Consider the following 56,836-nt stretch of genomic DNA (forward strand, 5'->3'; position numbering starts at 1 on the left):
CGCCACGGGCCGTTTTCGGCCTTTGCCATCCGACCTAACCCTAACGTCAGCCCCCATAGCGTTCCTAAAATCACGCATATAATCGTGCATTTGATGGTCATCCACGCGCCTTCAGCAAACAGCGGGGCATATTCCTGAATGATTTCCCAACGGAATCCGGTCATACAGCTTTCCTGTTCATTGCAGCTTTTTTATTTATTACAACAGTCACAACAATCCTGTTTATCGTGAAAGGCTGTTGCGCCCGTTGATGAGCGCAACACAAGCGGTTTATTTGGTAGGAAGAACGGGAACGTTAGCATCAAACCACTGGGTATAGATTTTGGCGTAAGTACCGTCGGCAACGATTTTTTGCAGGCCAGCGTTGATTTTGCCTAACAGCTCCTGATTCCCTTTGGCTACCGCAATACCAAAATACTGACGCTCAAATTTGCTATCTGGCACCAATTTAAACTCTTTCTCTGGATGGTTCTTGATGTAGTATTTCACCACGCCCACATCCCCCACAGCGGCGCCCAAACCGTCTTCATACAGTTCCTGCAACATCAGCGGCGTATTATCAAAGCGTTTGATATCCGTACTATTTTTTCCCAACACATCGGATACCACGATATCGCCGGTGCTAGAATTCACCACCCCAACTTTCTGTCCTTTTAGCGCATTCACTGAATCCACCTTGGAGCCGCTAGGCACCACAATAGACTGCTCTGCAGGGAAATAAGGCGTAGAGAAATCAACCATTTGCTGGCGTTTGTCAGTAATAGTGATACCTGAAATAATGATGTCGCGGTCACCTGAATTCAGCGTGGCAAAAATACCTTCCCATGGTGTGTTAACCAGCTTGATATCAAAATTTTCAGCCTTAGCAATCGCCTTGATGATATCGATATCGAAACCTTCCAACTGCTTTTGGCTATTTTCAAACTCGAACGGACGGTAGGTGCCGCCGGAGCCCACAACGTAAGTCTGTTGAGCCGCCATTGCCACACCGCTCACCATCGCCGCTGCAAAGCATCCGGCCAATATCATCTTCTTCAACATGTCGATCCCCTGATGTTAGATTTTTTATTTATGCAGTTTTAATGCATAAAAATACACAATAAAGCATACCAACTCAATACCATTAGGCATAAAACTCTACCATTAGAATAAAAATTCAATGAGCAATCACATTTAAGGATTGGATGTTGCAGAGAGTTTATATGGCAGAGGGAGATTTCACGCAGGAGTACGTTAACCACGTTTTATTCGGATCAGAGGAATTCCAGTTTCGTATTTCAAGGCGGGGATCCAGACATAACTTTACGCTTTATCGAACATCTTGAGAGATCGATTACAAAATAAACAGAATTTTTGTGGCATAGTCATACTAGGTTTTGACAAAAAGGAGTGCATATGTTCCCAGAGTATCGAGATCTCATCTCAAGACTGAAAACAGAAGACGTCCGTTTTGCCACGCTCTTTCATGAGCATAACCAATTGGATCATACCATTCGAAGGGCCGAGAACCAGCCAAGAGCGCCGTTCAATGAGCAAATTGCCAGCATGAAGAGGGAAAAGCTCAGATTAAAAGATGAGCTCTATCAAATCCTGAAGTCGTATGAAGACGAAGCGACCACTTGATAGCAACCCCAGCTGCTTTATTTACGCAAACACTTTGTTTTACGCAGACACTTTATTTACGCAAAATAGAAAAAACCCGCCGATTGGCGGGTTTTTTCATGAAGCTTAGTGCTCAGTAACGAATTACTGGCCTTTAACTTCTTTCAGACCGTTGAACGGTGCTGGAGTACCGGCAGCAGCCAGAGCTTCTTCGATACGAATCAGCTGGTTGTACTTAGCAACGCGGTCAGAACGGCTCATAGAACCTGTTTTGATCTGGCCTGCAGCGGTACCAACAGCCAGGTCAGCGATGGTAGCATCTTCAGTTTCGCCTGAACGGTGAGAGATAACTGCAGTGTAGCCAGCATCTTTAGCCATTTTGATTGCAGCCAGAGTTTCGGTCAAAGAACCGATCTGGTTGAATTTAATCAGGATAGAGTTAGCAACACCTTTTTCGATACCTTCTTTCAGGATCTTGGTGTTGGTTACAAACAGGTCATCACCGACCAACTGGATTTTGTTACCCAGAACTTCGGTCTGGTATTTGAAGCCAGTCCAATCAGATTCGTCCAGACCGTCTTCGATAGAAACGATTGGGTACTGTTTGGTCAGTTCTTCCAGGAAGTGGGTGAATTCTTCAGAGGTGAAAGCTTTGTTGCCTTCGCCAGCCAGAACGTATTTACCGTCTTTGTAGAATTCAGAAGCCGCACAGTCCATAGCCAGAGTAACGTCTTTACCCAGCTCGTAACCTGCCGCTTTAACCGCTTCAGCAATAACAGCCAGAGCTTCTGCGTTAGAGCCCAGGTTTGGCGCATAGCCACCTTCGTCACCAACAGCAGTGTTCATGCCTTTAGACTTCAGCACTTTAGCCAGGTTGTGGAACACTTCAGAACCGATGCGAACCGCTTCTTTCAGAGTTTTAGCGCCAACAGGCTGGATCATGAATTCCTGAATGTCGACGTTGTTGTCGGCATGTTCGCCACCGTTGATGATGTTCATCATAGGCAGAGGCATAGAATATTTGCCTGGAGTGCCGTTCAGTTCAGCGATGTGCGCATACAGCGGCAGGCCTTTAGAGGCAGCAGCAGCTTTAGCAGCAGCCAGAGAAACAGCCAGAATGGCGTTAGCACCAAACTTGGATTTGTTTTCTGTACCATCAAGATCGATCATGATCTTATCGATGTTAGCCTGGTCTTTCGCATCTTTACCCATAACCGCCTGAGCGATTGGGCCGTTTACAGCGGCAACGGCTTTCAGTACGCCTTTACCCATGAAACGGGATTTGTCACCGTCACGCAGTTCCAGCGCTTCACGGGAACCTGTTGAAGCACCTGATGGTGCAGCAGCCATACCGACAAAGCCGCCTTCCAGATGAACTTCAGCTTCTACAGTTGGGTTTCCGCGTGAGTCGATGATTTCGCGACCAATGACTTTAACGATTTTGGACATTAGGTTTTCCTCGATACAAGTTAAACTAAAAACTCCAGACGACAGGCGCGGAACCCATGTTCCGCGCCCACCAGTATATTCACTTATTTTGCCTGACGCTTCTGGTACTCACCGGCCGCTTTAACAAAACCTGCGAACAACGGATGTCCATCACGCGGCGTAGAAGTAAACTCTGGGTGGAACTGAGAGGCCACAAACCACGGATGGTTTGGCAACTCGATAATCTCCACCAGCTTGTTATCAGCAGAGCGACCGGTCACACGTAGACCCGCATCCTCAATCTGTTTCAACAGCATATTGTTTACTTCATAGCGATGGCGATGACGTTCTACAATTGTCGGTGAACCATACATCTGGCGAACTAAACTGCCTTCGACCAGATTACATTGTTGTCCACCCAGACGCATCGTGCCACCCAAGTCACTCTCTTCTGTACGTACTTCTACGTTGCCTTCTTCGTCACGCCATTCTGAAATCAGCGCAACAACCGGATATTTGCAGTCTGGTACAAACTCGGTAGAGTTCGCATCAGGCATGCCTGCCACGTTACGGGCAAACTCCATCAGGGCAACCTGCATACCCAGACAAATACCCAGATATGGAATGTTATTTTCACGCGCATAGCGTGCAGTGGCGATTTTACCCTCGATACCACGGTAGCCGAAGCCGCCCGGTACCAGAATCGCATCCAAACCTTTCAGCAATTCAACGCCTTTAGTCTCTACATCTTGCGAGTCGATCAGCTTGATATTCACGGTCACGCGATTTTTCAGGCCACCGTGCTTCAACGCTTCGATGACAGACTTATAAGCATCCGGCAATTCGATGTATTTACCGACCATACCAATGGTTACTTCACCACCAGGATTGGCTTCTTCGTAAATCACCTGCTCCCATTCTGCCAGATTTGCTTCCGGACAGTTTAAGCTGAATCGTTTACAAATGTAATCATCAAGTCCCTGAGATTTCAAGAGGCCTGGGATTTTATAAATAGAATCAACGTCTTTCAGAGAAATAACGGCTTTCTCAGGAACGTTACAGAATAGCGCAATTTTTGCGCGCTCATTCGCAGGAACAGCACGATCTGAACGGCAAATCAGTACGTCTGGCTGAATACCGATAGACAGAAGCTCTTTAACAGAGTGCTGTGTAGGCTTGGTTTTCACTTCGCCAGCCGCAGCCATATAAGGCACCAGAGTCAGGTGCATATACATGGTGTGCTCACGACCTACTTCTACCGCCATCTGGCGAATAGCTTCGAGGAATGGCAAGGATTCGATATCACCGACGGTACCGCCGATTTCAACCAAAACCACATCGTGACCTTCGCCACCTTCAAGGATGCGTTCTTTGATTGCATTAGTGATATGAGGAATAACCTGAACGGTCGCGCCCAGATAGTCGCCACGACGCTCTTTACGCAGCACATCAGAGTAGATGCGACCAGTGGTAAAGTTATTGCGGCGGGACATTTTGGTGCGGATGAAACGCTCGTAATGACCTAAGTCCAGATCGGTTTCTGCGCCGTCTTCGGTAACGAAAACTTCCCCGTGCTGGATAGGGCTCATGGTGCCCGGATCGACGTTGATATACGGATCCAGTTTCATCATGCTTACGTTGAGGCCACGGGCTTCAAGAATAGCCGCCAGGGAGGCTGCGGCAATGCCTTTACCCAGAGAGGATACAACCCCGCCGGTCACAAAAATATAATTAGTTGTCATGCTGAACCTGAGAGTTAGGTTTAAAGACGATGGAAGAACCAAGACGGGACAGTAGTATACCCGAACCTTTCATTTGCCACAAACGATCTCCGCACCTAAGTCATATTTGTTTGGGGTAAAAGGTATGACTAAATTGATTTATTCGTTTAATTACAATCGTATAAAATTTTCATTAGCAAAAAAAACCAATAAACGGGCGATATCAGACGAAATTTGTTAAAACGCATAACAACTCACGCTGAACAAATCTCCCGCTATACGGCTGATTTGTTCAGCTCAGAAATAAATTTTTAGCTATTTAGCTTCCGCCTTTTTCACCTGCTGCCAGTGTGCTTCCATTTCATCCAGCGTCGCTTCTTCCATGGTTTTACCTGAAGCTCGAACCGCATCCTCAACGGCGCGGAAGCGGCGTTCAAACTTACGGTTTGCGGCCTGCAAAGCATTTTCAGCCTTATGGCCTAAGTGACGAGATAGATTCACCGTAGCAAACAGCAGATCGCCAATTTCCTCACCCAATTTTTCTTCGTCCACAACCGCCTGCTGCGCCTCATCCATCACCTCGTCGATTTCTTCATACACTTTGTCCAGCACAGGCCCTAAGGTCTCCCAATCGAATCCTACGGCAGCGCAGCGTTTTTGGATTTTGTAGGCCTTCATCAGCGCAGGTAACGCGTTAGGAATATCATCCATGGAAGAGCTAAGATCTTTTTCTGCCCGCTCTTCAGCCTTACGCTGTTCCCAACGCGCCAAAGAGGCTTCCGCGCTCTCATGATGCTCAGTGGCAAACACATGTGGATGACGGCGCTCCAGCTTGTCGCTGATTGCGTTGCAGACATCGTCAAAATTAAATAGCCCTTGCTCCTGCCCCATTTGAGCATAAAACACCACTTGGAATAACAGGTCGCCTAGCTCTTCGCGTAAGTCATTGAAATCTTCACGCTGAATCGCATCAAGCACTTCGTAAGTTTCTTCCAATGTATAAGGCGCAATCGTGGCAAAAGTTTGCTTCTGATCCCACGGGCAGCCACGCTCAGGGTCGCGCAGGGTTTGCATGATGGTTAGCAGGCGTTGCATCGGGGATGAAGTCATAGTGCAGCTCTCAGGTCGAATAAATAACCGCCGCACAATGCGGCGGTTTCTGTGCTGACTATCTTACGGGCTTAAGCTGAAGGGATAAAGTCGCCGTTTTGACGCGCTACCAGAGTTAAAATGCTATAGAGCGCCACCGGTTGCTGATGCTGATTCAGCACCTGCACATCCCACACCACCACGCCATGCGGTTTGTCTTCAGCCGTTTTCTGTACTTTTTTGATTTTTTTCTTACAGGTTAATCGCACCTGAATGGTATCGCCGATTTTAACGGGTTCGATAAAACGCAGGTTTTCCATGCCATAGTTAGCAATCACCGGCCCCACTCCCGGATCGACAAATAACCCAGCGGCAGCCGAAACCACAAAATATCCGTGCGCTACGCGCTCACCAAACAGCGATTCTGCGGCACCTATTTTATCCATGTGGGCATAAAAATGATCACCGCTCAGGCAGCCAAAATTGACGATATCCGCTTCGGTAATCGTGCGGCGCGCAGTCAGCAGGCTTTCACCTATCGATAACTGCTCAAAATATTTACGGAACGGATGTACCTGCTCTTCTATCACGCTAGCACCGCGTACCCATTCGCGGCCAATTGATGCCAACATGCTTGGACTGCCTTGGATCGCAGTACGCTGCATATAATGTTTTACCGCTCGCAACCCACCGAGCTCTTCGCCGCCGCCCGCACGTCCAGGGCCACCGTGTACCAGCATCGGTAATGGCGAACCGTGCCCTGTTGACTCCACCGCCGAGTTTCGATCCAAAATCAGCATACGACCGTGAGCGCAGGCCGTAGCGCGGATCACTTCCGCAGCAATACGTTCATCAGCCGTCACAAGAGATCCGGCCAAACTCCCCTGCCCAAGCAACGCTAATTCAATCGCCTGCTGTCTATTCTGATAAGGCATCAACGTTGCCACTGGTCCAAATGCCTCAGTGTCGTGCACCGCTAAGTGATGAAAAGGATCGGCACAGTAAAGCAGGGTTGGGGGATAAAAGGCGCCATTTTCCGCGCCGTTCCCGGTCAGTTTTAGATCTGAAAGCGAGCCACCGCACAGCTGCTCACAGCCGTTATGCAGGAGGTAATCAACCCTTTCCTGCACGTCGTCACGCTGCTCAAGGTTAATCAGCGCGCCCATACGCACCTCTGGGTTAGCCGGATCGCCCACGGTCACGCCACTCAGGCGCTTAAGCAATGCGTGTTTTACGGCTTCCATTTGTGCTGCTGGGACGATAACGCGGCGAATAGCGGTACACTTCTGCCCCGCTTTAGTGGTCATCTCTCGCACCACTTCTTTAATAAAAATGGCGAACTCTGGCATATCTGGCGTGACATCTTCGCCTAAAATGCAGCAGTTAAGCGAATCTGCTTCCATGGTGAAAGCGATTGATTTTTCCAGCAATCGAGGATGTGAACGCAACTTTTTTCCCGTCTGCGCAGAGCCGGTGAAAGTCACCGCATCGTGATAATCAAGATGCTCGAAAATATCGCCAATACCTCCGCAGATCAGCTGTATTGCCCCCTCTGGCACCAACCCACTGTCAATAATCAGTTTAACCATCGCCTGTGTCAGCTGCGCCGATGCCGTAGCCGGTTTAATAATCGCCGGCATTCCCGCTAACCACGTCGGAGCCAATTTTTCTAGCATTCCCCAACAAGGAAAATTAAATGCGTTGATATGCAGTGCCACGCCTGGACGTGAAGTGAGAACATGACGAGCCGCAAATTGAGACTGTTTAGACAGGGGAATGAGTTCGTCTTCAGGCCACAGAGTATCATCTGGAAGTTCACGCCCTGCTAAACCTGCATAGGCAAACAGCGTAGCAATCCCACCTTCGATATCTACCCAGCCATCAGCGCGAGTGGCCCCCGTTTCAGCCGAAATTTGATACAGCGATTCTTTGCTGGCTAACAGGTGTTTTGCGATCGCCTTCATCATCTGAGCACGCTGCTGGAACGTCATCGCAGACAGCGCTTTGCCGCCGATCTGACGGGCATAGTTCAGGCTGTCTTTCAGAGGTAATCCATCCGAACACACTTGATACAACGTTGCGCCACTCACAGCATGCTGGATCGCGCGCTCTTTCCCCTGTCCGTAAACCCAGGCACCTGAAATATAACTGGTTAACTGCTGCATCCCACCCTCCAAGCTTCACTTTAAGGCATATTTATTAACGTAGATGTATCACATTATTTTAACCACTTGCCAGTTGTTATTTTAACAAAATAGAAACAACACACCTTCAAAGCCATACACCTTAATCATTCACACACCAAACAACAAAATTAACTAACTGTTATTTACAGATAAAAATAAACACCCTGTGAGCAGTACGACAAATAGTAAAAATAGGTGTTTGATCTTTGTGTTATCAGGATGTAGCTTTTGAGTTATTAAAAGTGATTCGCAATTTAACTTAGCATCACAAATATTTGAATCATTAAGTGAGGACGTAATGACGCATAACGCCCAACATCAGGCTCTCTTCGATGAAAAAATTGCCGCTGATACGTCGATAGAAGCCAAAGATTGGATGCCAGATGCCTATCGACAAAACCTGATCCGCCAAATCGGACAGCATGCGCATTCCGAAGTTATCGGCATGCTGCCCGAAGCCAACTGGATCACTCGCGCCCCCAGTTTGCGTCGTAAAGCGGTACTGCTGGCAAAAGTGCAGGATGAAGCCGGACACGGTTTATACCTGTACAGCGCGGCTGAAACTCTCGGCTGTTCACGTCAGGACATCTACCAAAAGATGCTCGATGGCAAAATGAAATACTCCTCCATCTTCAACTACCCAACGCCAAGCTGGGCCGACGTCGGTGTGATTGGCTGGCTGGTTGATGGTGCCGCTATCGTCAATCAGGTCGCACTGTGCCGAGCATCCTATGGCCCTTACGCCCGCGCCATGATCAAAGTGTGTAAAGAAGAGAGCTTCCACCAACGCCAAGGTTACGAAACCGTGACCGTGCTGGCCAATGGCAGCGCAGAACAGCGCGCTATGTTGCAAGACTCCATCAACCGTTTTTGGTGGCCAGTGCTTATGATGTTCGGCCCCAACGACAGCGACTCCCCACACAGTGCGCAAAGCATGGCGTGGAAAATCAAACGCCACAGCAACGATGAGCTGCGCCAAAAATTCGTGGATAACACCGTGCCCCAACTCGAAGCGCTTGGCATGACCGCGCCAGATAACGATCTGTGTTGGGACGAAGCCACCGGACACTACCGCTTTGGTGAAATCGACTGGAGCGAGTTCTATCAGGTTCTCAAAGGGCAAGGTATCTGCAACCACGAGCGTCTTAGCGCTAAACGACGAGCGTGGGAAGAAGGCAGTTGGGTACGCGAAGCCGCAATAGCGCATGCGGAAAAGTCCGCCATCAAGACCACGGCGGCATAAACAAGGAACGCAACATGAATCAAGCACACTGGCCACTTTACGAAGTATTTGTCCGCAGCAAGCAAGGGTTGGCGCATCGTCACGTTGGCAGTCTGCATGCCGCAGACGATCAGATGGCGTTGGAAAACGCGCGTGACGCCTACACCCGACGCAACGAAGGCTGCTCAATCTGGGTGGTGAAATCAGAACATTTAGTGGCATCACAGCCGGAAGACCGTGCTGCCTTTTTTGATCCGTCTGACGACAAGATCTATCGCCATCCGACCTTCTATACCATCCCTGACGGCATCAAAAATATGTAAGGCGCCAGCATGACTCATTCGAATCAAGATCTCATTCAATACGTACTGCGGCAGGCCGATACACCGCTGATTTTAGCTCAGCGTCTGTGCGCTTGGTGCGGCCATGCGCCTGAGCTAGAGATTGACTTAGCCCTTTCTAACATTGGGCTAGATCTTCTCGGGCAGGCCCGCAATTTTTACAGCTATGCCGCGGAATTATCCGGTGAGAATATCGACGAAGATCGCTTGGCATTTGGCCGTGACGATCTGGAGTATCGAAATCTGCTACTGGCTGAACAGCCTAATGGCGGTTTTAACGACACGTTGGTACGCCAGTTTTTTCTCGACACCTACCATTTCCTCCTGCATCAGGGGCTGAGCCAAAGTCGCGATCCTCGCTTGGCGGCTATTAGCGCTAAGTCGCTGAAAGAAGCGGAGTACCATCTGCGCTTTAGTCGCGGCTGGATGATTCGCTTAGGTGATGGCACCGAGCTTAGCCGACAAAAAATGCAGCAGGCCATTAACGCGCTATGGCGTTTCACTGGCGAGCTGTTTTTCAGCGATGAACTTGAGCAGCAACTTGCCGAACAGGGCATCGCCGTAGATCCCGCGAGTTTGCACGCGCCGTGGCTACAGATCGTACAACAAACCCTACAAGAAGCGACGCTACATCTCCCAGAAGAAGCGCCATACCGACATGGCGGTAAGCAAGGGAAACACACCGAACATCTGGGATACATGCTGGCCGAGATGCAGTTTCTGCAACGCGCCTACCCCAATTGTCGCTGGTGATCCATTGGCGGTGAATAGGAGAACATCATGGAACTACGTCAGCCACTCGAAAACCTGCAATCGCCAGAGATCCATCAGATCTGGCAATGCCTACACGCGATTAGCGATCCCGAGCTACCGGTGCTCTCGATCACCGATCTCGGCATGGTGCGCGGCGTTACGCCTTTAAAAAAGGGCTGGCTGGTGACCTTTACCCCGACCTATTCCGGCTGCCCCGCGACCGAGTTTTTAATTAGCGCAATTCAAGAAACGCTGACCGAGGCGGGCTTTTCTCCAGTCAAGGTTGAAATCTGTCTTACACCAGCATGGACCACAGACTGGATGAACGCCGAAGCCAAAAATCGCCTGCGGGAATATGGCGTTGCGCCGCCGCAAGGGCTGATCTGTGAAAAACCGTTATCTACCGAAACGGTTCAATGTCCTCGCTGCGGCAGTCACGACACTCAGAAGGTCAGCGAATTTGGTTCTACCGCCTGCAAAGCCTTATACCGCTGCAAGCAGTGTCTTGAACCGTTCGATTACTTCAAATGTATTTAAGAGGTCGATAGAAAAATGACCGTATTCCATCGTTTAAGCATCGCCGCCATAGAGCGTGAAACACCCGATGCCGTCGCCATCACATTGCTGGTGCCGGATGAACTAAAACAGCATTACCACTACAAACCAGGTCAATATTTAACCCTGAAAGCTGACTTGAATGGCGAAGAACTCCGTCGCTGCTACTCCATTTGTAGCTCTCCGCAGGAGGGTATCTTGCAAATCGGCGTCAAAGCCATTCATCAGGGGCGTTTCTCCACCTTCGTCAATCAACAACTTGCCGTGGGAGACACTCTCGAGGTCATGCTGCCGCAGGGACGCTTCGGCTATCAACCCAGCGCCGAGCGTCGTGGGAATTACCTCGCCATTGCCGCGGGCTCCGGTATTACGCCGATGCTTTCCATCATCAAAACCACGCTTTTGCTCGAAGCTGAAAGTGAATTCACCCTGATTTACGGCAACCGAACCAGCCGCTCGGTGATGTTCAAAGAGGCGCTATGCGATCTCAAAAATCGTTTCCCGCAGCGCTTACAGATTCTCTATCTGTTCAGTCAAGAAAGTCTGGATAGCCCGCTACTGGGCGGCCGCATCGACAGCGAACATCTCAGCCGCATCGGTAAATCGCTACTCGACTTTAGCGTTTTTGACCATGCCTTTATTTGCGGGCCTGAAAGCATGATGGACGATGCACAAACGACGCTAGAGGCTGCGGGAATGCCGGCGGCTCACATTCACAGCGAGCGCTTCAATACCGCGGGCGTCAATGTACGACCAACCAACGTCAGTGAACGTGAACAAACTCGGGTAGCCATTCAATTGGATGGCCGTCGCTTGAATATTGCAATGAGCGCACAGGACGACAGCATTCTTGATGCGGCACTCCGCCAAGGCGCTGATTTGCCCTATGCATGCAAAGGGGGCGTATGCGCCACCTGTAAGTGCAAGCTCAAAGCCGGCGAAGTGGAGATGGCCGTTAACTACAGCTTGGAACCCGATCAGCTCGCCGCCGGTTACATCCTCAGTTGCCAGTCGTGGCCAAAAGGCGACGGCGTGGTTCTCGACTTCGACGTCTGAGGAAAACCGATGAATAACGATTGGATCTTAAGCCACCAGCAGCAACGCGTATTAACTCTGACGCTTAATCGACCAGAGGCACGCAATGCCCTTAGCACCGAATTCCTCGAGCTCTTAGTTCAGCACTTAGAAACGGCCGATCGCAATGAAAGTATCGGCGCGGTTGTCATCTCCGGCTCTGAGCACTGTTTCGCCGCCGGTGCCGATTTACGCGAGCTCCAGCAGCAGACGGTTGCCAGCGCAATCATCGACCAACGCCCTCTGGTTTGGCAGCGTTTCAACACCATCAACAAACCGATTATCGCCGCAGTCAATGGCTATGCGCTTGGCGCAGGCTGTGAGCTGGCGCTGGCCTGCGACATCGTAATCTGCGGAGAAAACGCACGCTTTGGCCTACCGGAAATCACGCTGGGGCTTATCCCCGGCGCAGGTGGCACTCAGCGTTTATTGCGCAGCGTCGGGAAATCTCTCGCATCCCAAATGGTCCTCACTGGTGAAGCGATTAACGCGCAACAAGCGATGGATTCAAAGCTGGTTAGCGAAATTTGCGTTACCGAACTGACGTTAGAACGCGCCCAACAGATCGCCACACGCATTAGCCAACAGTCTCCACTGGCGCTGCGTGCCGCGAAATCAGCACTAAAAGCAGCCCAAGAAACTACGCTCACTCAGGGTCTTAATCTTGAACGTCAGCTGTTTGTTTCTCTGTCAGGCACAGAAGATCGCGCCGAAGGCATTGCGGCCTTTTTTGCAAAACGTTCACCAAAATTTAAAGGACGCTAGCCCTATGACCTCTTCAATAGAAATAGAAAACATGGTTTTGACTCACATTGAGGCGGGCGTTCTCACGATCACCTTGAATCGTCCCGATCGTTTAAACAGCTTCAACGATGAAATGCACGGTCAGCTCAGCGTCGCACTAAAAATAGCCGAACGAGATGAAAGCGTGCGTTGCGTATTATTGACCGGTGCCGGTCGCGGCTTCTGCGCTGGGCAAGATCTTAACGATCGCAACGTCAGCGTGGAACAAGCCGCACCCGATCTTGGCCTGTCTGTTGAACGTTTTTATAACCCGCTGATCCGCCGTATGACAGCCCTACCAAAGCCGATCGTTTGCGCCGTGAACGGCGTAGCCGCTGGGGCGGGTGCCGCCATTGCACTGGCCTGCGATATCGTCATTGCGAGCAACAACGCCAGTTTTATTCAGTCTTTTTGCCGTTTGGGCTTAGTTCCAGACTCCGGTGGCAGTTGGTTCCTACCCCGTTTAGCGGGTCATGCTCGCGCCATGGGGATGGCGCTGTTAGGCGATAAAATCAGTGCCCAACAGGCGTTGGAATGGGGAATGATCTGGCAGGTGGTCGAGTCTGAAGCGTTGGCCGCCCACACCCAAGAACTGGCTCAACGCCTTGCGACACAGCCGACCTATGGTTTGGGATTGATTAAAAAAGCGATGTACAGCGCCGCCACCAATACCCTAGATCAACAGCTCAATTTAGAACGCGATCTACAACGCCTTGGGGGACGCAGCGAAGATTATCGCGAAGGTGTAAGCGCCTTTTTCCAAAAACGTCAGCCTGAATTTAAGGGGAAATAAGCATGTCTTCTTTTCTCCTTCAAGGCCCCGTTGCCGTTATTGGCGCAGGAACCATGGGAATCGGTATTGCTCAAGTAGCAGCCGCTGCTGGGCATAGCGTGTTGCTGTTTGACGTCAATGTCGAAGCCTCAACGCGGGCGCTTGCTGCATTGCAACAACGGCTACGCCAGCGCGTCGAGGCAGGCAAAGCCGATGCCAATGACACCGAACAATTGCTAGAACGCATTCAGGTGGTTACCGCGCTCACTGAATTAGCACCATGCGCCTTGGCAATCGAAGCTATCGCCGAGCGTTTGGACGTTAAGCAAAGCCTATTCCGCGATCTAGAAGCGATCTGTTCACAACAAACGCTATTTGCCAGTAATACCTCTTCGCTTTCGATTACCGCTATCGCCAGCGCGCTTAAGCATCCACAGCGTGTGGCTGGACTGCACTTCTTTAACCCTGCCCCAGTGATGAAGTTAGTTGAGATCGTGCGGGGGCTGGAAACGGCGCAAACAACGCTCAATCTATTGCAGCAAATCGCTGTGGCATGGAAAAAACAGCCGGTGATATGTCGGTCTGCCCCAGGCTTTATTGTTAACCGTGTAGCACGTCCTTTTTATGCAGAAACGCTCCGTGCGTTAGAGGAACAGGTTGCCTCTCCTGTCACGCTGGATGCCGCTCTGCGCGATGCCGGTGGATTTGCCATGGGCCCCTTGCAGCTCACCGATTTGATTGGCCACGATGTGAATTACGCCGTAACTGAATCGGTATTTCGCGCCTTTGGCTATGACCCCCGTTTTCAACCCTCTTTAGTACAACAGGAATTAGTCAACGCGGGTCATTTAGGGCGCAAAAGCGGTCGCGGATTTTACCGCTACGATAGCGCCGCTACGCAGGAACTGCCGGCATTCTCCAGCATCGAAAACGGCCCTTTACCACAGCGAATTACCGCCCATGGACGTTGGTCTTCTCTACCTCATTTTGCGGCGCTGTTGCAACAAAATGGGATCGCCATTGAAGAACAGAAAGAGAGTGCTGAATCAGCGCCTTTTTTACGCCTCGATGAAGTTACATTTATGTTATCAAAAGGTAAATTAAGTTCTGAAGTTGCCGAAGAAATGAGAACACCTGTGGTTCAGTTCGATCTCTCAGCGAACTATCAGCAAGCGTCAGCCATCACCATCAGTGCAGCCAGCTGTAATACGGCTGCGCAAACTGCGTTGGTGATTCGCTTCTTACAGTCACTAGGCAAGAACGTGATTGTGCTGCCCGATTATCCGGCGCTGCTGACGTTACGTACCGTCGCCATGCTGTGTAACGAGGCGTTAGACGCTCTGAATAAAGGGATCGCCAGCGCTGCAGACCTCGATTTAGCTATGTGCCGTGGCGTGAATTATCCGCTCGGACCGCTGGCTTGGGGCCAACAACTCGGATGGCAGCACATCCTCGCCACGCTAGAAAACCTAAATGTCTTCTATGCCGAGCCTCGCTACCGTCCAACATCGTTATTACGTCAATTAGCGGCGGGCTACGTTTCGCTCTCTTTCTCGGCAACTCAGGATCTCATCCCATGAACGCTCTCTCTCCCGCTCAGTTGGCACAGCGTTGTGCCGAGCAGATGTTTACCCACGATACCTGCGCACAGGCGATGGGTATGACCATCGACCGTATCGACAGCGGCTTTGCTCAAGTCAGCATGACGATTATGCCAAATATGCTTAATGGCCATCAGACCTGCCACGGCGGGCAGTTATTCAGCCTTGCCGACACCGCTTTTGCCTATGCATGCAACAGCCAAGGTCTTGCCGCCGTTGCTTCCGGATGCACCATTGATTTCATCCGACCGGGCTTTAGCGGCGATCGTCTAACCGCCTGCGCAGAAGTGCGTCATCAAGGTAAAAAAACTGGCTTATACGATGTTGAAATCACAAATCAGGACGGCAAAACCGTAGCGTGGTTCCGTGGTCGTGCGCACCGTCTTGGACATCCCCTTCTAGAACTGCAAGGAGAACAGCCATGAGTCAGGCTTTTATCTGCGACGGCGTTCGCACCCCGATAGGCCGTTACGCCGGTGCGCTAGCGAACCTGCGCGCGGATGATTTGGCTGCAATCCCACTTCAGGCACTTATGGCTCGTTATCCGTCGCTAGATTGGACATGCGTAGACGATGTGATCTTGGGTTGTGCTAATCAGGCGGGAGAAGATAACCGCAACGTAGCACGTATGGCCGCGTTATTAGCAGGTTTGCCGCAGACGGTTTCCGGCTCCACTATCAACCGACTATGCGGCTCTGGCCTTGATGCGCTGGCATTTGCCGCTCGCAGCATCAAAGCTGGCGACGCGCAGCTCATGCTGGCTGGCGGTGCGGAATCGATGACTCGTGCACCGCTAGTGATGGGTAAGGCTGACAGTGCCTTTAGCCGCCAAGCACAGATTTTCGATACCACTATCGGATGGCGTTTTGTTAATCCTCTGATGCAAGGCGCATTCGGGATCGATTCAATGCCGGAAACGGCCGAAAATGTCGCCGCACAGTTCAATATCAGCCGTGACGATCAGGACGCTTTCGCACTACGTAGCCAGCAACGGACGGCCACCGCACAGGCTGCCGGCGTATTCGCTCAAGAAATTGTTCCTGTGATCCTGAAAGGGAAAAAAGGCACCGAGATTCGCTTCACTCAGGATGAACATCCGCGTCCTGAAACCACGTTTGAACAACTGCAAAAACTAAAAACACCATTCCGAATGCCGGGCAGCGTGACTGCAGGCAATGCATCTGGAGTCAACGACGGTGCAGCTGCACTGATTGTGGCTTCCGAATCGATGGCGCATACGCAGGGGTTAACGCCGCGAGCACGTATCGTCGCGACCGCAACCTGTGGCGTAGAGCCGCGCATTATGGGTATCGGCCCTCTTCCTGCCACACGCAAAGTCTTAGAGTTAGCGGGGTTAAGCCTTAATCAAATGGATGTGATTGAGCTAAATGAGGCTTTTGCCGCGCAGTCGCTGGCCGTCATGCGCCAGCTTGGTCTGCCTGATGATGCCGAGCACGTAAACCCAAACGGTGGCGCCATTGCTCTGGGGCATCCTCTGGGCATGAGCGGCGCGCGTTTAGCGCTAGCAGCCACTTTTGAACTGGAACGGCGCGGCGGTCGTTACGCTCTTTGCACTATGTGCATCGGCGTAGGGCAAGGCATCGCCATGATTATAGAGCGTGTCTGATCTCTCCCTCTCTGTTCCCTACAACTCAGAGTCTGCGAGAGCTGTTCAATACTAATAATATGACGATTAGGAATGGCCACATGACTAAACCTTTACCGCACATTGACCCGATTGAATTTGCTTCATGTGATGAGATTCAAGCGTTACAGCTTGAGCGTATGAAATGGACGCTGCATCACGCCTATAACAATGTGCCGATGTACAAACGTAAATTTGACGCCGCTGGCGTTCACCCTGACGATTTCCAGCAGTTGAGCGATATTGCAAAATTTCCGTACACCACTAAACAGGATCTTCGTGACAACTATCCTTTCGACACCTTTGCGGTGCCGATGGAACAAGTGGTACGCGTACACGCCTCCTCAGGAACAACCGGACGCCCTACGGTGGTGGGTTATACCCAACAGGATATCGACAACTGGGCGGATATTGTGGCTCGCAGCCTACGTTCGGCAGGCGCAACGGCGAAGGATAAAATCCACGTTGCCTATGGCTATGGTCTGTTTACCGGCGGTCTGGGAGCGCATTATGGTGCAGAACGTCTTGGCGCGACCGTAATCCCCATGTCCGGCGGGCAGACAGAAAAACAGGCCCAGTTGATCCTCGATTTTAAACCTGACGTGATTATGGTAACCCCGTCTTACTGCCTGACATTAATCGATGAACTCGAGCGAAAAATGGGTGGTGATGCTCGCGGCTGCTCCCTACGCTTGGGCATATTTGGCGCTGAACCCTGGACTGATTCTCTCCGCACTGAAATTGAAACCCGCATGGGTATTAAGGCGCTTGATATTTATGGTTTGTCTGAGGTGATGGGGCCGGGCGTCGCGATGGAATGCGCTGAATATACTGATGGGCCGACGATCTGGGAAGATCATTTCTACCCAGAGATCATCCATCCAGACAGCTGCCAAGTGCTACCCGATGGCGAAGCTGGCGAACTCGTCTTCACCACCCTGACCAAAGAAGCAATGCCGGTGATCCGCTACCGTACGCGAGATCTGACTCGCTTGCTGCCGGGAACCGCGCGTCACATGCGTCGTATGGATAAGATCACCGGTCGATCCGACGACATGTTGATCATTCGCGGCGTCAACGTATTCCCGTCTCAGCTCGAAGAACAAATAATGAAATTCCGCGAGCTATCGCCACATTATCAATTGGAAGTCACTCGCAAAGGTAATCTGGATAACCTTTCGGTGAAAGTTGAGCTGAAAGAACCTAACGTACTCAATCACGATCAACGGTGCGATATCTGCCATCAACTCCGCCATCATATCAAATCGATGGTCGGCGTGAGTACACAGGTGAGCATCGTTAACTGCGGTGACATTCCGCGTTCGGAAGGAAAAGCAGTGCGCGTTGTAGATTGCCGCCAGCGCTGAGTGATGACCCTCAGCCCCTCGTGTTTGGGGGCTGAGGGATTCTCAATAGCGCCACAATTTTTCATCCGGTTATGCTACTGTGATGACACATCAAATACTGACCGGTGGAAAATAATGGAACATAAAATTGACGAATTTATCCGTCATGCGCTGGATGCTCAGCCGATCAGCGGCACCTCCCTGATTATCTCTCTTTATGGTGATGCGCTGAGCCATCGAGGAGGAGAGGTCTGGTTAGGGAGCCTGAGTGCATTACTCGAACCGCTAGGCTTTGGGGACCGCTTTGTCCGTACCTCGGTTTTTCGCCTGCAAAAAGAGGGCTGGCTAGACGTTGAGAAAATAGGCCGCCGTAGCTATTACCGAGTAACGGAGCGCGGCATGAATCAATTTCGCCACGCCGAAAGTAAAATCTATCTTAGTGAACAGCCTGCGTGGGACGGTCAGTGGGATTTATTGTTGCTCGAGATGGCGAGTAAAACCGAGCGTGTGAGGCTGAAAAAAGCGCTGAGCTGGCTCGGTTTTGGCCAAATGAACGCAACGCTGATGGCCGCACCTGCACGTGAGCAAAATGACGTTCCCGCCATGTTAGGTGAGCTAAACGCCAGCGAATCTACCATTTATTTCCGCGCTGATTATCCCTATAACCGCTCAGAACAAAGCCTCAAAGAGCTGGTTTCAACCAGTTGGTCCCTGAACGAAGTGGCTGAGTATTATCACGAATTTATTACTTCGTTCCGTCCATTAATGGCTCTGCTTCGCGACGCAACAGAAGAGGAGCTCACGCCGGAACGCTGTTTCCAACTGCGACTGCTGCTGATCCACTACTATCGCCGCGTAGTGCTTAAAGATCCTTTATTGCCAGATGCCCTTTTGCCCAATCAATGGGAAGGCCAAATTGCGCGCAACCTGTGTATTAATATTTATCAACGTGTTGACTCTCAGGCGACCCGCTATGTGAGTGAAAAAACAGAAACGACAATCGGTGAACTTCCCCAGCCTGCCGCCGCCTATTACCGCCGCTTTGGCGGACTGCCGCGAGAAAACCCTACACTCTGAGGAGAAAGAATAATGCCTGTGTATCAGATTGATGGCCTTACCCCCGTCGTCGACGCCAGCAGTTTTGTTCACCCGACAGCGGTGCTGATTGGTGATGTGATTATTGGCAAACGCGTCTACATCGGGCCAAATGCCAGTTTGCGCGGCGACTTTGGCCGCATCGTGGTGCAAGACGGCGCGAATATTCAAGATAACTGCGTGATGCACGGTTTTCCCCAACAGGATACCGTCGTGGAAGAAGATGGGCATATTGGCCACGGCGCTATTTTACATGGCTGTCGAATTCGACGTAATGCACTGGTTGGCATGAATGCGGTAGTCATGGATGGCGCCGATATCGGTGAGAATACCATTGTCGGTGCCGCCGCATTTGTCAAAGCCGCCGCAAAATTTGATGGCAATAAGCTGGTCGTCGGCAGTCCTGCCCGCGTGGTGCGAGAGCTCGGTGAACAGGAGCTAAGTTGGAAGCGTGCGGGAACGCGTGAATATCAAGAGCTGGTTATTCGATGCCAAGAAACAATGCGGGAAGTCGCGCCGCTGTGTGAAGAAGAACCCGATAGAAAGCGCTTGAGCTTTAGCGGCGATGTTGTGCCCAAAGGGCAAATTTAACATCGCCTATTGCGAACAGGCTTAAACGCAATAGTGCCAAGCCTGAATACAAGATAATGGCAGCTGAGCCCTAACACATACCTCTGCACCATTATGGCAATGTCTTCCCGATGTCTGGCCATTCGCTGAGCGGCATCGGTCGAGCAAAATAATATCCTTGGGCTTTTTGACATCCCATGGCCTGTAATTTATCCGCAACCTCAGCCGTTTCAACACCTTCAGCCACCAGCGGAACATTAAAGCCATCGGCAAGGCGGATGACTGCCGAGACAATTGACTCATTGCGACTGTCTTCCAGCACGTCGCTAACAAAATCTTTATCAATCTTTAAGGTATCAAACTCAAGTTTGTGTAGATAAGAGAGGCTAGAGAAACCAGAACCAAAATCATCAATCGATATAGAAACGCCCATTCCCCGAATTGTTCTAATTGTGGTCGTCAGAATTTCGGTTTCCTTCATCATACTGGTTTCAGTAATCTCAATGGAAATATTCTGTGGCGCGACGTTGTGGCGCGCCAGTGTGCTAAACAGCGTATGAATAAAGTCGCGCTGCATCAGCTGTATCAACGAAATATTGATATGCACTTTGAAGTCGTTTGGCCACTCGCCGCAACTCAGCTTTTCGCTTATCTGCGCGCAGGCACTCTCAATCACCCAAGCACCTAAAGGAACAATGAACCCAGTATCTTCTGCCAGCGGAATAAACAAATCGGGACCAACCATGCCAAGCTCAGCATTTCGCCAACGAATAAGACATTCGGCCCCTGTAATATTGCGCGTGGTTAAACTCACAATGGGTTGGAACACCAAGAAAAACTCGTTCAGCGACAGGGCACTTTTCAAATGACGCAGCATATTGATATTACGGATTTCCTCAGCCCGAATATCCGAGTGGAACAACATGCTATAGCCATTCCCTTTACTGCGAGCGAATTTGAATGCGATATGCGCATCCATAATACTTTCGTTAAGATTCTCTGGGCTAATCACGTCATGAACGAAGCCCGTATTCCCTGCATAAACTTGCCCATCAGTGTCGTGCTCGGTATCCATCCCTCTAAAGAAACGCTCGAATTTGTGCTGCTCGGATAAACAGAAATCCTGTGTTTTTATTTCTGGATAGCAAATAATAAAACGTTCGTCAGCGTCTCTAGCCAGCCAAGTTCCAGCAGGTAAAATAGTTTGTAAGTCATGGATAAAACGTAAAACAAAATCTTTACCGTATCTGCGACCTAAACTACTGGTGATAGTGTTGAAGTTACTCAGTCCGACAATCGCCAGTAAACCAATAGTAAAATCACTTCGCTCTTCATAGCATTCACGCAGCTTGCCTTGTAATCCTCTACGCGTCATCAGCTTAGTTTCTTCATCGATATTGAGCTGTTCCTCAAGTTTAAGGAACATACCTTCTAATTCATCTGACATTTGCATAAAGGAAGAGTTGAGCACTCTGATTTCAGAAAATTGTGCCTGACTATTGAGCTGCGGCTTCCACTTTCTGCGCGCAATCAACGGTGCCTGTCGGGCAATATCTAATATCGGATTGGTTACCATCGTGAGCAACTTCACCGCAATCAAGGTACCCACGGCAAAAATGATAAAGGAGAGAATAATAGTGATAATACGATTACTGCGAAGGTCGCCGGTTAAATCATCCTGAGCCGACAGAATCACAATGCGCCAGCCTGGCAAATTGAGGTTATTACCGACAGGCATGACTTTGCCGAAAAACATCGAACCATTAGACTCTATTCTCTCCACGTCACTCGGGCTATTTTGGAGTATTTTCACCGTTGACTTAATCAACGGATCGCTTGAATCCATCACCGAGAGCAGTCCACCACCTTCTTGATCGGCAATACCAAAGGAAGTGTCAGAGATAAGAAAATCGTCTTTAGAAGACGCGATAATCTGATTAGAACCATTCACAATGAAAATAACGTTATTTTCATTCTCAGTAAGTTCCATCAGGTAGCGACTAAATCGACTCAGCCGCAGATCGCTAGAGATAACACCAATATAGTGGTTATTTTTGTCATAGGCGGGCGAGCTGTAAGAAATACTAATACCGCTGTCTGAATTGAAATCGCGATAGGCTTTTGTCCATATAGCCTTCTTACTTTCATTGACGTAGGAGAACCACGGCCTACGGCTAACGTCGTAATTCGCGATGCTTTCCCTAGGCTCCTCGCCCTGAGATAACCCATTGTAAAAATTTAGTTTTTCCTTTGTTTCTCGCGACTTTAGAATTAAATATTCTTTATCTGTAACATTATTCCTACCAACGCTAATATAGTGTCCATCCTTAGTTCCCAACGCCACCATACTCAGATATTTATCGCCCGAAAAAATTTGCCCCATGGTTTGTAGCAGCATGCTTTTAATGACGGGCATTTGATCGTTTGGATCACTAAAATCCATCGCCTTGAGCGACGTTGCAACCGCAGCATTAGATTGCTTGGGCACATTAATATAGTGCTCAAGCATGCTTTTAACCGTTTCACCTTTTGACGTAATCACCTTCTCGCTCATACGGTTGAGAGCGTGATTCTCCTGCTGAAATTGGAGATACAGGATGAATATGACCATGAACGTCGTAAAAAACACGAATACGGATAGGACGATAGTTTTGAGGGAGTAGTTCTCTATAAACGCCAATTTATTTTTTATCATGCAAACTAATGCTCAGAATGTGAACTGTTTCTTACCACGACTCTTCGACTCATATAAGTTAACATCTGCCAGTTTCATTGTCGTGTTAATATCGTCTGTAAATTTAGCGACGCCAACAGAAACCGTCATTTTTGCAGTAACCTGCTCTGATATATACAAGCTTTCTCCGTTAATATCTTGCAAAATTTCCGTCGTGACACGTTTGGCATCCTGTAACGAAGCGTTGAATAGGAAAACCAAAAACTCATCGCCTCCCATTCTTACCACTATGTCACTTGCCTTGATATTTCGCTGCATAATTTTCGTGCACTTATATAAGGCTTTATCACCAATGTCATGCCCATAACTGTCATTGATATGCTTGAAATTATCGATATCGATGGCCAGCACATAATTTAATTTCTTAATTTTTTTTATTTTTGGTATGTATCTTCGATTATAGGCCTTTGTTAAATAATCAATATAGTAGTCTTTGTTCAACTTTTCGAAAACATCAATATAATAAAGACCATGCAAAGTACGAACGATTGAAATCAAGAACGGAATCATTATCAATAGTATTAATTTCCAATGAAACGCTGATTCAATATCACACAGTGACTCTTCTATTAATATCCTAAAACACTGGGTGTTTTGAGGGAACTCAATGATATTCTCGTTACCGCCCTTGCCTGATGTAACATGATTTAATAACTTATTAGAGGTGATCTCTTCGCTTTCTTTGAGTTTTTCAGGAATTTCATACTCATGCAGCAAATTAATATAGTTTGAATAGCTGAGCTGTAATGCTTTGCGTTCGCTCTCTTTGAGCTGTTCGTTATTTGCTCTATCCTCCATGTTATTGAAAGATGAGGCAGCAAGAGAAATAAAGTCACTTCGTGCGTTTGAAAGCTTCAGCAGAAACTCTATTTGATTTACCGTTGTTTCCGTTTTGCAGTAGAAAAGAGTAAAGCAAGCTGCACTGATGACAAACAGCATTACCGTAATAACATCTTGCCTTTGGCTTATTAGTCGAAAAAAGAAATTATCTGAACTCATAAGCTAAACCAGAATTCTCTCATGAGCACCTTCACTGAGTAGGATTATTCTCTTAATGCAGGATGTAAAAATCATGCACATCAAATAAGAACCTGATCATAATGTAGGTTGATATAATTATCCAATTAAGCATAATTTAGTTATCCCAATTTAGGATGATTCCTAAAATATTGTTATTTTATGTTATTAGGAATATGACTACGCATAACATTTTAGATGGCTAACATGCAGGGAATTAACAGTCTAATAAGGAATCGTTATTTTTATTAGCGAGAAGATGCTGGCGAGAGAATTATCCTAATATAAATAAGGCGGCATCCATGCCGCCCCATCACATGATTACTTATCCGCTTTCCCACCATGTAAACGTCTAGCATCAATGACATCGGGTAGTTGGTTAAGCTTAGCCAGCACTCTGCTTAGCACCTGTAGATTATAAATCTCAATATCCATATCTATTGTGGCTAGCTGCTTTTTGGTATCGCTGCGGCTGGCTACACCTAACACATTGACCTTTTCATTCGCCAGAATGGTCGTGATATCACGCAGTAAACCGCTGCGGTCGTTAGCCATCACACGCACAACAAGAGAGTAACCACTTGAGTAGCTTTCTCCCCAAACGGCATCAATGATACGTTCAGGCGCGTGTGAGCGCAGTTCGTTAAGCTGGTCGCAATCCGAACGGTGAATCGAAATGCCCCGCCCCTGAGTGATGAAACCAATGATTTCATCTCCTGGAATTGGCTGGCAGCAGCGCGCAATATGGTGCATCAGGTTGCCGACCCCTTCAACGACCACCCGCCCACTACTTTTATCACTACGCGACTGAGACTGACCTTTTTGCGTCAGTTGCTTAAGCGCTTCACGGTCTGCTTCTTCTGCACTTGGCTTGTTAGTTTTGCCCTGCAAGAAGTTAACCATTTGGTTAACGCGAATATCACCACCGCCGATTGCCGCCAATACCTCATCCATTGAGTTGACGTTATAGCGAGGGATCAGCAGCTTCTCTGCCTCTTTCAAACTGATATCTAAGCGCTCTAATTCATCATCAAGAATTTGACGCCCAGCAAGAATGTTTTTATCGCGATCTTGCTTGCGGAACCAGTTGTGGATTTTTGCCCGCCCACGGCTGGTGGTGACATACCCCAGATTCGGATTTAACCAGTCACGACTTGGGTTAGGCTGCTTCTGGGTGATGATTTCGACCTGATCCCCCATTTGGAGCTGGTAGGTAAAGGGTACGATACGCCCACCGATTTTTGCACCAATACAGCGGTGTCCCACATCGCTGTGGATGTGATAAGCAAAGTCCAGCGGCGTTGAACCCGCCGGCAGATCAACCACGTCACCTTTTGGCGTAAACACATATACGCGGTCGTCGAAGACCTGGCTACGAACCTCATCCAGCATTTCACCGGAATCAGCCATCTCTTCTTGCCATGCAATCAGTTTACGCAGCCATGCAATACGGCCTTCGTAACCAGAACGCCCCGCAGCCTGAGGTCCTTCTTTGTATTTCCAGTGTGCCGCAACGCCCAACTCCGCATCTTCATGCATCTGACGCGTACGGATCTGGATCTCAAGCGTCTTCCCTCTCGGCCCTAAAACGACGGTATGGATCGATTGATAGCCGTTAGGTTTTGGGTTAGCCACGTAGTCATCGAACTCGTTCGGCAAATGACGATAGTGAGTATGCACTATCCCCAATGCCGCGTAGCAATCCTGTAGTCTCTCGACCACAATGCGCACCGCGCGGACGTCAAACAACTCATCAAACGCCAACGCCTTTTTCTGCATTTTGCGCCAGATGCTATAGATATGCTTTGGTCGGCCATAGATTTCGGCTTTTACGCCCTCTTTGGCCATTTCTTTACGCAGGGCTTCCACAAAGTTGTCGATGAACTGCTCGCGATCGATGCGGCGCTCATGCAACAGCTTAGCGATTTTCTTGTACTCGTCAGGATGAAGATAACGGAAGCAGAAATCCTCCAGCTCCCATTTTAACTGCCCGATACCTAAACGGTTGGCCAGCGGCGCATAGATATTAAAACACTCTTTAGCGGCTAAAACGCGCTCTTCTTCCGGTGCATCTTTCACTTCACGTAGATGCGCAATACGCTCTGCCAGCTTAATGACCACGCAGCGGAAATCTTCAACCATCGCCAACAACATACGGCGAATATTATCCACTTGCTCAGACGCGCCAGAGTCATTCTGCGTCGCTTTTAGCGCCCGAATGGCGTCCATTTCCAGCACGCCGTGCACAAGGTTGGTGATCTCTTTGCCGAAGTCCTCTTCCACCGTCTCGCGGTCAATAACGTTGGCTTCCACCAGTGGAAACAGCAGCGCGGTGCGCATGCTATCGTTATCCATACTGAGCGTAGAAAGGATTTCCACCATCTCGACCCCACGCCACAGCAATAGCGCGGCGTCAGGGTGATCGGCTGTTTTTTGCTGACAATAACGCCAAGTTGCAGAAAGACGCTCACACGACTGCTGGTTCGACAGATTCAGGCTCTTCACCCACTCATCGAGGGCAAATTCACCAGCCGTATTCAGATGGGCACTTCTTACCGCAACCATATCCTCTCCCTTCTACTCATCAACTTGAGACGATTAAGACGCAACAAACAGCGCCATCGACTCTAAATGCCCCGTGTGGGGAAACATATCCAGCATTCGCACGCGTTCCATTCGATAGCCCGCGGCGATTAAAACTTTGCTGTCACGCGCAAGCGTGGTGGGGTTACATGAAACATACACCACTTTTTCCGGTGCCAGCTTTACAATGTGGGTCATCACACCAGCGGCCCCCGCACGAGCGGGATCCAGTAAGACTTTTTCGAACCCAAGTTTAGCCCATGGCTGGCGAGTAACATCCTCCTCCAGATTGTGCTGGAAGAATTCGACATTATTCAGCGCATTGATATGAGCATTATACAGACCATTTTCCACCAGCGTAGCAACACCTTCTACACCAACGACCTGTTTTGCGCGTTTTGCTAACGGTAATGTGAAGTTCCCCATGCCGCAGAACAAATCCAAAACGCGATCGGTAGATTTTACATCCAGCCATTCCAACGCCTGTGCAACCATCTGCTGATTAATCGCATCATTGACCTGAATAAAATCTCGAGGGCTAAAAAATAAGCGTAGTCCGTCTATCTGATAAAACGGCGATTCACCGCACAACTTAACCAATTCACCTTCGTTGCCCTGAAGGTAGACCATCACATCATGCTGCGCACCAAATTCGTGCAATCGCGCTAAGTCCTGCTCTTTCAGTGCCTCAAGATGTCGCAATACCAGCAAGCAGCCGTTATCCGCATGCACTAATTCCGCATGCCCTAAACGACGTACCGCTTTCATTCCCGCCAAGCACGCCTGCAACGGTTGCAAGAGTGATGCCAGCGCGGGTACCAAAATTGGGCATTCTTTTACAGGGGCTAAATCATTAGACCCCGCCTGACGAAACCCCATAACCAGCTGCTGTTGCTTGGATAAGAATTGCAAACCTAAGCGTGCTCGGCGACGATAGCCGTATTCTGGTCCGCTAATCACTGATTCTGGTATGATATTGACATCGGTTTCGCGGATAATGAGACGTTGTAAAGACGCTGATTTGCTTTGCTGCTGAAGTGGAACACTGGCGTGCTGTTGTTGGCAGCCACCACATACGCCGAAGTGAGGACAGCGCGGCTTAACACGCTCTGGGCTGCGAGTGAGTAACCGCTTCACTTTAGCGCGTGCAAACTGCTTTTTATCTTCGGTGAGGGTGATTTCAGCCTGCTCACTGGGCAAAAGGCCTGGAACGAAAATAGCCTTACCATTGTGGCGCGCAACGCCCTGACCAAAGGGGTCAAGGTCGTTTGCTGTCACAGTTATCGTTTGTCGGGTCGCCATGCGGCGCCCCGGAGAGTAAAATTGAGCCATGTTCTGCCGATTCGTTGTTTGGTTTAGCTTTTGCTAAGAATGATATCTGCCACCAATTCTCCCACATTGGACCCACATGACCAAATACAGCCTGCGCGCGCGCATGATGATACTGATTCTAGCCCCCACGTTATTGATTGGTTTGCTACTCAGTACCTTCTTCGTTGTTCATAGATACAATGAGTTACAAGGACAGTTGGTTGATTCCGGTTCCAGTATCATAGAACCCCTCGCTGTCGCTAGCGAATACGGCATGACCTTCCGCAGTCGCGAATCGGTGCGTCAGCTCATTGGGTTATTACATCGTCGCCATTCAGATATCGTGCGATCCATCGCGGTGTTTGACGACAACAACGATCTGTTCGTCACCTCGAACTATCATCATAACTATTCTCTGCTCCAGCTCCCCAAAGGGGTGCCGATGCCGAACGACCTGATGCTGTCTAAGCATGGGGATTCGTTGATTCTACGCACACCGATTATTTCTGAAGATCGATTCATTGATGCCACCAGCGCCGAAAATCCTCATCTTGGCTATATCGCCATCGAACTGGATCTCCGTTCTGTGCGCTTACAGCAATACAAAGAGGTCTTCGTTGCCACGTTATTGCTGGTGATATGTATGTGTATCGCGCTGCTGTTTGCCTACCGCTTAATGCGCGATGTGACTGGGCCAATTCGTAATATGGTTAACACCGTTGACCGCATTCGACGAGGGCAGTTGGACAGTCGCGTTGAAGGGCACATGCTGGGCGAGCTTGATATGCTCAAGAACGGTATTAACTCTATGGCGATGTCGCTCACGGCTTACCACGAAGAGATGCAGCAAAATATCGATCAGGCAACGTCTGACCTGCGCGAAACGCTGGAACAGATGGAAATACAAAACGTTGAATTGGATCTCGCCAAAAAGCGCGCACAGGAAGCGGCAAGAATTAAATCCGAGTTTCTGGCAAATATGTCACATGAGCTGCGCACACCGCTCAACGGGGTTATTGGCTTTACCCGTCAGGTTCTCAAAACACCACTCAATGCGACGCAAAGCGATTACTTACAGACCATCGAACGATCCGCGAACAATCTTCTTACCATCATCAACGACGTGTTGGACTTCTCGAAGCTGGAAGCTGGAAAACTGGTCTTGGAGCACATACCTTTCCTACTGCGTGAAACCGTGGATGAGGTCACCGTACTGCTTGCCCCTAGCGCGCACGAGAAAGGGATTGAACTCACGCTGAATATTCGCAATGACGTTCCTGAGCACGTTATTGGCGACCCAATGCGTATACAGCAAGTCCTTACTAACTTACTTGGCAATGCCATTAAATTTACCGAGAAAGGCAATATCGACATTCGCGTTGAGCTGCGCAGCGCAACGCCCCATCAGGTTGAGTTAGAAGTGCTCGTGCATGATACCGGTATAGGGATTTCAGAACGCCAGCAATCACAGTTATTCCAAGCATTTCGTCAGGCGGATGCCAGCATTTCTCGTCGCCACGGCGGAACCGGTTTAGGTTTGGTCATTACGCAAAAATTGGTTAATGAAATGGGCGGCGATATTAGCTTCCATAGCCAACCCAATAAAGGCTCCACTTTCTGGTTCCATATCCAGCTAGAGCTGAACCATAATGCACCGCAGAGCCATTTCCCTATGCAGCGGCTGGCCGGGCAAAAGCTGCTGTATATCGAATCAAACCCTGTGGCGGCACAATGCACATTGGATTTGTTACAGGCCACGCCGCTTGAAGTGAGCTATAGCCCGCTGCTCGCTCAGGTTATTCCTGACTCTCATTACGATATTCTCCTCGTTGGTCTACCGGTTAACTTTACCTCGCATGATTCACAGGGTGAGGAAAAGTTGCGAACAGCCCTTTCTTTAGCCGATCGCGTCATTCTGGCTATGCCGAGCCATACGCTGCTAGATAGCGATGAGCTGAAAATGAGAGGTATTCGAAGCTGCTTATCCAAACCTCTGACAAGTAATCGGCTGCTGCCCATTCTGCTAGATAACAGCCTGCCTAAGCGAGCTCCCGTCGTAATAGAGCACAACGTTGAGCGTCTTCCGCTTTCCGTGATGGCGGTCGATGATAATCCAGCAAATCTGAAGCTTATTGGTGCCCTGCTTGGCGAACTGGTTGAGCAAACCATTCTCTGCAACAGCGGCGAAGAAGCTATTGCCAAAGCGAAGGAACATCGTCTGGATATCATCCTAATGGATATACAGATGCCAGAAATGGATGGCATCCGTACCAGCGAGCTGATTCGAAAACTTCCACGTTATATCGATACCCCGATTATTGCCGTTACCGCTCATGCGATTAACGGTGAGCGTGAGCGCCTACTTCGCGCTGGAATGGATGATTATCTGGCCAAACCTATCGATGAGAATATGCTGCGCCAACTGCTGGCTCGCTATTATCGTAATCCTGAAACCCAAGACGAAATGATATCAATGCCGGTAATAGAAGCCGATAGCGATCTCACTCTTGATTGGGATATGGCGCTCAGACAAGCCGCTAACAAAGAAGATTTAGCCCGTGATTTGTTGCAGATGCTGCTGGAATTCCTGCCGCAGGTAAAAACGCAGGTTGAAGCGGCACTCAACGGTAATCAAGACGCCTCTATTGTAGACGTTATCCATAAACTGCATGGAAGCTGTAGCTACAGCGGTTTACCCCGTTTGAAGCGGTTATGTCGTTATATAGAACAGCAGCTACGCCATCAAATTGCCGTGGGTGACCTAGAGCCCGAGTGGATGGAGTTGCTTGACGAGATCGCTAACGTAGAGCAAGCTGCAACGGCAAAACTCCACACATAAAGCGTGGGAGTTTAAACGATAGCCAAAGGGATTTAGGCATGAGCATACGCTATGGAATGAAAACGGCATTGCAAGTTGCAACGCTGGCAGCGACATCGTTATTTGTTAGCAACGCATTCACGTCAACGTTGTCAACGATGGCACCTTCTCACGTTGATTCCCAGCAATCAGCTGCGCAGGCGGTGACACCTCACAACCTTGCGCTTGCGCAGGGCGCTGAAAAACAGGTCGGAAAAACACTTTACTACGATCCCTCGTACACTTCTTTAGATTATCCTGGTGGGGATGTCCCTATAATTCGCGGCGTATGCTCCGATGTTGTGGTTCGTGCACTACGAGAGCAAGGGAACGATTTACAGCAGCTACTCCATCAAGATATGAAAAGCAATTTTGCCGCTTATCCTCATCTTTGGCAGCTCAAAAAGCCCGATGTCAATATCGACCAGCGGCGTGTGCCAAATCTGGAATTCTATTTCCAACGTCATAAGATGAGCCAGCCCATCACCCAGCTTGCTAAAGATTACCTGCCCGGCGATATCGTTTCGTGGCGTTTAGATAATGGTCTTGCCCATATCGGTATTGTCAGCAGCAAACGTTCTCCTACCGGCACCCCTTTAGTGGTGCACAACATCGGTGCAGGCGCACAAATTGAAGATGTTTTGTTTTCTTGGAAAATAAAAGGGCATTACCGCTATTTCACTCACTAGGCTCGCTCTTCACATGCCTAGTGAAAATGAAGAAGCTTACCCTTCAACGATCACCGTAGCGCAGGCATAGCGCCGCTCGTCGGCCAATGAGACATGAATAGAGGTAATCCCCATCTCTTGCGCAAGCTCAGCCGCACGGCCGTGTAAGCGCAATACAGGCTTACCGAGCGCATCGTTGTAAACCTCGAATTGGGCAAAGGCCAGCCCGTTGCGGATCCCCGTGCCAAATGCCTTCGCGGCGGCTTCTTTTACCGCGAAGCGTTTGGCGAGATAGCGAATTTTCTGCTGATGAGAAAGGTATTGCTCCCATTCCGCGGGAGCTAGCACACGTTTTGCCATTTGGTCGCCGCTGCGAGCAACCACCGCCTCAATTCGAGAAATTTCGACAATATCGGTACCCAAGCCTAAAACAGCCATTAGCGACGCGCTTCCAACATCAGTTGTTTCATTGCGCTAACCGCCTCTGGCAATCCGCTCATCACCGCTCGCCCAATAATACTGTGACCGATATTTAGCTCATGCATTTCGGGCAATGCCGCAATCGGCAACACGTTGTGATAGGTCAGGCCATGACCGGCGTTCACTTTTAAACCGCGCTCGCTCGCAAAACGCGCCGCATGAGCAATGCGTTCGAACTCAGCCTGACGTTTTAAATCACTTTCAGCGTCTGCGTATGCGCCAGTGTGGATTTCAATATACGGGGCACCCACGCTAACCGCCGCTTCAATCTGGCGCGGATCGGCATCGATAAACAGGGATACCAAAATGCCAGCTTGAGTTAGACGCTCAACGGCAACCGTCATTTTGTCCAATTGACCAGCAACGTCTAAGCCACCTTCGGTTGTCACTTCCTGACGTTTTTCAGGAACTAAGCAACAAAAATGAGGTTTCAGCTCACAGGCGATCTCAATCATTTCGTCAGTAACAGCCATCTCCAGATTCATGCGCGTCTGAATGGTTTGGCGCAGCAAACGCACATCACGATCGGTGATATGGCGACGATCTTCGCGCAGATGTACGGTAATGCCATCTGCCCCCGCCTGTTCGGCAATAAAAGCGGCCTGAACGGGGTCGGGATACTGAGTGCCGCGCGCGTTGCGCAGCGTTGCGATATGATCGATGTTTACGCCTAACAGTAAATCAGCCATGACAAATCCTCATTAGAAAGCCTATAGGTCAGAGACAACGGACAGAATACGGTTCACTGTAAGCTAGTGTACACCTAAGTTCGAAAGAACAGACCAGACAGAATTGTGGCGATGAAGGGGACAGTCAGATTTTAAGCAGAAGCTGGTTTGACAGGACGTTTTCCCACAAACTGACGAAACAGTTCGCGACTTTTCAATGGCTTTCCACCTAGATAAGGCTTCAGCGCCATGCGCGTAAAGCGCTTCGCCGCACGCAGCGTTATTGGATCGGGGAAACGACGTTCAGCGAGTGCTTTTAAGTCACGACCGGTAAAGCTGAGCTGATCGACTAATAAACTCGCAATAAAGCCTTTTTCTTCCCGATAGCGGTAGGTCATCTCATCTGACACAGGTTCTCCGCTGCCCGCACAGTGCAGAAAATCAATGCCATAGCCAAGATTGCCTAGCAGAGCAAGTTCAAACTCACGCAGCGTATGTTCGGGAGAACCGACCGTCGCCGCCAGATTTTGTAGACAATTGAGATAATCGAAGAATAACGAAGAGTAGTTGGTTTCCTGTTCAAGAACGCGGGAAACCAGCTCATTGACATACAGACCGCTATACAGCGAAATGCCGGTAAGCGGTAGTCCAAGCGAAACGGGCTCGGCATTTCGCAGGGTTTTGACTTCCCCTTTGCCGCCCCAGCGAACCAGAAGAGGCGTGAAAGGTTGTAACGCGCCTTTAAGGCTAGAACGTTTACTGCGAGCGCCTTTTGCTAGCAGACGTACACGCCCATGCCCTTCAGTGAACAAGTCTAATAAAAGACTGGTTTCACTGTAAGGACGCCCGTGCAAAACAAATGCGCGTTGCCAACCTTCCATAGGCGCGATCTCTTAGAGATCTTCACCATAACCCAAGCTGCGCAGCGCACGTTCGTCGTCTGCCCAACCGGATTTAACCTTAACCCACAGCTCAAGATGAACCTTAGCTTCAAACATGGCTTCCATGTCTTGGCGAGCTTCGATACCAATAGTCTTGATCTTAGAGCCTTTATTGCCGATAACCATCTTCTTCTGGCCTTCACGTTCAACCAGAATCAGACCGTTGATATCGTATCCGCCGCGGTCGTTCGAGACGAAGCGTTCAATTTCAACGGTGACGGAATACGGCAGTTCTTCACCTAAGAAGCGCATCAGTTTTTCACGGATGATTTCTGAGGCCATAAAGCGCTGTGAACGGTCAGTAATATACTCTTCCGGGAAGTGATGAATCGCTTCCGGCAGTTTTTTACGAACGATGCTCGCGATAGTATCAACGTTAGTGCCTTTCTCCGCAGAGATTGGAACCACGTCCATAAAGTTCATCTGCTCACTCAGGAATTGAATATGCGGCAGCAGAGCAGCCTTATCCTGAACGTTATCGACTTTATTGATGGCTAAAATCACCGGCGCTTTCAGATCGCGCAGCTTATTCACCACCATTTCGTCGTCGGCAGTCCAATGAGTACCTTCAACCACGAAAATAACAAGTTCTACGTCACCGATAGAGCTGCTTGCTGCACGGTTCATCAAACGGTTGATGGCACGTTTTTCTTCGATATGCAGACCCGGGGTGTCCACGTAGATAGCCTGATAGGGCCCTTCGGTGTGGATGCCCATAATACGGTGACGGGTCGTTTGTGGCTTACGCGAGGTAATCGAAATCTTCTGCCCCAATAATTGGTTCAGGAGTGTCGATTTGCCAACGTTGGGACGACCAACGATGGCGATAAATCCGCAATAAGTTGTTTCTTCGCTCATTCAAGCTCCAGCTGTTTCAGCGCTTGTTCAGCGGCTGCCTGCTCGGCCTTACGGCGACTTGAGCCAACACCGATAACCGGTTCGCTCAGTCCGCTGACCTGACAGTGAATAGTAAATTCCTGATCGTGTGCTTCGCCACGAACCTGCACGACCAAATAAGATGGCAACGGCAGGTGGCGTCCTTGCAAGAATTCTTGCAGGCGCGTTTTAGGGTCTTTTTGCTTATCGCCTGGACTAATTTCATCCAGACGTGAACGGTACCAATCCAAGATCAGTCGTTCAATCGTTTGGATATCGCTATCCAGAAAAATGCCGCCAATCAGAGCTTCTACGGTATCGGCTAAAATAGACTCACGACGGAAACCGCCGCTTTTTAGCTCGCCCGGCCCAAGGCGCAGGCACTCACCCAAATCGAATTCGCGTGCCATTTCAGCCAACGTATTTCCGCGCACCAAAGTCGCGCGCATACGGCTCATGTCGCCTTCATCAACCCGCGGGAAGCGGTGATACAGCGCATTGGCAATAACGAAACTCAGAATTGAGTCACCCAAAAACTCAAGACGTTCATTATGTTTGCTGCTGGCACTGCGATGAGTCAATGCCTGCAATAACAGCTCCTGCTGTTGAAAAGTATAGCCCAACTTCTTTTGAAGCCGGTTAGTTACGATGGGATTCATGAGATACCAAATAGATCTAGAATGCGTCAAAAACCGCAGCATACGGAACAGGCCTGCTTGCCATTAGCCAATCCAAAGCTGTTTCGTTTGCAGTGGCTCCCAGACGGAAGCCAACTTTTTATCGCTCGAATGGGTATTCTACAACGACTGAAAATATAATGCTGCGGTAATATGCGCTATTACTTGAAGTTACATTGCTATTAACGCAACAACTAATAAGTTTAGGCGCATATTTTATATCTAGACGAAGTTTCGAGCTGTAAGCAAAGAACTACAGCTCGAAATAGGAGCAGGAATTAGTGGATACCGCCAATGCGGTTTAGGCGAACGCCGGTCGGCCATTGCCCTTCTTGTTTTTCAAAGCTCATCCAAATTGCCGTTGCTTTACCCACCAGATTTTGTTCTGGGACAAATCCCCAATAACGGCTGTCAGCGCTGTTATCACGGTTGTCACCCATCATGAAGTAATGGCCTTCAGGCACAACCCAAACGCCCTGAGGCTGACCCGGCTGGCGATAATAACGAGACATCATATCCTGCGCCTGAGGTACGGTTAGAATACGATGAGTGACCGTGCCCAACGTTTCTTTACGCTCGCTCATGCGATAGCCATCTTCGACATTTTGGTCTAAAGGAATTTGGAAGAAGCCACTACTGGCCTCACCACTTCCCATTTGACCGTAATACTCCTGTACCCATTCGCTTGGCTCAGCCGCACTGTAGGTAATTGGCAGCAGCTTATCGCAGCTTTGCCCCGTTTGGCAGGCAGGATACACCGTCACTTCTTTACTATAAGGATCGTAAGTCACCTTATCGCCCGGCAGGCCAATAGCGCGCTTAATATAATCCAAACGCGGATCGAGCGGGTATTTAAATACCACGATATCGCCACGCTTCGGATGACCGGTCGGAATAATCGTATGCTGCGCAATCGGCTCTTTAATTCCATAGGCGAATTTCTCGACCAAAATAAAGTCACCGATCAATAACGTTGGCATCATTGACCCCGATGGGATCTGGAATGGCTCATAAATAAATGAGCGGATAATCAGAACCAGCGCCAAAACAGGGAAAACAGATACACAGGTTTCAATCCAACCTGAAGCTTTCACCACGTCCTTTGCCGTCTGTTTATCTAGACCTTCCGCCGTTTGGGCGTTAATCGCCTCGATTTTTGCCCGACGCGCCGGAGCCAGTTTAAAGCGATCGATACACCAAATAACCCCGGTAACCAGCGTTGCAATCACCAGAATTAAAGCAAACATATTGGCCATGCCAATAACTCCTTAAATATCCCCATAGGCTTTCATACTGCTACTTTCTGGAGCCTCACGGGTATAAGCCTCTCAATGAGAACGGCACCTGAAATGGGTGCCGCTCATCATAGAACTTTAGTCTTTACCAACATGCAGGATCGCCAAGAAGGCTTCCTGCGGCAGCTCGACGTTACCGACCTGCTTCATACGTTTCTTACCGTCTTTCTGCTTCTGCAACAGTTTTTTCTTACGGCTAACGTCACCGCCGTAACACTTAGCAAGAACGTTTTTACGCAGTTGCTTAACCGTTGAACGTGCGATGATCTGGTTGCCGATAGCCGCCTGAATAGCAATATCAAACTGCTGACGTGGGATCAGCTCTTTCATCTTCTCAACCAGCTCACGACCACGATATTGCGCGTTGTCACGATGGGTGATCAACGCGAGAGCATCCACTCGTTCGTTGTTGATCAAGACATCAACGCGAACCATGTCAGACTGCTGGAAGCGTTTGAAGCTGTAATCCAGTGACGCATAACCGCGGGACGTTGATTTCAGACGGTCAAAGAAGTCTAGAACCACTTCGGCCATAGGAATTTCGTAAGTCAGTGCAACCTGATTGCCGTGGTATACCATGTTAGTTTGGACACCACGCTTCTCAATGCAAAGCGTAATAACGTTACCCAGATACTCTTGTGGTAACAGCATATGACATTCAGCAATGGGCTCACGAAGCTCTTCGATATTGTTGATAGGCGGCAGCTTGGACGGGCTATCAACAAAGATCACATCACCACTGGTCGTTTCAATTTGGTATACAACCGTTGGTGCCGTTGTGATGAGATCCAGATCGTATTCACGTTCCAGACGCTCCTGAATGATTTCCATGTGCAATAAGCCCAAGAAACCACAACGGAAACCAAAGCCCAACGCCGTCGATGTTTCTGGCTCATAGAACAGGGAAGCATCGTTAAGGCTGAGTTTCCCTAACGCATCACGGAAAGCTTCGTAATCATCAGAGCTGACAGGGAACAGACCAGCATAAACCTGAGGCTTCACTTTTTTGAAGCCCGGCAGCGATTTCTCCGCTGGATTACGCGCCAGCGTCAAGGTATCGCCGACTGGAGCGCCGTGGATATCTTTAATTGCACAGACCAACCAACCAACTTCGCCGCAGTTCAACACATCGCGATCGATCTGCTTAGGCGTGAAGATACCGAGGCGATCAGCGTTATAAGCCTGCCCAGTACTCATCACCTTAACTTTTTCGCCTTTGCGCAGTGAACCGTTTTTAATACGGATCAAAGACACCACGCCCAAATAGTTATCGAACCATGAGTCGATGATCAGCGCCTGCAATGGACCATCTGGGTCGCCTTCTGGCGCTGGAATATCACGCACCAGACGCTCAAGAACCTCAGGTACTCCGACACCGGTTTTCGCCGAGCAGCGTACAGCGTCCATCGCATCAATACCGACGATGTCTTCAATTTCCTGCGCCGCACGATCGGGATCGGCCGCTGGCAGGTCAATTTTGTTTAGAACAGGGACAACTTCCAGATCCATTTCCATTGCGGTGTAGCAGTTCGCCAAAGTCTGAGCTTCAACACCCTGACCCGCGTCAACCACCAACAATGCGCCTTCACATGCCGCCAGTGAACGAGAAACCTCATAAGAGAAGTCAACGTGTCCTGGGGTATCAATGAAGTTCAGCTGATAAGTTTCACCATCCTGTGCTTTATAGTCGAGCGTCACGCTCTGCGCTTTAATAGTGATGCCGCGCTCACGTTCCAGATCCATAGAATCCAGAACTTGCGCTGCCATTTCACGGTCAGTCAAACCGCCACAAATCTGAATAATACGGTCAGACAGTGTCGACTTACCGTGGTCAATATGTGCGATAATGGAGAAATTTCGTATATGCTTCATTATTAAGATATTTTGCCTGATGATTTCTAGATTACTCGCCTAAGGACACACTGATGGGTTCAAAGCGATGGTTTAACGTTTGGCGGTAATTTGCCAGATTCGATGCATTCTACACATCGAACCCGGTAAAACCTAGATATTCGTGGGGGTGCGGATCATGGAAGGGGGCAAACCGACTTGTAAAACTATCGGCTGATAATCTTGCCGGTCACTCAGTCTTTTCGCCTTAACACGCGCAAACATAAAACCAGCACCTGCGCCCACTAAAGCGCCTAACGCAGCCCATGCATCAGTGTGCATAACTGACTGTCCTACACCGCCGCCAATAATAAGCCCTAATAGCGGTGTGAGATAAACCAAAACGGCAGAACGTAGCAAGTTGGCCTCGGTAATACCGATTTCAACTTTTTGTCCAGGTTCTAACGGCTGATCAATTTCAACCTGCAGCTGATGCTGAGACTGTGGATTGATTTTATCGAAAACCGCCGTGCCACAGGTGTTTTTCGCACCACATGATCCACAACTAGAACGCTGTTCACAGTTTAACGTAGCAACACCCTGATGCCAGGATGTCACCGTTGCCCATTCGCGCATCATGATTTACGACCATCTAAGACAATGCTATTCGCTACTCGTTTAGCCGTAGCAGGCGGCAATTCCCCAACAACGGTAATATCGACATTGTTACGAGTCTCAGAATGAATAGTGCGGCGTCCTTGGCGTAAGAACTGTTCGCTCACCGCAGCACCGGAAGCTGCGCTGCTGATATTGACGGTGAAACTAAATAGACCATCGCTATACAGACGCGATTCTACCGGCTCTGATAATGTCGGTAATGTCCGGCGACTGCGTGAAACTTCCTTGAAGCCTTGCGGTAGCCAAGAGGTTCTCCAACTGAAATCAACCTTGTCCGTTGCCGGTAGTTTCAACAGCGGGGGTAAAGTCAATTGAGCCAAACTCGACATCGCTGCGGTAACCTGATCGCCAACGGTAAAGGAGATCACTCGGAACTGTTCCAGCGTCTCTCCATCACGATCGAGTAAATCGACGCGTAACGGCAGCTTGGAGCTTTCATCAATCCAAACGATATAGCTAAAGCGCAGGCCATCGCGCGAGACAATGCGGATCACTTCGCATGGGCGATCGGCAACGCGGGTTCGGCCTACGGATATAAAATTGTAGTACTGACGCAACTGTTTGATATCGGAGAAAATAATCGACGGCAAAGCGTCAACAATGTGATCACCGTTAAGCGTGAATGGCTCAAGCCCTGGCTCAAAATAGCTGATTTCATTGCCACGCAGTAAAACTTCACGGCGCGGTCCATCCATCTGCAAAAGCTGAGATAACAGTTGGTTATTGAAAATGGCATGACGATAGCGTAACGACTCAATCCCCTGTTTGGTGATATTGATATACGCTAACTCATAGCTGAGTGACTGACTGGCGCTGTTCATCTGTTGCAACATCGCCTCAGACGAGTCTTCCGCTGAGGCGATGTTAGAGACAAGCAGGCTACCAGCGAATAAGCTGATGGCGAACCAAAATTGCTTCATTACTGCTGTTGTGTTCCTAATGACAGAGTTCCTGGCACCTGAACTGACGCCTGCGTATTACCATTGTCCATCTGTAACTGTTCGGTATGCAAGCGGCGCTGTAGTTCGTAATCCTGCAAAATTGCATTTATACGCTTACGCTGCTGCTGAACCTGCTGCTGTCCATTAGCATTGGTACTTTCATTTGGAACACCAAAGCTTACTGGGGAAGCTTGGCCGCCCATCGGCAACGTATTAAATGCCGGGGCATCGGAATCACTCACGCCACCTGCAGGCTGATTATACTGCTGCACACCCACGAGAACCGCCAGTGAAACACAGGCAGCGATACCAATTTGGGTGATTTGGCTGGCCCAAGGACGAACCTTGCTCCAGAACGGCATATCTTTCCAGCTGTGCGGCTGAGGCTGAGATTCGGGAATCGCGTTGGGAACCAGACGAACCGGTTCATCATCAAGCGCCGCAGCAATTCGATCAGAAATATCAAACTCGATCGCGTCGCTGACGTCACCACGCAGGGTGTCACGTATCAGGTGATAGCTCTTCCACGTTTGCTGAAGTGCGTCGTCTTTGCCAAGTGAACCAATCAGTTCACTATCCACCACTTCACCATCCATCAGAGCCGAAAGTTGTTCTTTCTGCATGCCTAAATACCCTTCCTGTGCCCGCATCATTAACGCTGTATCAGCGGTTGAACTTTATTATCAATGGCTTCCCTCGCCCGGAAAATACGGGAACGTACTGTTCCAACCGGACAATCCATAATGGCAGCTATTTCTTCGTAGCTTAAACCATCCAATTCTCTGAGGGTGATTGCCATACGCAAATCCTCAGGAAGAGACTCTATGGTTCGGAAAACGATCTGCTTCAGTTCATCTGACAACATTAAGTTCTCAGGGTTCGAAATTTCTTTCAATGCACCCGCACTTTCGAAGTTTTCAGCCTCGCTGGCATCAACATCACTAGATGGCGGACGTCGCCCCTGAGCAACCAGGTAATTTTTAGCTGTATTCACAGCAATACGATAAAGCCAGGTGTAGAAAGCACTTTCGCCGCGGAAAGATTCCAGCGCACGATAAGCTTTGATAAACGACTCCTGTACCACATCAGGAACATCGCCTGACGGCACGTAGCGGGATACGAGACTCGCAACTTTATGCTGATAGCGAACTACCAGTAAGTTAAAAGCCTTCTTATCTCCTTTCTGGACTCGCTCGACCAGCACCTGATCCGTTAACTGCTCGCTCATCCGAGGTAATCTCTCCTCAAATCTCTCTCCACGCATGAATAAATTGTACTGCCAGTTGTCTCAATCGATCCTGAGCAAGCACTAGCTTAGAGTTCATACGTACTAAAAAGTTCCGTACGATGCTGTTTTTATATTCGTTGTTCATTAGCCGTGCATTTACACGTTGGCATAGGCTAACATGATTTTCACTTTTCAGCTGCACACACCACAACCTATGCAACCAAATTCAGAACATTTTAACGATGTATTGATTATCGGTAGCGGAGCTGCCGGACTTTCACTCGCCTTACGCCTTGCCGAACATTGTAAAGTCACCGTGCTGAGCAAAGGTCCCTTTAATGAAGGTGCCACGTTTTATGCTCAGGGTGGCATTGCGGCCGTATTCGATGAAACGGACAGCATTGAATCACATGTGCAAGATACACTGATTGCGGGTGCAGGGCTGTGCGAACCCTCTGCCGTCGAATTTATTGCCCGTAACGCAAAGGATTGCGTGCAATGGCTTATCGATCAAGGCGTGCTGTTCGATACCGAAATGAGTCCCGCTGGCGAATCACGCTATCACCTCACGCGTGAAGGAGGCCACAGCCATCGCCGAATTCTGCACAGCGCAGATGCTACTGGTAAAGAAGTAGAGACCACGCTGGTGCAGAAAGCAAATGCACACCCCAATATTCGTGTGTGCGAGCGTTATAACGCCGTTGACCTCATTACCTCCAAGAAGATCGGTTTACCGGGTACCCAACGCGTAGTCGGCGCCTATGTATGGAACCGCGATCTGGAGCGGGTCGAAACTCTGCGTGCCCGCACCGTGGTGCTAGCGACCGGCGGTGCCGCTAAAGTTTATCAATACACAACCAACCCAGATATCTCTTCAGGTGACGGTATTGCCATGGCGTGGCGTGCTGGCTGCCGTATTGCTAATCTCGAATTTAACCAATTCCATCCCACCTGCTTGTATCACCCGCAGGCCAGAAACTTCCTGCTCACCGAGGCTTTACGCGGCGAAGGGGCTTTTCTGAAACGCCCTGACGGCTCGCGTTTCATGCCCGATTTCGACGAACGCGGTGAACTCGCACCGCGCGATATCGTCGCCCGCGCTATCGACCATGAGATGAAACGCCTTGGCGCCGACTGCATGTATTTAGACATCAGCCACAAACCCGCTGACTTCATCATGCAGCACTTCCCGATGATCTATGAAAAACTGCTGGATTTGGGGTTGGATCTGACCAAAGAACCTATTCCTATCGTACCCGCGGCGCATTACACCTGCGGCGGCGTGATGGTCGATCATCAGGGGCGTACAGACTTAGAAGGGCTCTATGCGATTGGTGAGGTGAGCTATACCGGGCTACATGGCGCTAATCGTATGGCGTCTAACTCCTTACTGGAGTGCGTGGTCTACGCGTGGTCGGCTTCGCAGGACATTTTGCAACGCCTGCCGCAAACTAGCCTTGCGCCAAGTTTACCCGAGTGGGATGACAGCCGAGTTTACAATTCCGATGAGCGCGTCGTGATTCAACATAACTGGCATGAGCTGCGCCTGTTTATGTGGGATTACGTTGGCATCGTTCGTACCACAAAACGTCTGGAGCGTGCGCTGCGCCGCATTCAAATGTTGCAGCAGGAAATTGACGAGTACTATGCAAACTTCCGCATCTCAAATAACCTTTTAGAGCTGCGTAATCTGGTTCAAGTCGCAGAGTTGATGGTGCGTTGTGCGATGGAACGAAAAGAAAGCCGAGGATTGCACTACACGCTCGACTATCCCGATCTATTAGCTGAGCCTAAGCCAACGATTTTGCAGCCCTAAAGCGGATTTTAAGGCCCAAAGACGGATTTAAAATAGTTAAAGCCACCTTTTGCGAAGGTGGCTTATTCATCACAATGACATTATTAAGATTAAGCCAAAGCCACTTTCTGGTTACTGCTTTTCGCAGGCAAGAAGAAAGCCAACACCAGCATAATAAACGTGGGTAGAACCCACGCCATACCTTCTGCGGCCAGCGGCATCGCCGCCATTTGCCAATCCAACAGGCGAGCTAACCAACTGATGGACTCAACGCCTGCGGCACGCGCACCATCCAGCAGGCTGCACAGCAACGCCACCAGCATAACCAAACGATATCCCAGAACCGGATTACGTAACCAGCGTCGCACAAAAGTCAGAGCCACCAAGGCAATCGCCAACGGATACAACGCCATTAACACGGGAACCGACAGTGCAATCAAACGGCTCAGCCCAACGTTAGCAACCACCGCGCAGGTGATGCACAACACAATGACCCAATGACGATAGCGCAGCGGCGTTAAGGTGGAGAAATAGTCCGCACAGGCGCTGACTAAGCCCACCGCCGTAGTTAAACATGCCAACATGACCACTAGTGATAAAATCCACTGTCCTGGCTGACCAAATAACGCCTTCACATACGCCGCCAGCACAACCCCACCGTTGTCGGCCCCACCAGCAATCGTTGAAGAGGTCGCCCCCAGCCAAAACAGAGAGATATATACAAACGCCAGCCCTAACGCTGCAATCACACCCGCGATGCTCAAATAGCGGAAGCAAGCCTTCGGTTCAGTCACGCCTTTACCGCGCAATACATCAACCAACAACATGCCAAACATCAGCGCAGCAAAGGTATCCATGGTGTTGTAGCCGCTGATAAAACCTTTAGAAAATGCCATCTGCTCATAGGCCGCTACCGGCGCTACGATGTCACCTTGCGGTTTGAAAATCACACCCAACGCCAAGACCACCAGCAGCAAAAACAACATCGGCGTCAAGAACTTGCCAATACTATCGATCAGTTTGCCACGGCTCCATGCCAGCATCAGCGTCACTGCAAAAAACAGCGCGGTAACTAACATTTGTAAACCATCCAGAGTCAGGCTGCCCAGCGTCACTGACGTATCGCTGTAACTACCTGAGCTAACCAACAACGGTTTTACCGCCATTTCAAAAGCGACCAAGCCGGTTCGCGGAGCGGCAAAAGCTGGGCCGATAATGATAAATAACAAAACTGCGGCAAAAGTACCGGTCCCTTTCGGCAGATCGTGAGTCATTGACGGCAAACCGCCCCCCGCCCGAGCTACAGCAATAATAGAGAGCAACGGCAAACCCACTGCAGTTAGCAAAAAACCGCCCATAGCATAAAGTACGTTATGCCCTGCCATCTGGCCTTCTAACGGCGGAAAAATGATGTTCCCTGCGCCCAGAAAGAAAGCAAAGGTCATCAGCCCTAAACCAATAGTGTCCGCGGTGGATAAACGTTGTTGCATAGTCTGCCCTCTTATAGGTTTTTCTGGTCGTATACGCAGCAGACACGTACGCCAGTTATTCACTAAAGCTAAAGATGAGTCTGACTAAGAAAGGAGTAGTACAGAGGGAAATGGTATTAATGGAGGTAACTCTACAATGAACGCCCACTCCCTGAGCCTGTTAATTATTTCAGCCTTTCCTATCAGAACAAAATTGCGGAGAATCGCCGCATCTGAGTCTGATAGTGAAATATTATGCTAACCAAAGCAACAGACTCAGAAGAAAAGGTAAAAATCTTTCGTTAACAGGCGAAAATCATGGGAGTATTCACTGCTTTTATCGCGGATCACTAGTCGATCTGACTGCTGATTTGCAGGCTTGGAACCAAACAACATCAGTGAACGCCGCGCGACCCTATCTTCAAATTCTGCAATTTCAGTGCTGTGCAGTATAAACCACCCTTCTTGAGCTGCTGTTTGAATAAAGCTTACTCCCACATCAGTAGGGAGAACGACGGCCATTCTGCCATTATCCGTAGCCAATTCTCTCGCATACTTTAGCAATGATTGGTGGCTAAGCTCCGAGGTATAACGAGCGGTATTGCGACTCGCATTGCGGCACTCGACTCCCTGCGGATAGTAAGGCGGGTTGGTCACAATCAGGTCATAACGTTCGGAGGTTTGCGCGGCAAAAGCCTGCAATGAACAGGCGTGAACCTGCATTCGATCGGCCCACGGCGACAGGACAAAATTTTCTGCCGCCTGCAAGGCCGCATTTTGGTCTAGCTCAACGGCATCAATTTGCACGACATCTGTGGTACGCTGCGCCAGCATCAAAGCTAAAAGACCGCTGCCTGTGCCGATATCCAGTATTTTTCCACCGAGATTGCTGATGTCAGTCCACGAGCCTAACAAAATACTATCGGTGCCGACCTTCATCTCACAGCGATCGTGTGCAACGAAAAATTGCTTAAATGTGAATCCGTTACGGCGTAATGGCACTGATTCTGATGGGCGTTGAACCACGGTAACTCCTTATTTTCGGTCGCATAGCATAAAATATCCCCATAGATTCGCAAAGGCTGGATCGGTGCAAACATACTAATTCCCCCGCTTTAATGGGTGAACATCTGCCCCAACCCGTCTATAATCGGCGCCCCAAGTAGAGGTAGACCATGACAGCAAGCAATTTTTCCGAACTCGAACTCGATGAACGCCTACTCGACGCATTGCGCGACAAAGGCTATGACCGCCCGACAGCCATTCAAGCTGCCGCCATTCCTCCGGCAATGGACGGTCGCGACGTTCTGGGTTCAGCACCTACCGGAACCGGGAAAACCGTCGCCTATTTGCTGCCAGTATTGCAGCACCTGCTCGACTTCCCGCGCAAAAAATCCGGCCCACCACGTGTATTGGTGCTGACTCCAACGCGTGAATTGGCAATGCAGGTTGCCGAGCAAGCCATCGAATTGGCTAAACATACAAATCTAGATATCGCGACCATCACCGGTGGCGTTGCCTACATGAATCACGCTGAAGTGTTCAGCGAAAATCAAGACATCGTGGTTGCAACCACTGGCCGTCTGCTGCAATACATCAAAGAAGAAAACTTCGATTGCCGCGCGGTTGAAACCCTGATCCTTGATGAAGCAGACCGCATGCTCGACATGGGTTTTGCACAAGATATCGAAACCATCGCGGCGGAAACTCGCTGGCGTAAACAGACTATGCTGTTCTCAGCAACGCTGGAAGGTGACGCGATTAAAGAGTTCTCTGAGCGTCTGCTGCAGGAGCCTGTCGAAATCGAAGCCGATCCTTCACGCCGTGAGCGTAAGAAGATCCAGCAATGGTATTACCGCGCCGATACTCTTGAGCACAAAACCAAGCTGCTGTGCCATTTGTTAAAAGAGCCTGAAGTCACCAAATCCGTTATTTTCGTGCGTAAGCGCGAGCGTGTACATGAACTGGTAGGCTGGCTGCGCGAAGCGGGTATCAACTCCTGCTACTTAGAAGGCGAAATGGTGCAGGCTAAGCGTAATGAAGCGATGAAGCGTATGCTTGATGGCCGAGTGAACGTGTTGGTTGCAACCGACGTTGCCGCACGTGGTTTGGATATCCCAGACATCAGCCACGTCTTCAACTTCGATATGCCACGCACCGCCGACACCTATCTACACCGTATTGGCCGTACCGGTCGCGCAGGTCGTAAAGGTATCGCAATTTCTCTGGTGGAAGCTCATGACCATCTGCTGCTGGGTAAAATCAGCCGCTATGTCGAAGAGCAAATTAAATCTCGCGTGGTTGACGAACTTCGTCCAACCACCAAGCCGCCAAGCGAGAAAAACAAAGGTAAACCGTCTAAGAAGACGCTGCTCAAGCGCCAAGAGAAAAAAGACGAAGAGAAGAAAGATAAAAAGGTAAAAGTGCGTCACCGCGATAGTAAAAACGTCGGAAAACGCCGTAAGCCTAAAGCCGCACAGTCAGTGATCCCAACTGAAGAATAAATCAGCGAGCTAACAAAAAAACCGCCTTTAGTGGCGGTTTTTTTTCATCCTAACACCAACAATTTTACCGCTACGACATTAAATCCAGCCTAACTGTTTTTTTCTGACTTTTTTCCCAGCTCGCGCACTAAAAATTCGATGAAGAGTGGAATTAATATAATGAAATAGAATGCAAATAACGTTAATTGTGCAACAACACGCTGTGCAGCGATTTTGTTCTGTTTGGCAAAATTCTCAGCGCTACAGACGTAAAAAAGGAGCTTTTCAGCTCCTTTTTGCTATTTCCTATTGCCTCAAACCTGAAATTACAGGCTTTCAGTAAAGGTACGAGCGATAACGTCACGCTGCTGTTCTGGAGTCAGTGAGTTGAAACGCACCGCATAGCCAGAAACACGAATAGTCAGCTGTGGATATTTTTCTGGGTGCTTAACGGCATCTTCCAGAGTTTCACGGCGCAGAACGTTAACGTTCAAGTGCTGACCGCCTTCCACACGTACAGTTGGTTTGATATCCAAAGGGACTTCGCGATATTCGATTTGACCCAATTCGTTTACTGCAACGATCTGGTCTTCTGCATAGCCTGCTTTAGCACATACGCAGCGTGCTTCGTTTTTATCTGTATCAAGCAGCCAGAAAGAGTTCATCAGGTCTGCATTATCAGCTTTAGTGATCTGAATACCTTGAATCATTTGTTGCCTCCGTCAATAGAGCAAAAAATCTGGGATTAATTTCTTCGTTTACGGCCTTAACATCGGCCATTTGGTAAAACCAATGTTGTCTTGATGTTCTATATACCAATATAGAGTGGGGTTTTCTTTGATTTAAATCAATTTTTTCATGGTGGTCATTTTACCAATTTGGGCAAATTTATGTTTTACATCAAATTTAACCATTTTTCGGCGACTTTTCTATTTTTGTAAATTTTCAAAAAAAATTTAATTTTCGTTCAAAAAACACTCACTAAGTGACTAGCCTGAACATGGTTAAATTTTCTTCACGGTTTAACTTCATCGCTTGAAACGGTAAGCTACCGCCAGATAATTTCCGTATAAACAAAGAGGAAGTGAAGATGACTTCTCCACTAAACTGGCACGATGTCATCGGTGCCGAGAAAGAAAAGCCCTATTTTCACGACACGCTTGCTTTCGTTGCGGCAGAGCGCCAAGCCGGTAAGACCATTTATCCACCGCAGAAAGATGTATTTAACGCTTTTCGCTTCACCGAATTTAATGATGTTAAAGTCGTGATCCTTGGGCAAGACCCCTATCACGGGCCAAATCAGGCACACGGGCTCTCTTTTTCCGTTCGCCCAGGCATTCCTGCGCCGCCTTCACTCATGAATATGTATAAAGAGCTACAAACCGATATTGAAGGATTTCAAATCCCTAATCACGGCTATCTAAAAAGCTGGGCCGACCAAGGTGTTTTGCTGCTCAATACCGTGTTAACCGTCGAACGTGGTCAAGCGCACTCGCACGCTAAGCTCGGTTGGGAAACCTTCACAGATAAAGTTGTCGCAGCGCTTAACGAACATCGTTCAGGCATTGTGTTCTTGTTGTGGGGAGCCCATGCGCAAAAGAAAGGCAGTATTATCGATACTCAGCGCCACCGCGTGTTAAAGGCACCACATCCATCACCGCTGTCTGCACACCGCGGTTTCTTAGGCTGCCATCATTTCTCACAAACCAATCAGCTCCTGATTGAACAGGGGCTTACGCCGATTGACTGGCAGCCGCACTTACCGGAAAACGGTAGCGAGGAATAAGTTCAGGCGAAAAAAAACCAGTCAATCGACTGGTTTTTAATTTTTAGGATATCGATTAAGCCTTAGCTTTAGATACCGCAACCATGGCTGGACGGATCAGGCGGCCATTTAAGGTATAGCCTTTTTGCATAACCATCATGACGTGGTTTGGTTCATGCTGATCGGATTCCATCATCGTCATTGCCTGATGCACTTCAGGATTAAACGGAACATTGACTTCACCCACCTGCTCTACGCCGAACTTACGCACGGCATCCAGCATAGATTTCAGCGTCAATTCGATGCCTTCAATCATCGCAGCTAAATCTGGATTAGATTTATCCGCCAGATCCAATGCACGCTCCAAGCTGTCAATCACTGGCAACAGTTCGTTAGAGAACTTCTCTAACGCGAATTTATGCGCCTTCTCTACGTCCTGCTCGGCACGACGGCGAATATTGTCAGCTTCTGCGCGGGCACGCATAACAGAATCACGCTCACGCTGAGCGGCTTCCTGCAACTGAGCTTCCAGTTCAGCAATGCGCTCATCGCGCACATCGACTACGTCTGCCGCATCGACCTGAGCCTGTTCGTGCTGCTCTTGTCCGTTTTCCATTTCTTGTGAGGCTTGCTCATTCGACATGTTCTGTTCTTTACTACTCATGAAATTCTCCGCGGTTTGGCATTAATCTCGCTACTTGGCTTATTATGGGGATGAAAGCTGGCGATTCAAGAGAACCGCGCATAATGAGAGTCATTAAATTGCACTCAGTAGGAAAACCACTGCATGAATAAAAAATTTGAATGTATCGGTCTGGTCGGTCATCCGCGTCATCCTGCGGCGCTGGCCACGCATGAGATGCTGTTTAACTGGCTCGTCGGTAAAGGCTATCCGGTAATCGTCGAACACCAAATTGCGCACGACCTCAAGCTGGAAAACGCGACTACGGGCAGTTTGGCAGACATTGGACAGCAGGCCGATCTCGCTGTCGTCGTCGGCGGCGATGGCAATATGCTTGGCGCAGCACGCATTCTGGCGCGTTACGATATCAAAGTTATCGGCGTAAACCGTGGCAACCTCGGTTTTCTCACCGATCTCGATCCCGATAACGCCAAACAACAGCTTTCTGACGTCCTCGACGGCGAATATTTTAGCGAACAACGCTTTTTACTTGAAGTACAGGTGTGCCGCGAGCAACAACAAAGACGCATGAGCACCGCCATTAACGAGGTGGTTTTGCACCCAGGTAAAGTGGCTCATATGATTGAGTTCGAAGTTTATATCAATGAAAACTTCGCCTTCTCGCAGCGCTCCGACGGCCTAATCATCTCAACGCCCACCGGTTCTACCGCCTACTCATTATCTGCCGGGGGCCCCATCCTGACGCCAACCCTAGATGCCATCGCGCTGGTGCCTATGTTTCCCCATACGCTATCGGCCAGACCACTGGTTATCGATAGTAACAGCAAAATCCATCTCCGCTTTAGCCACTTCAGCAACGATCTGGAAATCAGTTGTGACAGCCAGATAGCCCTGCCAATTCAGCAAGGAGAAGAAGTGATGATTCAGCGTAGCCAATTTCATTTAAACTTGATACACCCTAAAGACTATAACTATTTCAATACATTAAGCACCAAGCTAGGGTGGTCTAAAAAACTTTTCTAAATTAAGAAAATTTTTTCGTCAGCTACTTTACTGTATAAAAAACCAGTTTATACTGTAGTTAAATACAGTTATGTGATTCCGTACAGGGGAATTTCGAATGCTGACGCAACTGACCATTTCTAATTTTGCTATTGTTCGTGAACTTGAAATCGACTTCCAACGCGGAATGACCGCCATCACCGGCGAAACTGGCGCAGGTAAGTCTATTGCTATCGATGCCTTGGGTTTATGCCTTGGAGGACGCTCAGAAGCTGCTATGGTGCGTTTAAATACGCCTAGAGCCGATATTTGCGCGCGCTTCTCTTTGGCTGACACACCTTCAGCACGCCAATGGCTTGAGCAGAACCAGTTGGATGACAGCAACGAATGCCTACTACGCCGCGTTATCAGCGTCGATGGTCGCTCGCGGGGGTTTATTAACGGCACCGCGGTTCCCCTTTCACAGCTGCGTGAGTTAGGCCAACATCTGATCCAGATCCACGGTCAGCACGCGCATCAGTTGCTACTCAAATCCGAACATCAAAAACATCTACTTGATGCCTACAGCAATCAGTCAGAACTGTTGGCTGAAATGCAGGCTGCCTATCGTCAATGGCACCATAGCTGCCGTTTGCTAACGCACCATCAAAAACAGGTGGCAGAGCGCGAATCACGCAAGCAGCTGCTGCAATACCAGTTAAAAGAGCTCAATGAGTTTGCTCCTCAGGCGGGTGAGTATGAACAAATCGATGAGGAATATAAGCGCCAAGCCAATAGTGGGCAGTTGTTAACCCTCAGCCAGCGAGCGCTAAACATGCTTTCGGAAGCTGAAGACGGCAATATTCTCAGTCTCTTGCACAGTGCAAAACAAAATGTGTCCGAATTGATTAGCTACGACAATCAGTTTTCACCGCTTCTAGATATGCTTGAAGAAGCCTCGATCCAAATATCAGAGGCCAGCAACGAGCTACGTCACTATGGCGATAACATCGATATGGATCCTGCACGCCTCTATGAATTAGAACAGCGTATTTCTCGCCAAATTGCATTAGCCAGAAAACACCACGTTTCTCCAGAAGAGTTGCCACAGTTCCATCAGCAATTACTAGACGAGCAGCAGTCTCTGTGTCAGCAAGAGAGCGAACAGGAACAGCTAGCGGAGAATGTCCATATTCATCACCAGCAGGCACTTTCGCTAGCACAGCAGTTGCACCAGCAGCGGCTCAAGTTCGCGCAGGAGCTCTCCTCGTTAATCACCCATAGCATGCACGAGCTATCAATGCCTCATGGACAATTCGCTATTGACGTGAATTTCATGCCGGAAGCGCTCACCGCTGACGGTGCTGACCGCATTGAATTCAGCGTAACGACTAACCCCGGCCAGCCTCTACAGCCTCTGGCTAAAGTCGCGTCAGGCGGTGAACTATCACGTATCGCACTGGCTATTCAGGTTATCACCGCGCAAAAAATGGATACCCCGGCATTAATCTTCGACGAAGTAGACGTGGGCATCAGTGGACCAACGGCGGCAATTGTCGGTAAGATGCTGCGTCAACTTGGTGAGTCTACACAGGTCATGTGTGTGACCCACTTACCCCAAGTTGCAGGATGTGGACACCAACATTTTTATGTCAGCAAACAGACTGACGGCTCAGAAACTGAAACCACTATGCAGCCACTCGATAAAAAGGCTCGTTTACAAGAGCTGGCGCGCCTGTTGGGCGGAAGTGAAGTGACGCGTAATACGCTGGCAAATGCAAAAGAACTGCTTGCCGCATAAAAAAGCTCAACTTTTTTTGATTCCAGAGGTCATATTGAGGTCTGTTGAGGTTTCCAACTGTTGCAAGGTCGATTATCATCGGCAACCTATGTCCAAAAGGAATGAGATTACTATGCGTTGTAAAATGCTGACTGCCGCTGCTGTGGTTATGGTTATGCTGACCGCAGGCTGTTCAACCTTTGAAAAAGTGGTATACCGTCCTGACATCAATCAGGGAAACTACCTGACTGCTGCTGACGTAGCCAAAATTCACAGAGGGATGACGCAGCAACAAGTCGCCTACACGCTAGGTACGCCAATGCTGCAAGATCCGTTTGGAACCAGCACATGGTTCTACGTGTTCCGTCAACAGCCAGGTCATGAAGCCGTGACTCAAGAAACACTGACTCTGACCTTCGATGGCAGCGGTGTTTTGACCAATATTGAAAACACCAAAAAGCTTCCTGATAACAGCGAAGAATAAGTGCCGTAAGCTAGGCAAATTGGTGTGATATGACTGGATGTATCAATATCTGGTGAGAATAAGGCGCAGACAGCGCCTTATTTTTTTGCTCGTTCGGCACGCAACCGACGCAGTTCTTTCGGATCGGCTAACAATGGGCGGTAAATTTCTACCCTATCTCCCTCATGAACCTTGTCCGACAGCTTGACCGTACGGCTGTAGATACCCACTTTGTTTTTCGCTAGATCAATTTCTGTTCGTAGCGTCAACAACCCCGACTGCTGAATAGCCTGTTCAACGTTAGCGCCTTCCGGTAGCTTTATACGGCGTAAATATTGGCGTTCAGGCAACGCGTAAACCACTTCAACATTGATATCAGGCACTGTAGACCTCTTTCGCACGCGAAGTGAAAGCCTGAACCATATTCCCCGCCAGCTCTTTAAACACCTTGCCGAAAGCTAGCTCAACTAATTTGTTGGTAAACTCAAAATCGAGATGCAATTCAACTTTGCAGGCATCATCACTCAACGGGATAAAATGCCAGCCGCCTAACAGCTTACGAAATGGACCATCCACAAGCTGCATCTTGATACTGGAGCTATCCGCAAGCGTATTGCGGGTCGTAAAGGTCTTACTGATCCCAGCCTTGGAAACATCAACTGCGGCAGTCATCGAATTTGGCCCTGATTCTAGAACACGGCTCCCTACACACCCCGGCAAAAACGCAGGGTACGCGGAAACATCGTTGACCAACTGATACATTTGCGTAGCACTAAATGGCACCAAAGCAGAACGGCTAATCTGTGGCATATCAATTCCTGAGTAACATAAAACGCACAAATAATACCATTTATCTGTGGACAGAGAGAAATGCCTTAAGCACACTGAGCTAACGTATTAAAAAACCACGACGGCTCAGGGTGAAAGGATGTTCATCCCTCGAGTGGTTCAGTATAATGGCAGCACTATGACAAAGAAAAAAGCACATAAACCCGGTTCAGCAACGATTGCTATGAACAAACGCGCTCGCCACGAATACTTCATAGAAGAAGAAATCGAGGCGGGGTTGGCGCTGCAAGGTTGGGAAGTGAAGTCGATGCGCGCAGGTAAAGCGAACATCACCGACAGCTACGTAACTTTCCGCGACGGCGAAGCCTACCTCTTTGGTGCCACTATTCAGCCGCTAAACGTAGCGTCTACGCACGTCGTGTGCGATCCAACGCGCACACGTAAACTGCTGCTGAAGAAACGCGAATTAGAAACGCTGATCGGCAAAGTCAGTCGTGACGGTTTTACCGTTGTTGCGCTGTCTCTTTACTGGAAAAACGCTTGGTCGAAAGTCAAAATCGGCTTAGCGAAAGGTAAGAAAGAGCACGACAAACGCGATGACATTAAAGATCGGGAGTGGAAATTAGACAAAGCACGTATCATGAAGAACTCAAACCGCTAAGCTACTGGCTTTACGGATATAATTTCTGATATACTGCTGAATAGTACTTGGGGCTGATTCTGGATTCGACGGGATTTGCGAAGCCCAAGGAGCATGCCGAGGGGCGGTTGGCCTCGTAAAAAGCCGCAAAAAAATAGTCGCAAACGACGAAAACTACGCACTAGCAGCTTAATAACCTGCTTAGAGCCTTCTCTCCCTAGCTTCCGCTCTTAAGACGGGGATCAAGAGAAGTCAAACCCAAAAGAGATCGTGTGGATACCTAGCTTGGGGTTGAAGCATTAAATCTAATCAAGCTAGTTTATTAGTAGCGTGTCTGTCCGCAGCTGGTAGGCGAATGTAAAGACTAGACTAAGCATGTAGTGCCGACGGTGTAGTAATTTCGGACGGGGGTTCAAATCCCCCCAGCTCCACCAAATTTGGTAGGACAGTGACCGGACAAGAGCATAAAAACCAGTAACTTATGCGAATTGGATGGACACAACAACGACCCAAGTAAGACAAAGAAATGCACGTATAGTGCACGTGCATTTTGAAAGTAACTGAAACCCGCCTCGTGCGGGTTTTCTTTTATTCAAGGAGTGGTGCGTGAACGAGTATAAATTTGAATATGCCACAGAAAAATTTCGACAAGCAGTAACCCATTTAGCAGCCTCTGGCGATCCGCTAGCTGTACGGGTACGTGATGTCTACTCCTCCTACCTAGCTTGGGTAAATCCAAATAAAGACCTTCCAATCTCTCTCAAAGAGGAAGCTGATAAGTTGTTTTCTACTCTCTCAGGTGAGACGGATTTCTCCGATAGAAACCGTGTCAGTGAAAATATAAAACAGCTCAATGATCGCGCCCTTGGAAGCATCTGTGTAAGAACAGTTAGGATTTTTGATAAACTCTGCCGCTATTTGCCTTTGCAAGATAAATCTTTCTAAGCTGCCTGTACGGCAGTGAACCACCATAGTGACGTCGCGGGAACGCATCTTGTTTTCTAAGCTGCCTGTACGGCAGTGAACCCAAGCGGCACAAATGACAACGCCACAATTCATTTCTAAGCTGCCTGTACGGCAGTGAACCAGCACCGGAGGCAACCAGTGGAAACACTAACTTTCTAAGCTGCCTGTACGGCAGTGAACGCGAAGAGCGAACCGTTCTGCCCGACGACCTGTTTCTAAGCTGCCTGTACGGCAGTGAACATGATGCCTGTTTTACCAAGATGGCCTTAGAGTTTCTAAGCTGCCTGTACGGCAGTGAACATGACGTGGACGCCGCCACGCTGCATCATCTTTTTCTAAGCTGCCTGTACGGCAGTGAACGCTAGCGGGAACGACGGCGGCGACGGTGGTAATTTCTAAGCTGCCTGTACGGCAGTGAACGGGGCGCACTGGTAACTGTCGTCGGTCGGATGTTTCTAAGCTGCCTGTACGGCAGTGAACTGTAAAATATACACAAAAAAATTATATTAATCAGCTTAATACTGAGCAATTCCCTGAAAGCCCCTTTTTTTAGAGCATACACAATATGTGTTTTAAAACAATGGATTATAAGATGCTCTAAAAAAAGGGTTGTTTAGACTTTGCTGTGCTCGACAAAAAGACATACCCCATACACAACAGATGGGCAGTTCGTTGGTAATGATGGGACGTTCAGCAAACCAAAGAAAATCTACCGCAGATTGAACCTCCCACCGATTTTTCCCAATGGCCTGAAGAAACATTCGAAGAAGCGGATGAATGACTAGTATGTGAGGAAATTGAAATGGTTTAATACTACTTGGCCACTCTGTTGTTTAGAGCTGCCAATATCTACCTTATTACATACAAGGGTTATCTCTGTAGTATCCGCACCTGACAATAACCATTTGAATCACTTAAACGCATTAGCGATCCACTGGTATTGTCACTGCGCCGGTCTCTTGCATACGGACCGGCGCAAACCAATGTCACGTTGCTGATCCCCCTCTTCCTTTGCTTAGGTAGTGAAAATTTTTCTTAGATATCCGCTTGAACGTCCATTAAATATTTTTATGTGTATATGTGTAAATATTCATTATTTCAATGTAAAATCCAAGCATATCCATGTTGAATATTTAGGTTTTCAAAATGGTCGATAAAAACAAATCAGTGGCTAATGTGTAGAGAACTAGACAATGAATGATAACTATCTCCATTTCAAAAGATGCGTCTCTGCAGAAATGTTGAATAAGCGTAAATTCACTTGGCGCAGAGTTATACACCGCTATTGGTCACTCCCCAACAAACGATTCTATCTCTGGTGGAGACTAGCCGAATTGTTCTTTAATAGTGATAGGGCTATTAGCAAGTGGGCTGCTCGCTATCTCAACAGAAAAATAATGAAAAATTTCAATACAGAGATTGGGCTGGGTGCAAAAATTGCTCCAGGATTTAAAGTGGTCCACTTCCAAGGCGTTGTAATCACTGATTGTTGTAACATTGGCGAAAACTTTACGATTAGGCAAAACACAACAATTGGAATTAAAGGCGAAACAAGCGCAATGATTTGTATTGGAAATAATGTGACTGTTGGTGCTAATTCGTGCATTTTAGCCGATAATATTAATATTGGTGATAACGTAGTAATTGGTGCCATGTCTTTTATAGGCAAAGATATACCACCAAATACTACTGTATATACTGAAAAGACGAACAAGTTGATACTTAAAGAAATAAATTAGCTAGTTATATTTCTATATTCACTCAGGAAGCACCGGCCACTTGATATCTGGTGCTTTTGAAGTATCCAGTCGACTTAATTCAACGCGAATAGATTTTAACGTCCTCAACAAATCCAATTCATCATTTGTTATATAATCTAATTCAAGAGCATCTTGCAGTGGAAGTATTCTATCCGAGATGATTCTAAGCATGGCTGATCGCTGAGTATCAGCTAACTCTATAACCTCCTCTTGTGATAATACTCTTTTATCAACCTTTCCATCCTTGAATTGATAGCTAGAGTCTGCCTTAAATTCATTCGGTAACTTTGATTGGTTAACCTCAAATACAGATACCCCCTCTGGCCATAACGTTGATACATCAACTGAGGCCATAAGTATTACTCCACTACTATCACAGCCGATCTTCATAGTTGAATCAGAGAACAATTTTTGGGACTCATACCAATCTAGGTCATTTTGATCTTTTAAATAAAGTACATCTGGAGCCATTTTAATAATAGGCTCATACTGTAATAAGTTAATTAGTTCCATGATGCTATTACCCTGAAATTGTTGCCCAAACGCCATTTATATTTCTCTGAATAGGCTTATAAATAAGCCTATTCAGTTTCCAATCATCGGTACCAGCACCTACAACGACACACCCTCCCGGTACCGAACCATTTCCTCCAATACTGACTGTAGCGGCTGAACCAAATCGCATATTTTGAATATAGCGGCCATCTGACTCTCCTTTTGTATATGCCTGCCCCG

At 48.8% G+C, this 56,836-nt stretch carries 53 protein-coding genes, 1 other RNA gene, 1 pseudogene and 1 CRISPR repeat array (1 of these 56 only partly in view); of the genes and pseudogenes, 26 read left to right on the plus strand and 29 right to left on the minus strand.

The genetic code is table 11. The features are described 5' to 3' along the window. Window positions 1-164: the start of an amino acid ABC transporter permease gene (locus tag HMPREF3091_RS13620; protein WP_004847130.1), read on the minus strand. 601 nt of this gene lie to the left of the window's left edge; only the first 164 of its 765 coding nucleotides appear in the window; it begins with the start codon at window positions 162-164; its stop codon lies beyond the left edge, outside the window. A 106-nt stretch (window positions 165-270) separates the two neighbouring features. Next, the gene (locus HMPREF3091_RS13625; protein ID WP_070716427.1) at window positions 271-1,041 is read right to left on the minus strand and encodes a basic amino acid ABC transporter substrate-binding protein; all 771 of its coding nucleotides are present in this window, start codon (window positions 1,039-1,041) and stop codon (window positions 271-273) included. Window positions 1,042-1,395: 354 nt separating this feature from the next. On the opposite strand from HMPREF3091_RS13625, the gene HMPREF3091_RS13630 reads away from it, so the two are divergent. Further along, window positions 1,396-1,623: an HP1242/YdcH family protein gene (locus HMPREF3091_RS13630; RefSeq protein ID WP_004847134.1), complete on the plus strand. Its 228-nt coding sequence runs from the start codon at window positions 1,396-1,398 to the stop codon at window positions 1,621-1,623. A 123-nt stretch (window positions 1,624-1,746) separates the two neighbouring features. Here the strand turns inward: HMPREF3091_RS13630 and eno are convergent, their stop codons facing one another. From eno to paaZ, 4 genes are all read right to left on the minus strand, one after another. Further along, window positions 1,747-3,051 carry a phosphopyruvate hydratase gene (gene eno, locus HMPREF3091_RS13635; protein ID WP_004847137.1) on the minus strand — a complete coding sequence of 435 codons (1,305 nt, stop codon included), beginning with the start codon at window positions 3,049-3,051 and terminating at the stop codon, window positions 1,747-1,749. An 83-nt stretch (window positions 3,052-3,134) separates the two neighbouring features. Beyond that, on the minus strand, window positions 3,135-4,772 hold the full coding sequence (gene pyrG / locus HMPREF3091_RS13640) for a glutamine hydrolyzing CTP synthase (RefSeq protein ID WP_004847142.1): 1,638 nt from the start codon (window positions 4,770-4,772) through the stop codon (window positions 3,135-3,137). 294 nt (window positions 4,773-5,066) lie between these two features. After that, window positions 5,067-5,861, minus strand: coding sequence for a nucleoside triphosphate pyrophosphohydrolase (gene mazG / locus HMPREF3091_RS13645; protein ID WP_070716429.1), 795 nt, complete (start codon window positions 5,859-5,861; stop codon window positions 5,067-5,069). Window positions 5,862-5,932: 71 nt separating this feature from the next. After that, the gene (paaZ, locus tag HMPREF3091_RS13650; RefSeq protein ID WP_070716431.1) at window positions 5,933-8,005 is read right to left on the minus strand and encodes a phenylacetic acid degradation bifunctional protein PaaZ; all 2,073 of its coding nucleotides are present in this window, start codon (window positions 8,003-8,005) and stop codon (window positions 5,933-5,935) included. 319 nt (window positions 8,006-8,324) lie between these two features. Between paaZ and paaA the strand changes: the two genes are divergently transcribed. The 13 genes from paaA to paaY all read left to right on the plus strand — a co-directional run bounded on the left by paaA (window position 8,325) and on the right by paaY (window position 19,804). Continuing rightward, on the plus strand, window positions 8,325-9,269 hold the full coding sequence (gene paaA / locus HMPREF3091_RS13655) for a 1,2-phenylacetyl-CoA epoxidase subunit PaaA (protein ID WP_070716433.1): 945 nt from the start codon (window positions 8,325-8,327) through the stop codon (window positions 9,267-9,269). Window positions 9,270-9,283: 14 nt separating this feature from the next. Continuing rightward, window positions 9,284-9,571, plus strand: a complete 288-nt coding sequence (paaB, locus tag HMPREF3091_RS13660; RefSeq protein ID WP_004847152.1) for a 1,2-phenylacetyl-CoA epoxidase subunit PaaB — start codon at window positions 9,284-9,286, stop codon at window positions 9,569-9,571. A 9-nt stretch (window positions 9,572-9,580) separates the two neighbouring features. Then, window positions 9,581-10,342, plus strand: coding sequence for a 1,2-phenylacetyl-CoA epoxidase subunit PaaC (gene paaC / locus HMPREF3091_RS13665; protein WP_070716436.1), 762 nt, complete (start codon window positions 9,581-9,583; stop codon window positions 10,340-10,342). A gap of 27 nt (window positions 10,343-10,369) precedes the next feature. Next, a complete protein-coding gene (gene paaD, locus HMPREF3091_RS13670; protein ID WP_039187249.1) occupies window positions 10,370-10,879 on the plus strand; it encodes a 1,2-phenylacetyl-CoA epoxidase subunit PaaD in 510 nt (169 codons plus the stop codon). Between the two features lie 15 nt (window positions 10,880-10,894). Beyond that, the gene (gene paaE, locus HMPREF3091_RS13675) at window positions 10,895-11,953 is read left to right on the plus strand and encodes a 1,2-phenylacetyl-CoA epoxidase subunit PaaE (RefSeq protein WP_070716439.1); all 1,059 of its coding nucleotides are present in this window, start codon (window positions 10,895-10,897) and stop codon (window positions 11,951-11,953) included. A gap of 9 nt (window positions 11,954-11,962) precedes the next feature. Then, window positions 11,963-12,736, plus strand: a complete 774-nt coding sequence (gene paaF, locus HMPREF3091_RS13680) for a 2,3-dehydroadipyl-CoA hydratase PaaF (RefSeq protein WP_070716441.1) — start codon at window positions 11,963-11,965, stop codon at window positions 12,734-12,736. A gap of 4 nt (window positions 12,737-12,740) precedes the next feature. Further along, entirely contained in the window at window positions 12,741-13,547 is an 807-nt protein-coding gene (paaG, locus tag HMPREF3091_RS13685; RefSeq protein WP_070716442.1) for a 2-(1,2-epoxy-1,2-dihydrophenyl)acetyl-CoA isomerase PaaG, read from the plus strand. A gap of 2 nt (window positions 13,548-13,549) precedes the next feature. After that, a complete protein-coding gene (locus tag HMPREF3091_RS13690; protein WP_070716444.1) occupies window positions 13,550-15,106 on the plus strand; it encodes a 3-hydroxyacyl-CoA dehydrogenase in 1,557 nt (518 codons plus the stop codon). Further along, a complete protein-coding gene (gene paaI / locus HMPREF3091_RS13695; RefSeq protein WP_070716446.1) occupies window positions 15,103-15,552 on the plus strand; it encodes a hydroxyphenylacetyl-CoA thioesterase PaaI in 450 nt (149 codons plus the stop codon). The genes HMPREF3091_RS13690 and paaI overlap by 4 nt, the downstream gene beginning before the upstream one ends. After that, complete coding sequence (pcaF, locus tag HMPREF3091_RS13700; RefSeq protein WP_070716447.1) at window positions 15,549-16,754, plus strand: 3-oxoadipyl-CoA thiolase; 1,206 nt, start codon at window positions 15,549-15,551, stop codon at window positions 16,752-16,754. Before paaI ends, pcaF begins: the two co-directional genes overlap by 4 nt. Before the next feature lie 80 nt (window positions 16,755-16,834). After that, entirely contained in the window at window positions 16,835-18,139 is a 1,305-nt protein-coding gene (gene paaK / locus HMPREF3091_RS13705; RefSeq protein WP_070716449.1) for a phenylacetate--CoA ligase PaaK, read from the plus strand. 114 nt (window positions 18,140-18,253) lie between these two features. Further along, complete coding sequence (paaX, locus tag HMPREF3091_RS13710; protein WP_070716450.1) at window positions 18,254-19,195, plus strand: phenylacetic acid degradation operon negative regulatory protein PaaX; 942 nt, start codon at window positions 18,254-18,256, stop codon at window positions 19,193-19,195. A gap of 12 nt (window positions 19,196-19,207) precedes the next feature. Next, window positions 19,208-19,804 carry a phenylacetic acid degradation protein PaaY gene (paaY, locus tag HMPREF3091_RS13715; protein WP_070716451.1) on the plus strand — a complete coding sequence of 199 codons (597 nt, stop codon included), beginning with the start codon at window positions 19,208-19,210 and terminating at the stop codon, window positions 19,802-19,804. A gap of 91 nt (window positions 19,805-19,895) precedes the next feature. Here paaY and HMPREF3091_RS13720 read toward each other — a convergent pair whose 3' ends face one another. The 4 genes from HMPREF3091_RS13720 to rlmD form a co-directional block, all read right to left on the minus strand. Then, on the minus strand, window positions 19,896-22,325 hold the full coding sequence (locus tag HMPREF3091_RS13720; RefSeq protein WP_246839993.1) for a bifunctional diguanylate cyclase/phosphodiesterase: 2,430 nt from the start codon (window positions 22,323-22,325) through the stop codon (window positions 19,896-19,898). A 165-nt stretch (window positions 22,326-22,490) separates the two neighbouring features. After that, window positions 22,491-23,516: a GGDEF domain-containing protein gene (locus HMPREF3091_RS13725; protein WP_070716456.1), complete on the minus strand. Its 1,026-nt coding sequence runs from the start codon at window positions 23,514-23,516 to the stop codon at window positions 22,491-22,493. A gap of 339 nt (window positions 23,517-23,855) precedes the next feature. Next, a complete protein-coding gene (gene relA, locus HMPREF3091_RS13730) occupies window positions 23,856-26,099 on the minus strand; it encodes a GTP diphosphokinase (RefSeq protein ID WP_004847182.1) in 2,244 nt (747 codons plus the stop codon). A gap of 33 nt (window positions 26,100-26,132) precedes the next feature. Next, window positions 26,133-27,449 carry a 23S rRNA (uracil(1939)-C(5))-methyltransferase RlmD gene (gene rlmD / locus HMPREF3091_RS13735; RefSeq protein WP_070716458.1) on the minus strand — a complete coding sequence of 439 codons (1,317 nt, stop codon included), beginning with the start codon at window positions 27,447-27,449 and terminating at the stop codon, window positions 26,133-26,135. Between the two features lie 76 nt (window positions 27,450-27,525). Here rlmD and barA point away from each other — a divergent pair, with 76 nt between their 5' ends. After that, window positions 27,526-30,267 carry a two-component sensor histidine kinase BarA gene (gene barA / locus HMPREF3091_RS13740; protein WP_070716460.1) on the plus strand — a complete coding sequence of 914 codons (2,742 nt, stop codon included), beginning with the start codon at window positions 27,526-27,528 and terminating at the stop codon, window positions 30,265-30,267. Between the two features lie 137 nt (window positions 30,268-30,404). Then, complete coding sequence (locus HMPREF3091_RS13745; protein WP_371328689.1) at window positions 30,405-30,974, plus strand: DUF1287 domain-containing protein; 570 nt, start codon at window positions 30,405-30,407, stop codon at window positions 30,972-30,974. 36 nt (window positions 30,975-31,010) lie between these two features. Here the strand turns inward: HMPREF3091_RS13745 and acpS are convergent, their stop codons facing one another. The 5 genes from acpS to rnc all read right to left on the minus strand — a co-directional run bounded on the left by acpS (window position 31,011) and on the right by rnc (window position 34,577). Next, window positions 31,011-31,391 (minus strand): holo-ACP synthase, encoded by a 381-nt coding sequence (gene acpS / locus HMPREF3091_RS13750; protein WP_004847188.1) that lies wholly within the window; start codon window positions 31,389-31,391, stop codon window positions 31,011-31,013. Continuing rightward, window positions 31,391-32,122 (minus strand): pyridoxine 5'-phosphate synthase, encoded by a 732-nt coding sequence (gene pdxJ, locus HMPREF3091_RS13755; protein ID WP_039187285.1) that lies wholly within the window; start codon window positions 32,120-32,122, stop codon window positions 31,391-31,393. Before pdxJ ends, acpS begins: the two co-directional genes overlap by 1 nt. Window positions 32,123-32,253: 131 nt before the next feature. Then, window positions 32,254-32,982 carry a DNA repair protein RecO gene (gene recO / locus HMPREF3091_RS13760; protein ID WP_004847191.1) on the minus strand — a complete coding sequence of 243 codons (729 nt, stop codon included), beginning with the start codon at window positions 32,980-32,982 and terminating at the stop codon, window positions 32,254-32,256. A gap of 12 nt (window positions 32,983-32,994) precedes the next feature. Further along, window positions 32,995-33,900 (minus strand): GTPase Era, encoded by a 906-nt coding sequence (era, locus tag HMPREF3091_RS13765; RefSeq protein ID WP_004847192.1) that lies wholly within the window; start codon window positions 33,898-33,900, stop codon window positions 32,995-32,997. After that, on the minus strand, window positions 33,897-34,577 hold the full coding sequence (rnc, locus tag HMPREF3091_RS13770) for a ribonuclease III (RefSeq protein WP_008812639.1): 681 nt from the start codon (window positions 34,575-34,577) through the stop codon (window positions 33,897-33,899). Before rnc ends, era begins: the two co-directional genes overlap by 4 nt. Window positions 34,578-34,598: 21 nt before the next feature. Between rnc and HMPREF3091_RS22685 the strand changes: the two genes are divergently transcribed. Continuing rightward, complete coding sequence (locus HMPREF3091_RS22685) at window positions 34,599-34,736, plus strand: hypothetical protein (protein ID WP_156518182.1); 138 nt, start codon at window positions 34,599-34,601, stop codon at window positions 34,734-34,736. 137 nt (window positions 34,737-34,873) lie between these two features. Here the strand turns inward: HMPREF3091_RS22685 and lepB are convergent, their stop codons facing one another. From lepB to rpoE, 6 genes are all read right to left on the minus strand, one after another. Next, window positions 34,874-35,851 (minus strand): signal peptidase I, encoded by a 978-nt coding sequence (gene lepB / locus HMPREF3091_RS13775; protein WP_070716461.1) that lies wholly within the window; start codon window positions 35,849-35,851, stop codon window positions 34,874-34,876. A 117-nt stretch (window positions 35,852-35,968) separates the two neighbouring features. Next, window positions 35,969-37,762 carry a translation elongation factor 4 gene (gene lepA, locus HMPREF3091_RS13780; RefSeq protein ID WP_004847194.1) on the minus strand — a complete coding sequence of 598 codons (1,794 nt, stop codon included), beginning with the start codon at window positions 37,760-37,762 and terminating at the stop codon, window positions 35,969-35,971. Window positions 37,763-37,894: 132 nt separating this feature from the next. Next, the gene (gene rseC, locus HMPREF3091_RS13785; RefSeq protein ID WP_004847195.1) at window positions 37,895-38,359 is read right to left on the minus strand and encodes a SoxR-reducing system protein RseC; all 465 of its coding nucleotides are present in this window, start codon (window positions 38,357-38,359) and stop codon (window positions 37,895-37,897) included. Next, complete coding sequence (rseB, locus tag HMPREF3091_RS13790; RefSeq protein WP_070716463.1) at window positions 38,356-39,318, minus strand: sigma-E factor regulatory protein RseB; 963 nt, start codon at window positions 39,316-39,318, stop codon at window positions 38,356-38,358. The genes rseC and rseB overlap by 4 nt, the downstream gene beginning before the upstream one ends. After that, on the minus strand, window positions 39,318-39,962 hold the full coding sequence (gene rseA, locus HMPREF3091_RS13795) for an anti-sigma-E factor RseA (RefSeq protein ID WP_035503207.1): 645 nt from the start codon (window positions 39,960-39,962) through the stop codon (window positions 39,318-39,320). The genes rseB and rseA overlap by 1 nt, the downstream gene beginning before the upstream one ends. Before the next feature lie 29 nt (window positions 39,963-39,991). Next, a complete protein-coding gene (rpoE, locus tag HMPREF3091_RS13800) occupies window positions 39,992-40,567 on the minus strand; it encodes an RNA polymerase sigma factor RpoE (RefSeq protein ID WP_008812634.1) in 576 nt (191 codons plus the stop codon). Window positions 40,568-40,781: 214 nt separating this feature from the next. On the opposite strand from rpoE, the gene nadB reads away from it, so the two are divergent. Further along, complete coding sequence (gene nadB, locus HMPREF3091_RS13805; RefSeq protein WP_172635535.1) at window positions 40,782-42,383, plus strand: L-aspartate oxidase; 1,602 nt, start codon at window positions 40,782-40,784, stop codon at window positions 42,381-42,383. Between the two features lie 89 nt (window positions 42,384-42,472). Here the strand turns inward: nadB and brnQ are convergent, their stop codons facing one another. Together brnQ and HMPREF3091_RS13815 are read right to left on the minus strand one after the other, a co-directional pair. Further along, window positions 42,473-43,852: a branched-chain amino acid transport system II carrier protein gene (gene brnQ, locus HMPREF3091_RS13810; protein ID WP_070716465.1), complete on the minus strand. Its 1,380-nt coding sequence runs from the start codon at window positions 43,850-43,852 to the stop codon at window positions 42,473-42,475. A gap of 255 nt (window positions 43,853-44,107) precedes the next feature. Further along, window positions 44,108-44,857 (minus strand): tRNA1(Val) (adenine(37)-N6)-methyltransferase, encoded by a 750-nt coding sequence (locus tag HMPREF3091_RS13815; protein ID WP_070716466.1) that lies wholly within the window; start codon window positions 44,855-44,857, stop codon window positions 44,108-44,110. Between the two features lie 149 nt (window positions 44,858-45,006). Here HMPREF3091_RS13815 and srmB point away from each other — a divergent pair, with 149 nt between their 5' ends. Then, the gene (srmB, locus tag HMPREF3091_RS13820; protein WP_070716469.1) at window positions 45,007-46,335 is read left to right on the plus strand and encodes an ATP-dependent RNA helicase SrmB; all 1,329 of its coding nucleotides are present in this window, start codon (window positions 45,007-45,009) and stop codon (window positions 46,333-46,335) included. A gap of 305 nt (window positions 46,336-46,640) precedes the next feature. Here srmB and grcA read toward each other — a convergent pair whose 3' ends face one another. Further along, window positions 46,641-47,024, minus strand: a complete 384-nt coding sequence (gene grcA / locus HMPREF3091_RS13825) for an autonomous glycyl radical cofactor GrcA (protein ID WP_004847205.1) — start codon at window positions 47,022-47,024, stop codon at window positions 46,641-46,643. Window positions 47,025-47,404: 380 nt separating this feature from the next. On the opposite strand from grcA, the gene ung reads away from it, so the two are divergent. Beyond that, the gene (gene ung, locus HMPREF3091_RS13830) at window positions 47,405-48,100 is read left to right on the plus strand and encodes a uracil-DNA glycosylase (RefSeq protein ID WP_004847207.1); all 696 of its coding nucleotides are present in this window, start codon (window positions 47,405-47,407) and stop codon (window positions 48,098-48,100) included. A 55-nt stretch (window positions 48,101-48,155) separates the two neighbouring features. Here ung and grpE read toward each other — a convergent pair whose 3' ends face one another. Then, window positions 48,156-48,743 (minus strand): nucleotide exchange factor GrpE, encoded by a 588-nt coding sequence (grpE, locus tag HMPREF3091_RS13835; RefSeq protein WP_004847208.1) that lies wholly within the window; start codon window positions 48,741-48,743, stop codon window positions 48,156-48,158. 123 nt (window positions 48,744-48,866) lie between these two features. Here grpE and nadK point away from each other — a divergent pair, with 123 nt between their 5' ends. The 3 genes from nadK (at window position 48,867) to bamE (ending at window position 51,967) form a co-directional block, all read left to right on the plus strand. After that, window positions 48,867-49,745 (plus strand): NAD(+) kinase, encoded by an 879-nt coding sequence (gene nadK / locus HMPREF3091_RS13840; protein WP_004847209.1) that lies wholly within the window; start codon window positions 48,867-48,869, stop codon window positions 49,743-49,745. Between the two features lie 97 nt (window positions 49,746-49,842). Then, window positions 49,843-51,504 carry a DNA repair protein RecN gene (gene recN / locus HMPREF3091_RS13845; RefSeq protein WP_004847211.1) on the plus strand — a complete coding sequence of 554 codons (1,662 nt, stop codon included), beginning with the start codon at window positions 49,843-49,845 and terminating at the stop codon, window positions 51,502-51,504. 112 nt (window positions 51,505-51,616) lie between these two features. After that, window positions 51,617-51,967, plus strand: a complete 351-nt coding sequence (gene bamE, locus HMPREF3091_RS13850) for an outer membrane protein assembly factor BamE (RefSeq protein WP_035503213.1) — start codon at window positions 51,617-51,619, stop codon at window positions 51,965-51,967. A gap of 77 nt (window positions 51,968-52,044) precedes the next feature. On the opposite strand, the gene HMPREF3091_RS13855 is transcribed toward bamE, so the two are convergent. Together HMPREF3091_RS13855 and HMPREF3091_RS13860 are read right to left on the minus strand one after the other, a co-directional pair. Next, a complete protein-coding gene (locus tag HMPREF3091_RS13855; protein ID WP_070716471.1) occupies window positions 52,045-52,329 on the minus strand; it encodes an RnfH family protein in 285 nt (94 codons plus the stop codon). Then, on the minus strand, window positions 52,322-52,756 hold the full coding sequence (locus tag HMPREF3091_RS13860; protein WP_004847214.1) for a type II toxin-antitoxin system RatA family toxin: 435 nt from the start codon (window positions 52,754-52,756) through the stop codon (window positions 52,322-52,324). The genes HMPREF3091_RS13855 and HMPREF3091_RS13860 overlap by 8 nt, the downstream gene beginning before the upstream one ends. Before the next feature lie 157 nt (window positions 52,757-52,913). Between HMPREF3091_RS13860 and smpB the strand changes: the two genes are divergently transcribed. The 3 genes from smpB (at window position 52,914) to HMPREF3091_RS13880 (ending at window position 56,080) form a co-directional block, all read left to right on the plus strand. Further along, window positions 52,914-53,396 carry an SsrA-binding protein SmpB gene (smpB, locus tag HMPREF3091_RS13865; protein ID WP_035503279.1) on the plus strand — a complete coding sequence of 161 codons (483 nt, stop codon included), beginning with the start codon at window positions 52,914-52,916 and terminating at the stop codon, window positions 53,394-53,396. 49 nt (window positions 53,397-53,445) lie between these two features. After that, window positions 53,446-53,809: a transfer-messenger RNA gene (gene ssrA / locus HMPREF3091_RS13870) on the plus strand. Between the two features lie 504 nt (window positions 53,810-54,313). Continuing rightward, a CRISPR array of direct repeats spans window positions 54,314-54,821; the repeat unit is 28 nt; unit sequence TTTCTAAGCTGCCTGTACGGCAGTGAAC. Between the two features lie 713 nt (window positions 54,822-55,534). Next, a complete protein-coding gene (locus HMPREF3091_RS13880) occupies window positions 55,535-56,080 on the plus strand; it encodes a serine acetyltransferase (RefSeq protein ID WP_070716474.1) in 546 nt (181 codons plus the stop codon). Between the two features lie 18 nt (window positions 56,081-56,098). On the opposite strand, the gene HMPREF3091_RS13885 is transcribed toward HMPREF3091_RS13880, so the two are convergent. Both HMPREF3091_RS13885 and HMPREF3091_RS22745 read right to left on the minus strand, forming a co-directional pair. Next, the gene (locus HMPREF3091_RS13885) at window positions 56,099-56,614 is read right to left on the minus strand and encodes a tail fiber assembly protein (protein ID WP_070716478.1); all 516 of its coding nucleotides are present in this window, start codon (window positions 56,612-56,614) and stop codon (window positions 56,099-56,101) included. Between the two features lie 7 nt (window positions 56,615-56,621). Beyond that, window positions 56,622-56,836, minus strand: a pseudogene (locus tag HMPREF3091_RS22745) (hypothetical protein); the annotation flags it as partial.

The organism is Hafnia sp. HMSC23F03, assembly GCF_001816025.1.
GTDB lineage: Bacteria > Pseudomonadota > Gammaproteobacteria > Enterobacterales > Enterobacteriaceae > Hafnia > Hafnia paralvei.

Bases quoted from the DNA above. Each gene is read 5' to 3' on its own strand.
- paaF (WP_070716441.1), top strand. From the start codon at position 11,963: ATGAATAACGATTGGATCTTAAGCCACCAGCAGCAACGCGTATTAACT.
- eno (WP_004847137.1), bottom strand. From the start codon at position 3,051: ATGTCCAAAATCGTTAAAGTCATTGGTCGCGAAATCATCGACTCACGC.
- lepA (WP_004847194.1), bottom strand. From the start codon at position 37,762: ATGAAGCATATACGAAATTTCTCCATTATCGCACATATTGACCACGGT.
- ung (WP_004847207.1), top strand. From the start codon at position 47,405: ATGACTTCTCCACTAAACTGGCACGATGTCATCGGTGCCGAGAAAGAA.
- paaD (WP_039187249.1), top strand. From the start codon at position 10,370: ATGGAACTACGTCAGCCACTCGAAAACCTGCAATCGCCAGAGATCCAT.
- brnQ (WP_070716465.1), bottom strand. From the start codon at position 43,852: ATGCAACAACGTTTATCCACCGCGGACACTATTGGTTTAGGGCTGATG.
- paaE (WP_070716439.1), top strand. From the start codon at position 10,895: ATGACCGTATTCCATCGTTTAAGCATCGCCGCCATAGAGCGTGAAACA.
- nadK (WP_004847209.1), top strand. From the start codon at position 48,867: ATGAATAAAAAATTTGAATGTATCGGTCTGGTCGGTCATCCGCGTCAT.
- pdxJ (WP_039187285.1), bottom strand. From the start codon at position 32,122: ATGGCTGATTTACTGTTAGGCGTAAACATCGATCATATCGCAACGCTG.
- HMPREF3091_RS13625 (WP_070716427.1), bottom strand. From the start codon at position 1,041: ATGTTGAAGAAGATGATATTGGCCGGATGCTTTGCAGCGGCGATGGTG.
- smpB (WP_035503279.1), top strand. From the start codon at position 52,914: ATGACAAAGAAAAAAGCACATAAACCCGGTTCAGCAACGATTGCTATG.
- relA (WP_004847182.1), bottom strand. From the start codon at position 26,099: ATGGTTGCGGTAAGAAGTGCCCATCTGAATACGGCTGGTGAATTTGCC.
- mazG (WP_070716429.1), bottom strand. From the start codon at position 5,861: ATGACTTCATCCCCGATGCAACGCCTGCTAACCATCATGCAAACCCTG.
- srmB (WP_070716469.1), top strand. From the start codon at position 45,007: ATGACAGCAAGCAATTTTTCCGAACTCGAACTCGATGAACGCCTACTC.
- recN (WP_004847211.1), top strand. From the start codon at position 49,843: ATGCTGACGCAACTGACCATTTCTAATTTTGCTATTGTTCGTGAACTT.
- pcaF (WP_070716447.1), top strand. From the start codon at position 15,549: ATGAGTCAGGCTTTTATCTGCGACGGCGTTCGCACCCCGATAGGCCGT.
- paaY (WP_070716451.1), top strand. From the start codon at position 19,208: ATGCCTGTGTATCAGATTGATGGCCTTACCCCCGTCGTCGACGCCAGC.
- paaG (WP_070716442.1), top strand. From the start codon at position 12,741: ATGACCTCTTCAATAGAAATAGAAAACATGGTTTTGACTCACATTGAG.
- acpS (WP_004847188.1), bottom strand. From the start codon at position 31,391: ATGGCTGTTTTAGGCTTGGGTACCGATATTGTCGAAATTTCTCGAATT.
- nadB (WP_172635535.1), top strand. From the start codon at position 40,782: ATGCAACCAAATTCAGAACATTTTAACGATGTATTGATTATCGGTAGC.
- HMPREF3091_RS13725 (WP_070716456.1), bottom strand. From the start codon at position 23,516: ATGAGTTCAGATAATTTCTTTTTTCGACTAATAAGCCAAAGGCAAGAT.
- paaC (WP_070716436.1), top strand. From the start codon at position 9,581: ATGACTCATTCGAATCAAGATCTCATTCAATACGTACTGCGGCAGGCC.
- rseC (WP_004847195.1), bottom strand. From the start codon at position 38,359: ATGATGCGCGAATGGGCAACGGTGACATCCTGGCATCAGGGTGTTGCT.
- bamE (WP_035503213.1), top strand. From the start codon at position 51,617: ATGCGTTGTAAAATGCTGACTGCCGCTGCTGTGGTTATGGTTATGCTG.
- pyrG (WP_004847142.1), bottom strand. From the start codon at position 4,772: ATGACAACTAATTATATTTTTGTGACCGGCGGGGTTGTATCCTCTCTG.
- grpE (WP_004847208.1), bottom strand. From the start codon at position 48,743: ATGAGTAGTAAAGAACAGAACATGTCGAATGAGCAAGCCTCACAAGAA.
- rseB (WP_070716463.1), bottom strand. From the start codon at position 39,318: ATGAAGCAATTTTGGTTCGCCATCAGCTTATTCGCTGGTAGCCTGCTT.
- HMPREF3091_RS13745 (WP_371328689.1), top strand. From the start codon at position 30,405: ATGGCACCTTCTCACGTTGATTCCCAGCAATCAGCTGCGCAGGCGGTG.
- HMPREF3091_RS13885 (WP_070716478.1), bottom strand. From the start codon at position 56,614: ATGGAACTAATTAACTTATTACAGTATGAGCCTATTATTAAAATGGCT.
- paaA (WP_070716433.1), top strand. From the start codon at position 8,325: ATGACGCATAACGCCCAACATCAGGCTCTCTTCGATGAAAAAATTGCC.
- rlmD (WP_070716458.1), bottom strand. From the start codon at position 27,449: ATGGCTCAATTTTACTCTCCGGGGCGCCGCATGGCGACCCGACAAACG.
- HMPREF3091_RS22685 (WP_156518182.1), top strand. From the start codon at position 34,599: ATGCGTCAAAAACCGCAGCATACGGAACAGGCCTGCTTGCCATTAGCC.
- paaZ (WP_070716431.1), bottom strand. From the start codon at position 8,005: ATGCAGCAGTTAACCAGTTATATTTCAGGTGCCTGGGTTTACGGACAG.
- paaB (WP_004847152.1), top strand. From the start codon at position 9,284: ATGAATCAAGCACACTGGCCACTTTACGAAGTATTTGTCCGCAGCAAG.
- recO (WP_004847191.1), bottom strand. From the start codon at position 32,982: ATGGAAGGTTGGCAACGCGCATTTGTTTTGCACGGGCGTCCTTACAGT.
- rpoE (WP_008812634.1), bottom strand. From the start codon at position 40,567: ATGAGCGAGCAGTTAACGGATCAGGTGCTGGTCGAGCGAGTCCAGAAA.
- grcA (WP_004847205.1), bottom strand. From the start codon at position 47,024: ATGATTCAAGGTATTCAGATCACTAAAGCTGATAATGCAGACCTGATG.
- lepB (WP_070716461.1), bottom strand. From the start codon at position 35,851: ATGGCCAATATGTTTGCTTTAATTCTGGTGATTGCAACGCTGGTTACC.
- barA (WP_070716460.1), top strand. From the start codon at position 27,526: ATGACCAAATACAGCCTGCGCGCGCGCATGATGATACTGATTCTAGCC.
- rseA (WP_035503207.1), bottom strand. From the start codon at position 39,962: ATGCAGAAAGAACAACTTTCGGCTCTGATGGATGGTGAAGTGGTGGAT.
- rnc (WP_008812639.1), bottom strand. From the start codon at position 34,577: ATGAATCCCATCGTAACTAACCGGCTTCAAAAGAAGTTGGGCTATACT.
- paaX (WP_070716450.1), top strand. From the start codon at position 18,254: ATGGAACATAAAATTGACGAATTTATCCGTCATGCGCTGGATGCTCAG.
- HMPREF3091_RS13630 (WP_004847134.1), top strand. From the start codon at position 1,396: ATGTTCCCAGAGTATCGAGATCTCATCTCAAGACTGAAAACAGAAGAC.
- HMPREF3091_RS13860 (WP_004847214.1), bottom strand. From the start codon at position 52,756: ATGCCACAGATTAGCCGTTCTGCTTTGGTGCCATTTAGTGCTACGCAA.
- HMPREF3091_RS13690 (WP_070716444.1), top strand. From the start codon at position 13,550: ATGTCTTCTTTTCTCCTTCAAGGCCCCGTTGCCGTTATTGGCGCAGGA.
- paaK (WP_070716449.1), top strand. From the start codon at position 16,835: ATGACTAAACCTTTACCGCACATTGACCCGATTGAATTTGCTTCATGT.
- paaI (WP_070716446.1), top strand. From the start codon at position 15,103: ATGAACGCTCTCTCTCCCGCTCAGTTGGCACAGCGTTGTGCCGAGCAG.
- era (WP_004847192.1), bottom strand. From the start codon at position 33,900: ATGAGCGAAGAAACAACTTATTGCGGATTTATCGCCATCGTTGGTCGT.
- HMPREF3091_RS13880 (WP_070716474.1), top strand. From the start codon at position 55,535: ATGAATGATAACTATCTCCATTTCAAAAGATGCGTCTCTGCAGAAATG.